Genomic DNA, 57,444 nt, shown 5'->3' with positions numbered 1-57,444 from the left:
TTGTTGGGGGTGGGGCGGGCAAAGTTGCAGGATTCTGGGGCTGGTGAGGAGATTTAGTTTCTAAGGGGTGGAAGTTGCGTGGGTGATTGCCCGGGGAGGGTCCCTACTTTAGCGGTATGTCAAGGGGGCGCCGGGAAAACTTCCCACCGGAAAAACATCCTTTTATCTGGGGATTTATTGTGACACGCGGGAGGGTGGGGTGCTAAAGGTGTTGGTGGTGGGGGAAAGTGGGGTAGAGTGGGGCGCAGCGGAGGAGAGTTGTTCTCTTGTCGCGAGAGGAATCCGGAGTTTTCGAGTGACAGGAAGGTGGACCCGGGGATGTTTCTCGGCACCTACACTCCCAAGCTCGATGACAAAGGGCGGCTTACGCTTCCAGCGAAGTTTCGCGAAGAACTGGCCGGTGGCCTCATGGTCACCAAGGGGCAGGATCACTCGCTTGCGGTGTACCCGCGCGAGGAGTTCGCGGCACGAGCCAGGAAGGCTGCGGCTGTGTCTCGTACCAACCCGGACGCACGTGCGTTCATCCGTAACTTGGCAGCGAGTGCGGACGAGCAGCGTCCCGATGGGCACGGGCGTATCACGCTGTCTGCAGGCCACCGTGAGTACGCAAACCTGACGAAGGAATGCGTGGTTGTGGGCTCGGTCGACTTCCTCGAAATCTGGGACGCAGCCGCATGGGCTGAATACCAGGCGCAAACTGAAGACGCTTACTCGGCGGCAGACGCCGATGACGTACTTGCCGGACTGCTTTAGGGCTAGCCCGGTGCACCGAGAGTGCGTGTACGGACTCTGCCCGAGGAGGATGAGCTGGTGTACTTCCCCGACATCAGAACCCTTCCTCGGACAGGGCCCTATACGCACTCGATTTTTTATCGACCACATCAGACAGCAGCCTCAGGCGCCTGAACGGAAAGGGGGACAGCAGCTGTGGACCGCAATGGCACTATTACCTACGACGTGAATGACAACCATGGCCATGTCCCCGTCATGCGTGCGCGCATGGCTCAGCTGCTCGCCCCAGCGGTTGAAGCGGCAGGGGAGAACGCAGTGATTGTCGACGGCACCCTCGGCGCCGGCGGCCACAGTGAGTACTTCCTCAACTGCTTTCCCGCCGCACGCATCATTGGTGTGGATCGTGACTCCGCTTCCTTGAGCAATGCTTCTCGCCGTCTCAGTCCCTTCGCTGACCGCTTCGTCGCCGTCAACGCGCGCTTCGACGAGGTGGGCAGCGCCATTGCGCAGGGCGAGCACGAAATTTTTTCTATCGCGCGGGAGCACGGCATTGCCGGGGCGCTGTTTGATCTTGGTGTGTCATCCATGCAGCTCGATCAGGTCGACCGCGGATTTGCGTACAAGACCGACGCGCCGCTGGATATGCGCATGGACCCACGCCAGGAAATGACGGCCGCCGACATTCTGAATACGTATAGTCACGGCGAGCTTGCCCGCATCCTCAAAACTTATGGTGATGAGCGCTTCGCCGGCAAGATTGCGTCCGCTGTGCTCAAAGAAAGGGAAAAGGAACCTTTCAGCAATTCCGCGCGATTAGTTGAGCTGTTGTACGCCGCTATCCCGGCGGCAACTCGCCGCACCGGCGGCCACCCTGCGAAGCGAACCTTCCAGGCTTTGCGCGTCGAGGTCAACCGCGAGCTTGAAGCGATTGAGCAGGTTATCCCCGTAATCACGGATGCCCTGTCCGTTGGTGGGCGCGCGGTGTTCATGAGCTACCAGTCGCTCGAAGATCGCATCGTCAAGCATGCCTTCACCAAACTCAGCACCTCGACCACACCGGCGGGCCTGCCCATGGATCTCCCGGGCACCGCGGCGCACTACTCCATTGTGACGCGTGGGGCCGAGAAGGCGAGCAAGGAAGAGATTGCGGAGAACCCGCGGGCGGCATCCGTCCGGGTGCGCGCTCTCGAGCGTCTTGAAGGGACCCCGTCTTTTCATGAACCGGGAGGTAGGCCATGACGTTGAGAGACCGCACTGCACAGGCAACCGACCGCCGCGACCACGAGAGGACCCACACCATGGGCGCTAGCCGCGATTTCACTACTGGAGCCGACGTCTCGGGGCAGGGGACCGCACTGCTTGAGCGGGGTCGCCGTACCACGCCGCTGCCCAGCCGCACTCCGCATCGCGGCACAGTGCCCTCACGACGGGGTGCAACCAGCCTGCGGGGAAACCGCCTTGGGTCGAAGCAGGTAGTGAGTAATCGTGGGCGCCGTGTTGTGCAGCCCACTCGGGTCACTGGTCTTTTCGCCCGCCTGTCCTTCATTGCCATCGGCCTACTTATCGCTGGTGTGGCTGCGGCCATGTGGCTTTCGGGCTTGTCGACGTCCCAGACTTTCAAGATTCAGGAGCTTACCGCCCAGGAATCCACGCTGGATAACCAGCTAGAAACTCTCAACCGAGACTTGGAAAATGTTCGCTCCGCCTCCGATGTTGCCCGCCGTGCCCACGAAGCCAAGATGGGTATCCCGGTCCAGCCGGGCGTTGTGGAAGTCGGTCCGGACGGCAACGTGGAACAAAAGCGTGAGGCAACTCCGGATATGGAATCGGTCATCGATGTCAACGGCGAGCCGGTCCGCCCGGGACAGGCTTCCAGTGACCCGAACGCGACCGCCAACATGTCCGACAACCTGAACGCCCGCCCGAATCTCAACGGAAGGCAGGGCGAGCGTGAGAGCTCTTCCCCGAATGATTCACGTTCGGGAGACAACTCCGAGGGAGGTCAGTCGGGTGAAGGAAACGTAGAGCTGCCGGACATCCCAGCTCAGGCTCCTTACGCCGCTCGGGGGTAGAATCCCTTCCCGCTCCGCGCGTGCCTGCGTGGACGGGCGGCGATCATAGGGCACAATTCGGGATGAGTTCATCTCCACCCCCGCACCAGTGGGGGCACGATGTTTAGCTGTTCAAATACCCATCCTCGCTGCAGATAGAAAGGTGACGTGTGACCCCACCACACTCAGGTGGCCGGCGCCCGAGGCGCGTTTCCGCCGCCCGTGCCGCCCAACCGCGCGGTACCTCTCACCAACCACGGCAGCGTTACGACGCCGACCGCGTCGTTCCCGCGACCCGTTCCCGAAACCCGCGTACCGGCAAGCCGTTTATGAGCCAGCAAAAGACGATGCACCGTCGCGTTCATGTCATTGCGGCGGTACTACTCGTCGTCATGCTGGCGTGGATGGGGCGCCTCGCATGGGTGCAGATCGTGTGGGGCCCAGACTTGGCAGCGAAGGCCGCAGAACAGCGAACTCGTGTTTATGTGGATACCGCTGGGCGTGGCGAGATTCTTGCTCGCGATGGCCAGCGTTTGGCCTACACCATGCGCGCTCGGTCCTTGACTGTGTCACCGACCCGCCTGCGCGATGAGCTTCGTGAACAGGAAGAGCAGAAGGCCTCCGACGAGGCCGAGTTTGCGTCCCTAGCGCCCGACGCAAAGAAGACCTACCTCGACGACAAGGTGACAGAGAGGCTCACCGACATGTCGAAGGGAATCCCGGACAAGCTGAAGGAAGCGGGCATCGACGCTGGCGACGTGGATTCGGAGCAGATCATGGATAAGCTCCGTGCCGATACCCAGTACGAGGTTCTCGTGCGCAACGTCGACCCGGATGTCGCGGTAGCCATCGCTGAGGAATACCACGGCCTGGCTGCCGATGAACAGCAAATCCGCCAGTACCCCAACGGATCGATCGCTGAGAACGTCATTGGCAAGGTATCCATGGATGGCCAGGGACAATTCGGTTTCGAAGCTTCCGGAGACACCACCCTCACGGGAATCGATGGCAGCTCGACGGAAGACGTTTCCGCCAGCGGCCAGGTCATCCCAGGTACTCTCCGCGATCAGGTGCCCACCACCGACGGCAAGAACGTGACGCTGACGCTGGACCTCGACTTGCAGACTTACGTGCAACAAAAGCTGGAGAAGGCGAAGGCCAACTCGAAGGCGAAGAGCGCCGAGGCAGTCGTCTTGGACGCAGCTACCGGCCAGGTTTTGGCGATGGCAAATACTGGAACGGTTGATCCGAACAAGGACATCGAAAAGCAGCTGGACAAGGATAAGACCTTCGATAACCTTGCTGTCTCGCACCCCTTCGAGCCAGGCTCGGTGGCAAAGATCATCACCGCCGCAGCAGCCATTGAAGAGGGGCTTACTGACCCTAATGAGGTTCTGCAGGTGCCCGGTTCCATCGACATGGCCGGCGTGACTGTGAACGATGCCTGGCCGCACGGCGTCGAGCCCTACACCACGACCGGCGTCTTCGGTAAGTCATCGAACGTGGGAACGCTGATGTTGGCAGATCGACTCGGACAAGATAAGTATGCCGACTACCTGAAGAAGTTCGGCCTCGGCCAGACTACCGGCATCGAGCTGCCCAACGAGTCCCCGGGACTTGTTCCCGATCGCTCGCAGTGGTCGGGCGGAACGTTCGCTAACCTGCCCATCGGCCAAGGCCAATCATGGACCGCCTTGCAATTGGCATCTATTTACCAGGCCCTGGCCAATGATGGTGAGCGCATCGAGCCGCGCATCATTGACTCGATTACAGCGCCGGACGGGACGAAGGAAGAACTGGACGAGCCCGAGACCACCCGCGTGGTCAGCACCGAAACCGCGCGCACAGTCGTGGACATGTTCCGCGCCGTTTTCCAGGATGACCCGCAGGGCATCAACAACGGCACCGCCGGAAACGCCAATATCGAGGGCTATCAGCTCTCCGGAAAGACCGGTACCGCGCAGAAAGTCGATGAGGAAACTGGGGCCTATTCCAACTCCAAGTACTGGATCACGTTCGCGGGCATTGCGCCTGCCGACGACCCCCGCTTCGTCGTCGCCGTCATGCTTGATGAACCTGAATCCGGTGTCAACGACGACGGATCCGGCGGTCAATCCGCGGCCCCCGTATTCAGCGATATTGCATCCTGGTTGCTAGACCGCGACAATATCCCGCCCTCCCCGCCAGCACCGAAACTGACCTTGCGTGCCGAGTAAAAGCAACAGCGCCGATAAATACACCTAGAGCACAGAACAACAGAGAAGAGGAAGCATCGTGACAAGCAGCACCAGCCTTGAGCGCCTAGCAGAGATTTCTGGGGGCACGGTGATCGGGGATACCTCGATCACTGTGGGGGCCTGTGGATTGAATTCTGCGACGCTGCCGCCCGGCGGCCTGTTCGCGGCGCTTCCTGGAACACGCGTCCATGGCGCGAAGTTTGCCGCAGATACCGCGGCGGCTGCCATTCTTACGGATGCCGAAGGCCAGCGCATTCTCGTCGAAGCAGGGGAGTCGCGGCCGATTCTCGTGGTGGAGGATATCCGCGCCATCCTCGGTACCGTCTCTGCCGAGATTTATGGCCATCCCACGCAGAAGCTCACCATCCTCGGCGTGACAGGCACCTCCGGTAAAACTACGACGAGTTACCTCCTTGAGGCGGGGCTGTTGCACGCAGGCTATTCGGTCGGTCTCATCGGCACGACGGGCACTCGCATCAACCGCGAGCCGGTCCCGACCTCCCTGACCACTCCGGAGGCGCCGACCTTGCAAGAGCTTTTTGCGCGAATGGTTTCCGAGGGTGTCACGCACGTCGTGATGGAGGTGTCCTCCCACGCGCTTTCCTTGGGGCGAGTTCAAGGCACACACTTCAACGTGGGCGGATTTACCAACCTGAGCCAGGACCACCTGGACTTCCACCCGACAATGGAGGACTATTTCGAGGCCAAGGCCATGCTTTTCGACGGCCCCCAAGCCGCCGACCGTTCAGTGATTTGCATCGATGACGAATGGGGGCGTCGCATGGCGCAGCGGGCAGCTGCACGCCCGGTGATTCAGGTGTCGACGGGTTCGGAGGCTCGCGAGGCTGATATCACTGGCCGCCAGCTCAGCACCGAGGTCACCGGTGCACAGCAGGTGGAACTCAAGGTCGCCTCTGGTGAGCAGGCCGGTACTTATGAATTCCGCCTGCCCATGCCGGGCACCTTCAACATTGCCAATGCGGCACTCGCGACGGGAATGGCCGCCGCTGTGGGAGTCGAGCCACGAGTTTTCCTCGAAGGAGTCGAAAAGGTGGCGGTCCCAGGCCGCATGGAGCGCATCGACCGCGGCCAAGACTTTGTCGCCGTGGTTGACTACGCACACAAGCCGGCTGCAATCGCGGCCGTGCTGGACACCCTGCGTACGCAGTTGGACGGCAGCGCGGGCCGCATCGGCATCGTCGTTGGCGCAGGTGGCGACCGTGACTCTTCCAAGCGCCCGCTTATGGGCGCGGCGGCCGCGAATGGCGCCGACCTTGTTGTCGTCACCGACGACAATCCCCGAACCGAAGCCCCGGCCGCCATCCGCGCTGCCGTGCTGGCGGGAGCCCGCGAGGCGAACCCGTCGGCCGATATTCGAGAAGTTGGCTCCCGCGCCGAGGCCATCGATGAGGTCGTGACGTGGGCGCAGCCGGGTGATGCTGTCATCGTCGTCGGCAAGGGCCATGAGGTAGGACAGTTGATTGGCGATACCGTTCATCACTTCGATGACCGCGAGGAGATGGCTCGCGCCCTTGATGCCATGGCCACTGCGACTACCCTGAGTAACGAAGAATCCAAGGAGCAAGCATGATTGCGTTAAGCCTCGCTGAGATCGCTCAGATCACGGGCGGCCGCCTGGATAATGTCAACGATCCAGATACCCGAGTGACTGGGTTCGTCGAATTCGATTCTCGTAAGGTCACCCCGGGCGGTCTCTTTGTGGCGCTGCCCGGCGCTCGGGTAGATGGGCACGACTTTGCCAACATCGCGATTGACAAAGGGGCCGCGGCTGTTTTGGCGGCGCGGCCGGTGGGCGTTCCGGCGATCGTCGTCGAGCCGCACGGGCGCGTCGAAGGCGACGGTGCCAATGCGGACATTTATGCCAATGATGCCGATGGCTCCGCCGCGGCCGTCGTTGAAGCACTCTCCGCGCTCGCCCGAGCAGTAACCCAGCGGCTTGCAGCCGAACAGGAGCTCACCATTGTGGGCGTTACTGGTTCGGCAGGAAAGACGTCCACCAAAGACCTGATAGCCACTATCTTCCGTGAGGTGGGGGAGACCGTTGCCCCGCCAGGCTCCTTCAACAATGAAATTGGTCTGCCTTATACGGCCCTGCGCTGCGATGAGCACACGCGCTACCTCGTGGCGGAGATGTCGGCCCGCGGCATTGGACACATCCGGCACCTGACCAACATCACCGCGCCGCGCGTCGGCGTTGTTCTCAACGTCGGCACAGCACACCTTGGTGAGTTTGGTTCGCGCGAAAACATCGCGAAGGCCAAAGGAGAACTCGTAGAAGCACTGCCGAAGGCTGTCGACGGCGGCGTGGCCGTCCTCAACGCTGATGATCCTTTCGTCGCCGCGATGGCTCCCCGCACGGCGGCCAAGGTGGTGTACTACTCCACGGAAAACCGCCGCGGAGGCGCACCGGCAGCGCAGTATTACGCCACCGATATTGAACTCGATGACGTCGCCCGCCCCTCCTTTACCTTGCATAGCCCGGATGCCGAGCCCGTTGCCGTGAAGCTGCAGGTTTTTGGCTCCCACCAGGTATCCAACGCGCTCGCTGCCGCGGCCGCAGCGATCGAGCTCGGGGTATCGGCCGCCACCGTGGCTGCTGCCCTGTCTGGGCATCGTCTCGCCTCCGAGCACCGGATGGACGTGCGCACACGCCGCGATGGCGTCACAGTCATCGATGACTCCTATAACGCTAACCCGGATTCGATGCGCGCGGCGATCGCCGCCTTGGCCTATACCGCCGCCGCGCGCCCCGATGCTCGTGCCATCGCAGTATTGGGGGAGATGGGAGAACTGGGCAGCGATGCGGAAAAATCTCACCGCCAGCTCGGTGAGATTTTGGCCAAATACCACGTGGAGCACCTAGTTGCAGTAGGGGAGAATCCCAACTGCCGGGCAATGGCCAAGGCCGCTATGCAGCAGGGTATAAATACAGTGGTGTGCGCCGATGCCGCGGCGGCTGCAAAGGCTGTCGACGGCATTCTGCGCGTGGCCCCGGCAGGGGTCGATGATTGGGCTAGCCGTAGCGTTAAGGACGTGGTCTTGATTAAGGCCTCCAATGCCCAACGCCTCTGGTTGGTCGCGGAACAGCTGAACCACAGCTAGCCGCTAGAAAGGACTTCAAGCTCGTGACTCAGATCATCATCGCTGGTGCGGTTAGCTTCCTCGTGGCGATCTTTACCACCCCGGTTCTTATCCGGTACTTTTCCGACACTGGCCGCGGACAGGAGATCCGTGAAGACGGTCCCAAGTCCCACCTGCGCAAGCGTGGTACGCCGACGATGGGTGGACTAGCCATCCTGGCCGGCATCCTTGTGGCCTATCTCGTTGCCAGCATCTACGGGCTCCTGACGGGGCATGAGGGCTTCACCGCGTCGGGTCTCCTCGTCCTTGGTTTGACGCTGGGACTTGGCGCAGTGGGGTTTGCGGATGACTTCATCAAGCTCTTCCGGCACCGCAATCTCGGCCTCAACAAGACCGCAAAGCTCGTCAGCCAGCTCGTGCTGGCGCTGCTCTTCGGCTTCTTTGTTCTGCGCTTCCCCAATGATGATGGCCTGACCCCCGGTTCCACGAAGCTGTCCTTCATCCGTGACCTGAAGACTTTTGACCTCGCCGTCGGCGGCACCGTGATCGGAACCATCGTGTTCTTGATCTTCATGTACATCCTTATCGCGGCGTGGTCGAATGCCGTCAACCTCACCGATGGGCTCGACGGGCTTGCGGCCGGTGTCACGGCCATCGTCATGGGCTCCTACTCGCTGATGACTTTCTGGCAATTCCGGTACTCCTGCGCCACCAACTTCGCCGCCGGCTGCTACCAAGTGCGCGATCCCCTCGATCTGGCCGTGCTTGCGGCTGCGGGCTTGGGCGGCTGCCTCGGATTCCTGTGGTGGAACGCCGCCCCGGCAAAGATCTTCATGGGGGACACTGGCTCCCTGGCGCTGGGTGGTCTGGTTGCCGGTATCTCCGTCACCAGCCGCACCGAGCTGCTCATGATCATCATCGGCGCGCTCTTCGTCATCGAGACGGTGTCTGTTGTCATCCAAATCGTGGTCTTCCACTCCACGGGCAAGCGCTTCTTCCGTATGGCTCCGATCCACCACCACTTTGAGAATGGTGGCTGGGCAGAAACGGCCGTCGTCGTCCGCTTCTGGCTTTTGGCCGCCATGGCGGCTATGGCCGGCGTCGCCATCTTCTACGGTGATTGGCTGACCGCTGCGGGCATTGGAGTTGGAGCATGACGCGTTCAGAATTTCTTTCCGGCCGCGTCCTTATCGCCGGCGCAGGCGTATCTGGTCGTGGTTGCGCGACGGTCTTGGCCAGCCTGGGCGTGGACCTCACGGTGGCTGACGGCAATACGGAATCCCGCAGCCGCATCGCCTCCGAGCTGGGCGTCGCTGCCGTAGACACGGCCGCGGTCGACCTTTCGGAGTACTCGCTCGTCGTGACCTCACCAGGATGGCGCCCCGACTCGCCGTTGCTCGTCGCGGCCGCTTCCCAAGGACTTGAGGTCATCGGTGATGTTGAGCTGGCTTACCGCCTCGACCGCGCAGAGGTCTTCGGCGCCCCTCGCCGCTGGCTCGCGATAACCGGTACGAACGGCAAGACCACGACGACCGGCATGCTCGCCGCCATCATGGCTGCCGACGAGCAGCGCTCCGGCCAGCGCGCACAAGCGGTAGGCAATATCGGCGTCTCGTCCTTTGATGCCCTGGCCGCTGAGCCCCGCGTGGACATCCTCGTGGCGGAGCTGTCCTCTTTCCAACTGCACTGGTCCTCCCAGCTGCGCCCGGAGGTGGGAGCGCTGCTCAACCTCGCCGATGATCACCTGGATTGGCATGGTTCCTTCGATGCCTACGCCGCCGACAAAGCCAAGATCCTGCGCGGCCAGCATGCCGTTTACGGCAAAGATGACGAGCACGTTATAGCTCTCGCCTCCTCGATTCCGGCAGCGACTGCCTTTAGCCACGCCGAGCCCGCTGCGGGTGAGGTGGGAGTTAGCGCCGGCGGCCTCGTGGTGAATGAGGTCGCTGGGATGAAGGCCGCCGTTGTCGAGGACGTCACCACCATCCAGCCCGCCGGCTTAGCCGGGGTGCTGGACGCTGCCGCTGCGTCTGCAGTTGCCGCTCTCGCCGGCGCACGCCCCGAGGCCATCGCCGAAGGCCTCGCCTCCTATGTGGTGGCGGGGCACCGCGGAGAGGTCGTTCACCGCCACTCTGGCGTGACCTACATCGATAATTCCAAGGCCACGAACCCGCACGCCGCGGAGGTAGCCATGCGTGGTCTCGACTCCGTGGTGTGGGTCGCCGGCGGTCAGCTCAAAGGCGCCGACGTTTCGGACCTACTGCGCACCCACGCGGCGCGGTTGAAGGCGGCGGTTCTGGTGGGCGTCGACAAGCATGTGCTTGCGCAAGCCCTAGCAAAGGAAGCGCCGCACGTCCCCGTCGTGATCGTGGATAGCCACGACCCAGAAGCAGCAATGGAGCAGGCAGTTGCCGCCGCCGTGCAACACGCCGAGGCCGGCGATACCGTACTTTTGGCGCCCGCTGCGGCATCGTTGGACATGTACACCGGAATGAGCCAGCGCGGCGACATCTTTGCCGCCGCTGCCCGCCGTCTCGCCCGCTAGCTAGGAGCACCCAGAAGCCGTGACTGCCACCAGCACCCAGAAGCCACCACGCACGCTGGGACACCACCTGCGTGATCTCCGTGAGCGCCTGCGCGCTTATCCCGGGCTCGATTACTTGGTGCTGCGTATTGCCATCTTTTCACTCATTGGCATTGGCGTGCTCATGGCCTTTTCCTCGTCGATGGCGACGTCCCTTTCAGAAAGCGATAGCCCGTGGTCAGCCGCCCTGCGTCAGTGCGTGCTCGTCGTCGCCGGCCTCATTGTGTTCTGGATTGGCCTGCGCATGTCACCACGCACGCTGCGGGTGCTCGTGCCCTGGTTCTTGGGGCTGTCCATCCTGCTTCTCATCCTCGTCCTCGTTCCCGGGATCGGTACTGGCCGCGCGGAGGTCGGTTCGCAGTCATGGATCATGCTGCCGGGGGGCGTGGCCTTCCAGCCTTCAGAGTTCGCGCGTGTGGCTGTGGGCATGTACGGTGCCTCGGCGCTGGCGGATAAAACACACCGCTCGATGCGCCTGACGGATCCATTCATGATGTACTCCATCATCGCCGGCATCATGTTCGTGCTTATCGTTGCTCAGGGTGACTTGGGCATGGGCGTATCCTTTGCCCTCATCGTTGTCTTTACCCTGGTTTTCGCAGGCGTGGATTGGCGCGTTCCCACCGTCGTCGGCATCTTCGGCGCTATCGGCATGATCACCGTTTTCCTAGCCGGTGGCTTCCGCTCGCACCGCTTCCACACCTACTTCGATGCCTTGCGCGGAAACATTGAGGACACGCAAGGTACAGGTTTCCAGGCTTACCAGGGCTTCCTTTCGCTTGCCGACGGCGGCTTCTGGGGCGTGGGCCTCGGCCAATCGCGCGCTAAGTGGTTCTACCTCCCAGAAGCGAAGAATGACTTCGTCTTCGCCATCATTGGCGAGGAACTGGGTCTATGGGGCGGTGCCATGGTCATCGGGCTTTTTGCCGTGCTGGGCTATTTTGGGTTGCGTACCGCAACCCGCGCGCAGGATCAGTTCCAGTCCCTGCTGGCCGCCACGTTGGCGGTCGGTGTTGTCGTGCAGGCATTCATCAACATTGGCTACGTCATCGGCGTGCTGCCGGTGACGGGTATTCAGCTGCCGATGATTTCCGCGGGCGGTACGGCTGCGGTGATTACGATCGGTTCGATGGGTCTGCTGTGCAACGTGGCGCGCCATGAGCCGCTCCAAGTGTCCGCGATGCAGAACTTTGGCCGCCCGCTCTTCGACCGCATTTTCTTCATCCCCGAGCCGACGCCGCCCAACGAGCGCCGCGGCGGAGCCCACCGAGCCCCGCGCGAACGCGCGCAGGGCAAGCACCCTCAGCGCGTGCGCCGCGAGCACTCCCAACGGCAGGTGGAGCGCAGCCGCGAGGAAAGGTTTGGACGCGCTGTGACGGGGCGCCCGCCGCGTGCGCAGGCACCGCGTGAGGAGCAGCGGCGGGAGTACCGCCGAGAGCGTCGGCGCGGCGAGCGTCGGTAGGGCGGGGCCGCGCTGGTAGCGTGTAGAGCATGAATGACACGCCGATTTCCGTCGTTATCGCAGGTGGCGGCACTGCCGGACACATTGAACCCGCGCTCGCGGTGGGGGAGGAGTTGCGCTTACGCCACGGTGCACGGGTGACCGCCTTGGGAACCCCACGCGGATTGGAGCGCGATATTGTGCCGGCGCGCGGAGTCGATTTGCGCATGATTACCCCCGTCCCGGTCCCGCGCAAGATCAACGCTGACGCTGTGAAGCTGCCTTGGCGCATCCTCACGTCCGTGCGCGAAACCCGCGCGGTACTCAAAGACGTTGGGGCAAATGTGGTTTTTGGAACCGGCGGCTATGTCGCCGCCCCGGCCTATTTGGCGGCCAAGTCCTTAGGCATTCCGTTCTTCGTTCTCGAAACCAATGCCCTGGCCGGCATGGCGAACAAGTTAGGCGTGCGTTTGGGCGGCACGGGCATTAACGCGCAAGAAGGTTCTGGGATGCCCGGGGATGTCTTGGGCATCCCCGTGCGGCCGGGCATGGGGGAGGACCCCGACGGCGCAAAGGCGGCAGCTGCTCGCCAGAACTGGAACCTGGACGCACATCGCCCGACCATCGTGGTGACCGGCGGTTCGCAGGGCGCGGTGAGCATCAACACTGCCGTGGCCGGCGCACTCGAAGACCTGTGCCGGGATTTTCAAGTGCTGCATGCTTATGGCAAGAAGAACGAGGCGCCGGCTGGGCGCGAACACTACACGGCGGTGCCTTATATCGATGACATGGCTGGCGCGCTCGCGGTTGCTGACCTCATGGTGTGCCGCTCCGGTGCAATGACCGTGGCCGAGGTTTCCGCCGCCGGTCTACCCGCGCTCTACGTGCCGCTGCCGCACGGCAATGGCGAGCAAGCGCTGAACTCGCGGGCATTGGTGGAGGCGGGGGCCGCGGTCCAGATTCCGGACGCCGAGTTGACCTCGGAGCGCCTTATCAGAGAAGTTCGCGCTATTCTTGACCACCCCGAGGCCCTGGCAGCCATGCGTGCCGCTGCCGATGCCAGCGAGGCCGGCGACGTTGCGGCTGTCATCGCTGACCGCATCGCGCAACGCGTCGCCGCCGGCGTCCGCGATTAGGCGCACAGTACAGGTTTATTAAAGAAGGATTTTTTCACTATGACTGACACCCCCTCCACCACGGACCTGTCCCGCGTTCACTTTGTCGGTATCGGAGGCTCCGGCATGTCCGGTCTCGCGCGCATCCTGGTCAGCCGGGGTGCGGTCGTCACCGGCTCGGACGTTAAGAAATCGACGGCTGTTGACGTCCTCCGCACAATGGGCGCGCACATTGCCATTGGGCATGCGGCCGAGAACCTTGAAATGGCCGGCGATAAGCCGACGGTTGTCGTGACTTCCTTCGCCGCCATCCCGCAGGATAATCCTGAGCTCGCTGCCGCGCGCGCCGCCGGTATTCCGGTTATTCGCCGTTCCGATCTATTGGCCGAGTTGATGGAAGGCCACCGCCAGGTGCTGCTTGCCGGAACCCATGGAAAGACCTCGACCACGTCCATGGCGGTATCCGCGCTCCAACAGGCGGGGCTGGATCCTTCCTTCGCTATCGGTGGACAGCTGAACCGTGCCGGTACGAACGCACACGGCGGTACGGGCGATGCCTTCGTGGCGGAGGCCGATGAGTCCGATGCTTCGCTCTTGCGCTACAGCCCATCCGTGGCCGTGATTACGAACATCGAGCCCGATCACCTCGATTATTTCGGCACCGCGGAGAGCTACTACCAGGTCTTCGATGACTTCGCCGACCGCATTGTCGACGGCGGCTACCTTGTCGTCTGCCTCGAGGATGCGCAGGCGGCCGCCACCGGTGAGCGTGCCGCTGAGCGCGGTATTCAGGTGCTGGGCTATGGCGCGCGCGGCGAGGCAGACGCTGCTTCTTCGGTGCCCCTCGCGGCTGAGGTTGTGGAGGAGACAGTCTCTGCCGTCGGCGCGCACGTCCGCGTTCGCCTGACCCTGCCGGGCCAGGCTCCGCAGGAGCTAAGCTATGACCTGCACGTTCCCGGCCACCACATGGTGCTCAATTCGGCCGCTGCCCTGTTGGCCGGTGCGCTCGCTGGCGGGGATCCGGCGGAGCTCGCCGCGGGCTTGACCGACTTTACGGGCGTGCGCCGTCGCTTTGAGTACCGCGGAAGCGAGCGCGGCATCCGCGTCTTCGACGATTATGCGCACCACCCCACGGAGGTTTCCGCAGTTCTCGGTGCGGCCCGCGCAAAGGCGGATGCGGAGGGCGAGGGCGCGTGCGTCATCGCCTGCTTCCAGCCGCATCTGTACTCCCGGACGATGAAGTTCGACGCCGAATTTGCTCAGGCGCTGGCGCTTGCCGACGCCGCCGTCGTCCTCGACATCTACGGCGCTCGCGAGCAACCGGTTGAGGGCATTACTTCCCGCATCATCACCGACAAGATGCCGGAAGACATGCCGGTTATCTTCGAGCCCGATTTCTCCGAAGCCGCCAGCGACGTCATCTCCTTGGCGCAGTCCGGCGATATCGTCCTGACCATCGGCGCGGGCACGATTACCTACGTGGCTGGCGAGATTCTGTCCGAGCTGGGGAATAAGGACGAGGCGGAGGAGCCGAAGGAACCGAATGTCTAAAAAGGCTGGGGCGCTCGTGGTGGGCGCGGTCCTTCTCGTAGCGGTGATCGCTGCCGCAGCGGTGTGGCTTTTCCCGATCCTCACGGTGAAGTCCTTCGAGGTAGCGGGAAATGACCATGTCACGGCTGAGGATGTGGAACAGGCCAGTGGCGTGCCTAAGGGCGCGAACCTTGCGCGCCTGGACGCTCGCGAGGCCGCGCAGGGCGTGGCGGAGATCCCCTGGGTGGAAAGCGCAACGGTGTCGCGGGCTTTTCCCTCGACGGTGCACATTGAAATCGTCGAGCATGAGGCAGTGGCTTTCGTGCGCGACGGTGACAGCACCGTTCTAGTGGATAACCACGGCAAGGAATTCGTGGAAGCCGAGGCGCCGCCCGAAGCCGTGGAAGTCACCGGGCACACCGACTCCGGTTCCCCGGAAATGCAAGCGGCCGTCGATGCCGTAGCGGCCCTTCCCGCTCCAATCCGGGAAAAGGTATCGGCCCTCGAGGTCAAGGATAGGTACTCGCTGACGTTCCGAACCAAGGACAACAAGACCATCTTTTGGGGTGCCTCGGAGGACAACAAGAACAAGGCGATCGCTTTCGAGGATGTGCTCAAACTCGAGGGTGATTCCTGGAACATTTCCAACCCGACGCTGGTGACTCGCCGCTAGGTCCGTCGCGAGTGGGACGGGTGTGGCGCTTGTTAAGAAAACCGCATGTCAGCAACCCTAAAGTAGAGGTTGAGGGTACCGACACGCGGCAAAATGTGCGCCGAAATTACCCCGTTGTCGTTAAAGATGGATGTAACCGCCTCTCGCGAAAAGAGGCGCCTCCTCGTTTACATTAAAAGCTTATTCGAAAGGCAAGAGACCCTCGTATGATCTCATCTAGCAACAACCTCGCGGACATCAAGGTCGTCGGCGTCGGCGGCGGCGGTGTCAACGCTGTCAACCGCATGATCGAAGAAGGGCTCAAGGGAGTCCAGTTCGTCGCCATCAACACCGATTCCCAGGCGCTGATTTTCTCCGATGCGGACACCAAGCTCGACATCGGCCGCGAGGCCACCCGCGGCCTCGGCGCCGGCGCCAACCCGGAGGTGGGCAAGACCTCCGCGGAGGATCACAAGACCGAAATCGAAGACGCCCTCCAAGGCTCCGATATGGTCTTCGTGACGGCCGGCGAGGGCGGCGGAACCGGCACCGGCGCGGCCCCCGTCGTGGCGTCCATCGCGAAGAAGATGGGTGCGCTGACCGTTGGCGTCGTTACCCGCCCATTCAAGTTTGAGGGCGCGCGCCGTACCCGTCAGGCCATGGCTGGCATCGAAGAGCTGCGCGAGGTCTGCGATACCCTCATCGTTATTCCGAATGACCGCCTCATGCAGCTGGGCGGCGAGGAGCTGTCCATCGTCGAGGCCTTCCGCGCCGCCGATGAAGTTCTGCACAATGGTGTTCAGGGTATTACCAACCTCATCACCATTCCTGGCATGATCAACGTCGACTTTGCGGACGTTCGCTCCGTTATGTCCGATGCCGGCTCCGCCCTCATGGGTATCGGCTTCGCTCGTGGGGACAACCGCGCGCTCAACGCCGCCGAGCAGGCCATCAACTCTCCGCTGTTGGAGTCGACCATGGAAGGCGCCAAGGGCGTTCTACTGTCCATCGCCGGTGGCTCCGACCTGGGTCTCCACGAGGTCAATGCAGCCGCTTCCATGGTGGAGGAGCGTGCCGACGAAGACGCCAACATCATCTTCGGCACCATCATCGATGACAACCTCGGTGATGAAGTTCGCGTCACCATCATCGCCACCGGCTTCGATGCCCAGGCCAACATGACTACGCAGCCGGCACAGCCCGGTCAGGCTGCACAGCCGGGCCAGCAGGCCACCCCAGCTGCCCGCCCGGGTTCCCTCTTTGAGAACCGCGCCGAGGCACAGGCGGAAAGCCCCGCCGCATCCCGCGCTGAGGCCCCGCGTGGGGACTACACCCGCGCTGAGCCGCAGCGTGTCGACGCCCAGCGTATCGAGCGCGAGGAGTACACCCCACGCCACTCCTACGAGCGCGAGCAGCCGGCCGAGCCGGCCCCGTCCAGCGGGCTGTTTACCACCTCGGACCGCTTCCGCGGTGAGGAGTACCGCCGCGGCGCCGACGACGAGTACCGCCTCTCGCGCCCCGCTGAGCGCCGTGGCCGCGACTTCGATGATGACGGCGACGACGATCTCGACGTGCCGTCCTTCATGCGTTAGTCCCAGCCCGCTACTCTGGAGTGCATGCCAGTAAACGAGGAAGCACACGTAGCACAACGCCCCGTCCGCATGGTTTTCACCAGCCGTGCCGGCGGGGCGTCGTCGTCCCCTTATAACTCTTTCAACTTGGGTGATCACGTTGGTGATGACCCCGAGGCCGTGACCGCCAATCGCCAGCGGCTTCTGCGGGTGACTGGTCTAGAAGACATCGTGTGGATGGAACAGCTCCACACCAACACGGTCACGGTGGTGGGGGCCGAACGCCGCGGTGTCCGCGAACCCGTCCCCGCCACCGATGCCGTAGTAACCACCGAAAAGCGCTTGGGGCTAGGCGTGCTCGTTGCTGATTGCACACCGGTGCTGCTTGTCGACGTCTCCGCGGGCGTCATCGCCGCCGCCCACGCCGGGCGCCTCGGCGCACGTAACGGAATCGTCCGGAACACCGTGAACGCAATGGTTGAGCTGGGGGCGACTCCCGCGTCGATCCAGGTACTTATGGGGCCTGCTGCTTCTGGGCGCAACTATGAGGTGCCGGAGGAGATGGCGGACGACGTCGAGAAGCACCTGCCCGGCTCCAAGACTCGCACCTCGTCTGGTACGTGGGGAGTTGACGTGCGCGCCGGCCTGATTCGCCAGCTGATGGGGATGGGGGTTACGGCCATTGAGTCGGATCCACGCTGCACGATCGAAGACACTGATTTCTTTTCTTATCGCCGCGAGGGCGTCACCGGGCGTCAAGCCGGTGTGATTTGGTTGGAGGATTAAATGACTAGCAAGGACCCCGCTGAGCGTCGCGAAGAACTACGGGCCGGGTTGGAGCGCACCCGCGCTGAGATTCGACGTTTTGCCGCCACGTATGACCGTCCCGTGCCACAGCTGCTGCCGGTGACGAAATTTCACCCGGCAGAGGACATCGCGCTGCTGGGGGAGCTGGGAATTGCGGATGTAGCAGAAAACCGTGAGCAGGAGGCGCGCGCCAAAGCAGAGGCGCTGCTCGAGATTCGCTTCCACATGATCGGCCAGATTCAAACCAAAAAGGCGAACCACGTCGCCCGCTGGGCGCACAGCGTGCACTCCCTTGACTCAGAAAAGCTTGCCCGGGCGCTGGACCGAGGAGTGGCGCTTGCCCAAGAACGCGGGCAACGCGAGGACGCCCTTCCGGCATTCATTCAGGTTTCCGCCGATGGCGACACCGCACGCGGCGGATGCCCGCTGGAGGACGTCCCCGCTCTGGTGGATGTCGTTGAAGAGCTGGAGAATGTGCAGCTGCAGGGATTCATGGTGGTTCCTCCACTGGAGAGCGAGCCTGCGGAGGTATTCGCTCGGGTAAGGGCGCTGACCGACGAGGTCGCGGCGAAGCTCGGACGGGCTTTAAAAATGTCAGCCGGAATGAGCGTAGATTTGGAGGCGGCGATTGCATCTGGAACGGATATCGTGCGTGTCGGAACCGGAATCATGGGAGCTCGCCCGCTAGGTTAATTGACATTGCAAAAGTGCATTACAAGACAGCAAATGAACAGCACACACTAGGTCAGAGGGAGACCCAGAATGTCACTGATTGATAGGACTAAAGAGTTCTTCGGGCTGGGCCCGATGGACATGGACACCGACGATGCTTACTACGCTGACGAGCGCAGCTACAGCGCACCGGCGTATGCACCTTCCTACGAGAAGCCGGAAGAGGAATTTGTCCCGACCATCGTGGCGCTGTCGCTCGTCTCTTTCGACGATGCAGCGAAGGTTGGTGGCCCTTTCCGCGACGGTGACGCAGTGGTCTTCGAGCTCACTGACGCTGACCGTGGCTCCGCAAAGCGCTTCGTCGACTTTGCCGCTGGCCTCTGCTTTGCACTGGAGGGCCGCATGAAGAACCTGACCAAGGGCGTGGACACCAGCCGTAAGGTGTTTGCCATCGTGCCGAAGGGCGCCGATATCTCCACTGTTGAGCTGGAGCGCGCAGCGCATCTGCGCTAAGTACGTCGCGTTCTACCGCCTCATCGATTTCTTTTCTCCCGTGTTGGCTTAGGGGAGGGGAAGCGATGGGGCGGTTTCGTATTTATGAGGCCGGCGGCGAACTGAGTTCGGGGATAGTTCAGCCGACGATTAGCCGTTCATGTTCGCCGAGCGCGAACCGGAGGGCAGGGGAATACCGTTAGCGGGGGTGGTTCGGATAGGCTCGGGCACTGTGAATGCTTTAGGTTCAATTCTCCTCGTTGCCGTGAGTCTTTACTCGTGGATTTTGTTAGCGCGAATCGTCATCGAAATGATTCAATCTTTTTCGCGCCAATTCAATCCACCCCGCTGGTTCATGATGGTTGCAGAGGTGCTTTTCGTAGTCACTGACCCGCCGGTTAAGGCGCTGCGAAAGGTGATTCCTCCGCTGCAGTTGGGAGGCGTTGCGCTCGACGTTTCCATCATTGTTTTGTTCCTGCTTTTGTCCATTCTTTCGCAACTAATTTCGTGGCTATTTTTCGGCCCCAGCGGACTTGCTGTGTAACTAACGGGTGTATTAAACCCTCCTGTTAACGTTGAGACTCGTGCCAGCGTTAGATAATGTGTTGATTCGGATACAATGAGTTAGCAAAATCCGTATTATTAACCGCATATGTACCCGGCCTCTGGAACCTCTAGAGGTTTGACCGATTCGTAAGGGGAAGAGAAGTCAATGCCACTGTCACCCGCTGATGTACACAACGTCGCTTTCAGCAAGCCGCCAATTGGCAAGCGTGGCTACAACGAGGATGAGGTAGATCAGTTCCTCGACCTCGTTGAGGATGCTCTTGCTCAGCTGCAGGACGAGAACGATGATCTCCACGCCCAGGTTGAGGAACTGAAGTCTCAGACTTCGGCCGGCGCCGCTGGCGGCGCTACTGCCGCTAAGGTCGACGAGGCCGCTGTGCGCAAGGAAGTTGAATCCAAGCTTCGCGCCGAGTACGAGGCAAAGCTGGCTGACTCCAAGAATGAGATTGCCAAGGCCAAGGAAGAGACGAAGCGTGCGCAGGAGCAGGCAAAGGCTGCTCAGGCACAGTCTTCCCAGGCGCCGGCTGCTCAGGCAAAGGACAACTCCGCCGAGCTCAAGGCAGCTCGCGAGGAAGCTGCCGCCGCCAAGCGCGAGCTCGAGGCTTCCAAGAAGGAACTGGCGAACACGAAGAAGGAGCTGGAGTCCGCAAAGAAGAACTCCGCAGCCTCCACCACGGCCTCTTCCGCCGCTGCCGTGGCTGGTGCGGGCTCTGCCCAGTCCAACGCAGAGGGCCTGGCTACCCCGGATACTCACATGCAGGCAGCCCGCGTGCTGGGCTTGGCTCAGGAGATGGCGGACCGCCTCACCAGCGAGGCCAAGGCTGATTCCGAGTCCATGCTGGCTGAGGCCCGCACGGCGGCAGAGAAGCAGCTTGCCGACGCTGACTCCCATTCCAAGGCCCAGCTCGCGGACGCCCAGAAGCGCTACGAAGCTCAGCTGCAGGAGGCCGATACCCGCTCCAAGAAGCTGGTGGCGGACGCTGAGAACAAGGCAAAGCAGACTGAGTCCGACGCTACGTCCCGCGCCGAGGCGCAGATTCGCCAGGCAGAGGAGAAGGCAGCTGCGCTGCAGGCCGATGCCGAGAAGAAGCACACCGAGGTCATGAACACGGTCAAGCAGCAGCAGACCGCTCTGGAGGCTCGCATCTCCGAGCTGCGCACCTTCGAGCGCGAGTACCGTACTCGCCTCAAGACGCTGCTGCAGTCTCAGCTTGAGGAGCTGGAGTCCCGCGGCACCGCTGCTCCCAACGGTGAAGCCGGCAAGTCCAACAATTAATCACTGAATCAGCGGCGTCCCTGCGGGGGCGCCGTTATTCTTTTCTGTGGGTATGTATTCTCAGTAGGTATTGATTTTTCAGGCAGTGACGGGGAAGGAGAGCGCGCATGCTTATCGGTGCATTGCTTTTGGCCTTTGTGGCTTTCTTGGCGTTCGTGAATTACATCCTCTCCGCCGCTGAGTGGTCTCTGTATCTGCTCTTTGCTTCTGCTGGGGTAGGCATTGTCCTGTTCATCGCAGATACCGTGATTAAACTGCGCCGCAAGCACGACGAGTAGCCCTCGCCCCAGCAGTAATTCTGGGTGGAGGGCTTTTTCTGCGAAGACACCTAGTTGTGTCGCTCCTAGTCGTCTCTCTCCAGGGCGTCGAATAGCCCGGGAGGCGCTTGCAGAGGCGTGGGCGGCGGGAGGGGACCGTACGTCCTCATGGCCGTTCCGTTGACCCGGGCCATGCGGCCGCGTCCCGGTGGCGCGTTCGGATCGTCCTGGTTCACGCCATTGTGATACGGGCACAGCATCACCAGGTTTTCCTGGTTGGTATACCCGCCGTTCTTCCACGCGATGAGATGGTGAACTTGGCATTCATCGGCGGGCTTCATGCAGGAGCCCCAAGCACAGACCGGGAACTCAGCCATGGCCATGATGCGCTGCTTGATGCTGGCGGAGCGCTCCTCATAGTAGAGGTTGACTGGCCCGTGATAGGGGTGGAAGAGAGTCGCGAGCGCGCCATCGAGGTCGATCTCTTCGGCTAGGACCTTGTTGAGGTATTCCGCGCCGGTCATCGTTGCGCCGTTGGTCATCTGCAGCGTGATTTCCTCGCCGTCGCCGTTGAGAATCTTCGTCATTGCATCCAGCGGGACCAAGATATTGGTTTGCAACCCGCGGCGCGGGGCGGCGCCTTTGAAGAAAGCTTTGCGGATGGATTCGAGGGGGCGCTCGCGGTCGACGGCGTCGCTAAGCTCTGCAATCATTTGCGCGGGGCCTGTGATTGCCATTGTCCACGGTGCATTGCGGCGGCGGTAAACAGTCACGCCCTCTTTCGGCACGGGTGGTGCCGAGTGCTCCTTGAGCTTCTTTTTCGCCAGCGTTTCCATCGCGAGGGTATCGGCGCTGGTCCGGCACAACTCTAGGCGCAGCTTCCAGCCCAATGCCTGCGTCTTGGCTTTGCGGGCATAGCGGTCAATGACTTCCAGAGTGGGCAAAGAATGCTTGCGTTGGCGCGCTGCCTTCACCGCGTCGCGTTGCATCCGCGTCATGGCGGTTTTGCCAAAGAAGCTCGTATGCAGCCGTACCAACTCCGCGGCGGTTTTGTCTGGGGAACCGGCGGCGATGAGGTCTGCTTCAGACATGCCTTCGCACTCGGCGATGACATTGATGCCGGCCCCGAGTGCGTTGAGGAAAGTCTGTAGCGCGTTCATATCTGTGGAGCATAAAACACCTTCTGAGCTGCGCGCATTAGAAAAAATGTTCCTGTGGAAAACCGTTTCTCAGACACCTCTTTTGTGCACTGTCGTTTCTATTTTGGGGTTCACGGGAACCTGCGCCTGTGAAAACTTGACCCCTCGGTTATACTTTGGAGCTATATGCAGTGAGCCGGCTATCACCGGGGAGCATTCCGGAAGAACGTGAGGCGCGTGAGCGTCGCATTATTAGAACCGGGCGGGTAGGGACCGTCATCTCCTTCACATCAACGAAGCGGGGCGCCTCGGCGCCCAAGCGGGGTGGTACCGCGAGCCGTACGGCGCGTCCCCGTCACAGCGAACGAGTGAAGGAATTTTTAGATGAGTAATAACCCCGCGAACGTCGGCAGTGTTTATCCCAAAGTCGATATGACTGCTGGGTCTTCCCGTTTCCCCGATATGGAGCAGGAAGTCCAGAAGTACTGGAAGGCCGACGACACCTTTAAAGCCAGCCTCAAGCAGACGGAGGGCTGCCCCGAGTATGTCTTTTATGATGGCCCTCCCTTTGCCAACGGTCTGCCGCACTACGGCCACCTGCTGACCGGTTACGTCAAGGACATCGTCCCGCGCTACCGCACCATGGCCGGCAACCACGTCCCGCGCGTCTTTGGCTGGGATACCCACGGACTGCCGGCGGAGCTGGAGGCAGAAAAGCAGCTCGGCATCACCGACAAGGGCCAGATCGAGGAGATGGGCCTGGAGAAGTTCAACGAGTACTGCGCCAAGTCCGTCCTCGAGTACACCGATGAGTGGGAAGAGTATGTCAACCGCCAGGCTCGCTGGGTGGATTTCGAGAACGGCTACAAGACCATGGACTTGGAGTACATGGAGTCCGTGATGTGGGCGTTCAAGGAGCTCTATGACAAAGGCCTGATCTACCAGGGCTTTAGGGTTTTACCGTATTCCTGGGCGGAGCACACCTCCCTGTCGAACCAGGAGACCCGCCTGGATGACTCCTACAAGATGCGTCAGGACCCGACCCTGACGGTGACGTTCCCGGTGGCTGGTGCCGTGGAGGGAAGTGCGGCGGAGAAGACGTTGGCGGAGAACGCCGAGCTTGCCGATGCCTCCTTCCTCGCCTGGACCACCACCCCGTGGACCCTGCCGTCCAACCTGGCTTTGGCGGTCCACCCGGAGGTTGATTACGTCCTGTTCAAGGCCACCGAGGGCGACTTTGCTGGCCGCACCTTCATCATGGCCGAGGCGCTCACCGGCACCCTGGCGAAGGAGCTGGGTGAGGTGGAAGTCCTCAAGACGTTCAAGGGCGCGGAGCTGGAGGGCTTCAAGTACGAGCCCATCTTCGGCTTCTTCCCGGATGTCGAGAATGCGTACCAGGTCTTGCTTGCTGACTACGTCACCACCGAGGACGGTACCGGTGTGGTCCACCAGGCCCCGGCCTTCGGTGAGGACGATATGCTCACCTGCCAGAAGTACGGCGTGGGCCTGGTCATCCCGGTGGATGAGGACGGTAAGTTCACCTCCCAGGTACCGCCGTATGAGGGCCAGCTCGTCTTCGACGCCAACAAGGCCATCATCAAGGATCTCAAGGCCGCTGGCCGCGTGGTACGCCACGTGACCATCGAGCACTCCTACCCACACTCCTGGCGCTCCGGCGAGCCGCTCATCTACATGGCGCTGCCTGCATGGTTCGTCAAGGTGACGGAGTTCCGTGACCGCATGGTCGAGCTCAACCACAATGAGATCGAGTGGTTGCCGGAGCACATCCGCGACGGTCAGTTCGGCAAGTGGCTGGAGGGCGCTCGCGACTGGAACATCTCCCGCACCCGCTACTGGGGCGCTCCGATCCCGGCGTGGATCTCCGATAACCCGGAGTACCCGCGAGTCGATGTCTATGGCTCGCTGGATGAGCTGGAGCGTGACTTTGGCGTGCGTCCGACGAGCCTGCACCGCCCGTACATTGATGAGCTGACTCGTCCGAACCCGGATGATCCGACGGGTAAGTCCACGATGCGCCGCGTGCCGGATGTGTTGGATTGCTGGTTTGAGTCCGGCTCGATGCCGTTCGCTCAGAAGCACTACCCGTTTGAGAACAAGGAATGGTTCGAGACGCATTCCCCGGCGGACTTCATCGTGGAGTATTCCGGCCAAACGCGCGGCTGGTTCTACCTCCTGCACGTGTTGTCCACCGCCCTGTTCGACCGCCCGGCGTTCAAGAAGGTTGTCGCCCACGGCATCGTGTTGGGCAATGATGGCCTGAAGATGTCGAAGTCCAAGGGCAACTATCCGAATGTGAATGAGGTCTTCGACCGCGATGGCTCGGATGCGATGCGCTGGTTCCTCATGTCTTCGCCGATCTTGCGCGGCGGCAACCTCATCGTTACGGAGCAGGGCATCCGTGAGGGCGTGCGCCAGGCCATCCTGCCGATCTGGAATTCGTACACCTTCCTGCAGCTCTACGCCTCCCAGGACGCAAAGTTCGACGTGAGCTCCACCAACGTGCTGGACCGCTACATCTTGGCCAAGACCCATGACTTGGTGAAGAACACCAACGACGCGCTGGCGAATACCGATATTGCTTCGGCAACGGAGGAGGTCCGCCTCTTCGCGGACGCGCTGACCAACTGGTACGTGCGCCGCTCCCGTGACCGTTTCTGGGAGGGCGAGGAAGCCCATCCGGAGGCTTTCAACACGCTCTACACGGTCCTGGAGACGGTCTCCCGCGTGGTCGCGCCGCTGCTGCCGCACGTGGCTGAGGTCATCTACCGTGGCCTGACCGGTGAGCGCTCCGTGCATTTGGCTTCCTACCCGAAGGCCGAGGATTACCCGGCTGACGATGCCCTCGTGGCCGCCATGGATGCCACCCGCGCGGTGGCCTCCGCGGCGTCCTCGGTGCGTAAGTCCAACAAGCTGCGCAACCGCCTGCCGCTGCCGAAGCTGACGGTGGCGATGAAGGATTCGGCGCGCCTGGCGGATTTCAAGGACATCATCCGGGATGAGGTCAACGTTAAGGACGTTGAGCTTACCGACGATGTCGACGCGGTGGGCACCTTCGAGGTCGTGTGCAACGCCAAGGTAGCCGGTCCGCGCTTGGGCAAGGATGTTCAGCGAGCTATCAAGAACCTCAAGGCGGGCAACTACGTGCGCGAGGGCGAGGACGTTGTGGTCGACGGCGATATCCGCCTATCCCCGGACGAGTACACCGAGCGCCTCAAGGCGGCGAATGCGAAGTCGACGGCTCGCGTGGAAGGGCTCGATGGCCTTGTCGCCGTGGATACCGAGGTGACGGAGGAGCTCGAGGCAGAGGGCTGGGCTGCGGACGTCATCCGCGGTTTGCAGGATGCGCGTAAGGCCGAGGATTTCGTGGTGACTGACCGCATCACCGTGGTTCTCTCCGTTCCCGCGGAGAAGGAAGAGTGGGCTCATCACCACCGCGAACACATCGCGGCGGAGGTGCTTGCTGTCGACTTCACTGTGACGACCCAGGCTCTCGAGCCAAGCGATGGACAGAACATCCATGATGTCCTCAAGGGCGTGACGGCTACCGTGGCCAAGGCCTAAATCCGCAGCGAAAAGCTCCGCTTCCCTCGAGTGGGGAGGCGGAGCTTTGAGCATCTGCGCACTGGTGGCGCAGGGGCGGCCCGGAGGGGGCCGCGATGACGGGGTGTGTGCGCTAGCGGCGGGTTCCGGGCAGGTGTGCGCGCCACGCAAGGATGACGTTGATGAGGCACACCAGCGCCAAGAAGCTGCCGATGCTGAACAACGCCGTGAAGCCGATATAGGGCGCAAGCGCGCTAAAGGCCATCGGGATGAAGAAGCCAGTGTAAGAAATGGAGTAGTACACGGCGGTCAAGCCGGCGAGCTCTCGCTCGCCCGCGATGCGCTGGACCTCGGACAATCCAGCGACCAGCGCCAAACCGTATCCCGCGCCCATTGTGGCGGCGGCTGCGATGCCGAGCGGCAGGGACAGCGAGTGAGCAGCAAACGCCCCGAGGATTGCGCCGACGGTGATGACGAACATCGACAGGGCCGAGGCTCGCGCGGACTTGTGGGTATCAACCAGGCGGCCCAGCATCTGGACGGCCACGCCGCAGCCCAGGGTGATGACGGTCATCAGGCCGGAGAAAGCGATGGGGGCGTTTCCAGCGGATTCGGATAGCAGCTGTGGAAGGAGCGCATAGGCCGCTCCCGCGCAGCCAAAGACCCAGGGGGCCACGGGCACGACGACACGCAGGAAACGCTTGTGCGCAGCGGCGGGGATGTGGAGCATCTCCAGCATGTCACGCACCCTGAGCTCCAGGATGGTGGTCTTGACATCGCCTCGGCTGGGCTGGCGGGTCTCAGGCGTATGCAGGATCCACGCGGCAGTCAACAGCGTGAGCAGCATGTGGAGGATATAGGCCGTGTGAGTCGGCCATGGCCCCCACTGGGCCAGCACCGAAGCGATACCCGCGCCGACGAGGAAGCCGGCGGTCAAACACAACGAAGCCTTACGAGCGCCGGACGCTGGGTCGCCGCCGGCGCTCGTGATGAGCTCCGTAATCCACGTTGAACCCACCGCCATGACTAGGCCTAATGCCATACCGCACAAGACGCGTCCCAACGCGATGATGAGTGGTTCGTTGGGGGCGATGGACAGCAAGAAAGAGCCTGCCAAGGACAGTGGTGCTGCGGGGAGCAACAGTGGGCGGCGGCCAAGCAGATCGGACAGCGGGCCGCCGATGAGCAGTGCGGGGATGATGCCAACCACGTAGGCGGCTAAGAGCCCGTTGACCGTCACCTGGGAAAAATTCGAGGTCTCGCGGTACATCACCAGCAGCGGGGTGAATTCATTTCCGCCCCAAGCAACCGCGATCATGGCACCGGCGACGGGGAACCACGCGCGCTTAGGCAGCGGCGCTTCGGCGGAGCGGCTGGGCGAGCCTGGGGAGGCAGCGCTTTCAGTGCTTTCGGTGGTGTCGGCGTCTGTGGGGGCGTCGGGTTGGGGAGTAGGCGCCTCGACAAGCGGGTTCGAATGCGCAGAGACAGTCACAGTTGCTTCCTTGAGGAGTTGAGGTGGGAATGGAGTTCGGTCAGGTAGGTGTCGATGTCGCCGGTGCGGAGGGCGTCGGCGAGCAAGGCGTGCTGGGCCACGAAGCCGCGTGCCTTCTCGACGCTGCGGCCGATGGCAGTTGCGGTAAAGCGGTGTTGGCGCTCGCGCAAGGTGTGGCCGAGGTGGGCGAGGAGGCGGTTGCCGCCGTTGTCCATGATGGTTTGGTGGAACTTCGCATCCAGTTGGGTATAGGTGCCCAGATCGCCAGCGTCTAGGGCGGCCTTTTGCTCATCGATGGTGGCGACGAGGACATCGGCGATGAGACTGCGCTCCTCTGCGGACAGTCCGCAAATATGGCGGGCAGAGTTCTCATCCACGAGGAGGCGCGCCTCGTAGACCTCACGGATTTCGCGGGGGCTAATCGGTACGACCAGCGCACCGCGCTTGGGGTAGAGCTTCAAGAAGCCCTCCACCTCCAAACGGAGGAAAGCCTCGCGCACCGGGGTTCTACTCATTCCCAGCTCGGCGGCAAGGGCGGCTTCGGAGAGCATCTCCGAGTCATCGATGTCGTCATCGATGATGCGGCGCTTGAGGTGATCGTAGGCCCGTTCCGCGGCGGGTACCTTGTCTTTTTGCATGTATACATGATGCATGCATGCGGTGCTCTCGGTCTAGCGCAAACGCCAATTCGTGAGACATTGATCACGCGGTGGGCAAGTGAGAGCTAGTTCTCTCACGGCACGGTTGGGGTGCCTTGCTGATGCGAATGTGTGTTTTAGACTTGAAGGCATGCAACGCTGGGTTCTTCACATCGACATGGACGCGTTCTTTGCGTCGGTGGAGCAGCTCACCCGCCCTACCTTGCGCGGCCGGCCTGTGTTGGTGGGTGGAACGAGCGGACGCGGCGTCGTCGCCGGTGCCTCTTATGAAGCCCGCGCATATGGAGCTCATTCCGCAATGCCCATGTTCCGCGCGCAGCAGCTCGTGGGCTATAAAGCCGTGGTGGTGCAGCCGCGCCGGGCGGTGTATGTGGCGGCCTCGCGCCGGGTATTTGGAATTATTGCGCAGCATGCGGGGGTCATCGAACAGCTCTCCATCGACGAGGCCTTCATGGAACCGGCCGCACTCGCCGGAGCCACGCCCGCCGAAGTCCGTGAGTGGTCGGAGAATCTGCGCCGAGTGATTCGAGCTGAGACGGGCCTTCCCAGCTCCATCGGCGCCGGTGCAGGCAAGCAAAGCGCGAAGATTGCGTCAGGGGAGGCCAAACCGGACGGGACTTTCATCGTGCCCCAGGAGCGCTTCGATGAGCTCATCCACCCGCTGCCGGTGGGCAAACTCTGGGGAGCGGGCCCAGTCACCCAGCAGAAGCTCGCAGCTATCGGCGTGGAGACTATCGGACAGCTGGCGGCGATGAGCCGCAAGGAAGTCGAGATCTCACTGGGCAACGTGGTGGGCGTGCAGCTGTGGAAGCTCGCCCAAGGGATTGATGAGCGTCCGGTTGCCCCGCGCGCGATTGCCAAACAAATCTCCACCGAGTTCACCTACCCCACGGACCTTCGCACGGCGGCGGAGGTGGATGCGGCACTAATCCGCGCGGCGCAGGGCGCGCATTCCCGCCTGCTCAAGGACGGCCGCGGCGCGCGCACGGTGACGGTGAAGCTGCGGATGGCGGATTTCCACATCGAATCCCGCTCGGCCACGTTGCCCTATGCCACGGATGACCTGAAGGTCCTCGAGGCTAAGGCCTTGAGTTTGGCGCGCTACCCGGAGGAGCTCGGGCCCATCAGGCTGGTCGGGGTGAGCTACTCGGGGTTGGAGGAGGCCCGCCAAGACGTGCTGTTTCCGGAGCTAGACCGCGAGGTCGTGCGTCCAGCTCCGGATACGGATTACGAGACTGGCGTCAGCGATCACCTGCCCGGCGCGCCGGAACCCGAGGCAGAGCCCGGAGCAGAGTCGGAATCGCTGGGAGAAGCGGGATCGGATTCGATGCGCCGCTGGCATGCTACCCAGGACGTCTACCACTCCGAGTTTGGCCACGGCTGGATTCAAGGCGCCGGTCACGGGGTGGTCAGCGTGCGCTTTGAAACTCGCGCTACGGGCCCGGGGTTCGTGCGCTCTTTCGCGGCTGAGGATGAAGACCTCCACCCGGCCGATCCATTGGACTCACTGGCCTGGGAGGGGGCGCTGCCAGGCGACGCCACCGAGGCCGATGGGCCCGAGATTGACACCGCTGGGGCGGAACCGTCACGCGAGGATAGCTAGCCCGCGGTATAAGCCGCGGTGGGCGGTGCTGGGTTAAACATCTCTGCCACCGGTGTGCCGGTGGCAAGTGCCGCGGCGAGCATAATGCGGGCTTGGCCGGCTCGGAATCCACCGGAGGCCACCGCACCCATCTCGCCCAAGGTGGCACCGCCACCTGCGCCGCCATAGGCCAGCTTGGTGGCTCCGTAGGGCGTGCGGGTGCTAATCACCACGGGCACACCCGCTTGCAGCGCGCGGGCAACCCCGGCTCCCATCTCTTCACCCATGTTCCCCGAGCCCATGGCTTCGATGACGAGGCCTTGGGTGTGGTTGAGGGAGGCGTCGACAAGCGCGGCACCGGCACCCGGGTAGGCGGCGATGATCTCAACGGGGTGTTGCGCCATGGGGGAGAGCGGCAACGGCGGCAGAGCGGAGTCACCCACCGGTAGCTCCTCAAAGCCGTTGAGCTGCGAAGTATGCCATTTGCGCGCGCCGCGTCCGGGAATGGTCTTGCCGCCGAATTGCACCCACACGCCGGGCTTTCCGGAACGCAGGAGCTCATAGGAATCGCGCAGATTGCGCGGGCCATCACCAGCCGGGTGGTCGAAGGCGCGCTGCGCGCCAGTGAGCACGATGGGCCCCTCGCCGAGGTCGAAGAGGGATAACGCCAGCGCAGTTTCCTCCATGGAATCGGTGCCGTGCGTGATGAGGACACCATCAATCTCTGGGCGCGCAAGGTGCTGGCGCACACACAGCAGTAGCTCATCGAGGTCTGCCAAAGTAATCGAGCTGGAATCCAGCGCGCGGAATTCCACCACCTCAATGTCGTGTGTTCCGACTTCAGCGTCGAGGAATTGGGCTAGCTGTTGCCCACTGACGGTGGGGACCAGGGATCCGTCACGGACCGTCGTGCAGGCGATGGTGCCACCGGTGGCGATGAGGGCGAAAGTCATGACAGCAGGCTACTACAGGCACGCACCTGCGCGGGAACCCCAGGGCGGCGGTCGTGGACGCTAAAGTAAAAGGGATAAACCACGATCCCCTACGTGAGGAGTATTTGTGAAATCCTTCAAGCTGAGCGCCGCCGTTGTGGCCCTGGGCGCCGCGACTGCCCTGGCTGCCTGCTCGTCTTCCGAGGATGCAGACACCGAGAACAGCACCGCCGCTAAGCCTTCGGGCGAAACCTCCGCATCGCAGGTGGCCTCCACCGAGATGCCTACCGTGGAGCAGCTCAATGAGATCCTGACCAAGGCCGCCGACCCGAACCTTCCGCAGGAAGAGAAGGTCCAGCTGGTCCAGGGCAGTGAGACGGCGCCGGAGCTTTTCGACGTCATGTCGCAGTCTCAGGCCGAGTCCGGTGCCACCTTCGAGGTCGTTGCCCCGGTCATCCCGGGCCTCGTGCCGGATTCCGCGCTCGCGACCGTCCACATCAATACCCCGGACGGCCAGCAGCAGACCGCCGACCAGGTGGAGTTCATCAACGAGGGCGGCACGTGGAAGCTGTCCAAGACGTGGGCCTGTGTCCTGGTCACCAACATCGTCCCGCCGGAAGAGGTGCCGGAGATGTGTGCTGATTCCGTACCGGAAGGCGCAGAGGCGCCTGCCGACGCCCCCGCTGAAGGTGCCGAAGCTCCTGCCGACGCCCCGGCAGAAGGCGCTGAGGCCCCAGCCGACGCCCCGGCTCAGTAAGACTGGGATTCAAGCTTCAGCGCCCGCCACCACACTGGATTGAGAGCCAGTGGGTGGCGGGCGCTGTGCTGTCCGAAGGTCGGCGCGCGGTTGCCTGATGCGGGGCAGGCGCGGCGCGCAGCGGACTAGTCGGTGGTGAACGTCATATCGGTGGCGCTGGTTTGCACCACGCGAAGATCGGAGCTGTCCGCACCATAAGAAATGGCAGTAGTCACGGAGACATCGCCGGCTGTGGGAAGTGGTTTGGTCAGATCAACGGTGACCGTGCCCTTCGACGTCGACGTGGTGTCCATGACCTTGAGCTCTTTGCCCCGCAGCTCCTCGGGGGCGTCAGCGCCGTCGAAGGAGAGCGCGCCCAGGGACGGCCGCTGCTCAACCTCGACGTTGAGCGTGGCGATATCCCCGTCGAGCTTGTCCAAGGTATAGGTCGTGGTTTGCAGCAGCGTGGACTCGCCGGTAACGCGCGATTCCACGACCCACTGAGCACCGGAGCCAATTTCCTCATCCGGGAAGACGATGGGCAGCGAGGTCAGGCTGGTGATGGCGCGCTCCACAGTGCTGCGGGCCTCGTCGGTTGCGGCCTGCGGGGCGGCAAGGCGCAGCGAGTTCATTTGCCCGCTATCCGTGCCGCGCCACCCAAATTGGAAGCCCTCGGCGGAGGAGACGTCCGCGCCTTCGGCCGCAGGCTTGCCCACGGTAACGAAGGCGTTGCGGCTGGCCGGCAACTGGCCCTCAACATTCTCGGTGGCAGCCTCCACCGAGGCCTGTAGCGGAAGGGCGACCTTGTCCTTGGACGCTGGTGCAGGAGCCGAGCTGCCGTCCTTGCGCAATTGCTGGTCAAAACCCGTGGCGACCTCATATGTCAGCTCCTGAGTGGCATCGAGATCCTTATAAGCCACAACGCGGCTTGCGTCGTCACCGGGTTCTAGGAGGGTGACGCGCGGGGCATCGAGGGCTAAGCCCACTGGCTCCTCTACTGGCTTGGCCGGCTGGGAATAGGAACAGCCGGCGAGCGCGCCGCTGACTCCCAAGACGGTGGCGGACAGGACTGCTAGAGCTCTCACACGAAACACGCATTCCAAATTACCGGATGAGCCTGTTTAGAATGGAACGAGTGAAAGCAAGGAGTTATATCGGAGTGATGGTTGCGGTGGTGCTCGGTGTGGCCGCCGTCGACCAAGCCGTGAAGGCACTGATGCTGTCCATCCTCACGGAAGGCGAAGCCCTACCCGTAATCGGTGACTGGTTCCGCTTCTACCTTCTCTTTAACCCCGGCGCCGCCTTCTCTATGGGAGGGGAAGGCTCGACGTGGCTGTTTACCACTATCCAACTCGCCTTCGTTGTTGGTGTAGCAATCGCCGCCCCGCGCATTCATGACAAGTGGCAGGCCATCGGGCTGGCGATGATCGCCGGCGGCGCTCTGGGCAACCTCATCGACCGCCTCGTGCGCGAGCCAGGGTTCTGGTTCGGCCACGTGGTGGATTACATCTCCGTGGGCAGCTTCGCTGTTTTCAATATCGCGGACGCGGCCATTACCTGTGGAGTCGTGGTCTTCATCATTGCGATGTTTTGGGCGGAGATGCACGAGAAAGCTGAAGAAAAGGAAACGGGGGGAGAGTAATGCGCGAAAGCCGTAGGTTGCCGGTGCCCGAAGGGCTCGATGGCATGCGCGTGGATGCCGCCTTGGCCAAGCTCCTGGGCATTTCCCGCGCCCGCGTGGCCCAGCTGTGCACGGCGGGTGACGTGGAAATCGACGGTGCGGCCGTGGGCAAGTCCGAGCGCTTAAACGCCGGTGGCTGGATCGACGTCATGATGCCAGCGCCCGAGGAGCCGCTCATCCCTAAGGAAGAGCTGGTGGAGGGCATGGATGTCCTCTACGCGGACGAGGATGTCATCTGCGTGTTCAAGCCCGTGGGCGTGGCCGCCCACCCGACTCTGGGCTGGGATGGGCCCACCGTCATCGGCGGGCTGCGGGCGGCGGGCTATGCGCTTGCCGACGCCGGCCCTACCGAACGCAAGGGCATCGTCCACCGTCTCGACGTGGGTACCTCAGGCGTCATGGTGGTCGCCGCTAGTGAGCGGGCCTACTCGCAGCTTAAGAACGCCTTCCGCGAGCGCACCGTGAAAAAGACCTATCACGCCGTGGTCCAAGGCCTGCCCGATCCCATCGTCGGCACCATTGATGCGCCTATCGGGCGTCATCCTTCCGCGGGCTGGAAGTTTGGGGTCATTGATGACGGCAAGCCGGCGGTGACGCACTACACGCTGCTCGAGGCCTTCCGCGAGGCCAGCCTCCTCGAAGTCCACCTGGAGACCGGCCGCACCCACCAGATCCGCGTGCACATGTCTGCTACTGGGCATCCCTGCGTGGGCGACCCGATGTATGGCTGTGATCCGAACCTGGCCAAGCGCGTGGGGCTTAACCGCCAGTGGTTGCACGCGGTCGAGCTCGGTTTTACCCACCCCGGAACTGGCAAGTGGTTTGAATGCACCGCACCCTACCCGGACGATCTGAAGCACGCCGTGGAGGTATTGCGCGGATGAGCCCGCAGCGGAGCACGCGCCAGCGCATCTACCGGCGCCGCCGTGCCGCGGCGTTGGTGCTGCTGGCCGTGCTGGCGCTGGTGGTGATTGTCCTTTTCGGTCTGCTTGGCACGCAGCCTCGCTCGGCGTTGCAGGGAGACCAGCTGGGCCCGGATGGAACCGAGACTGCCGCCGAATACCGCGAGCGCGCGGAGGCCTCGCTAGCGCAGGCGGATAAGCCAGCCTATGCGCTGGTGGGTTTTAATAAGCCGCTGAGTCCGCACGACGTCTCTGAGGCTCTGCAACCAATCCAGCGGATGGATGCCATCGTGATTGGGCTGGCCGCTCCTATCGCTGTTCCCGAACCCGTCGCAGGAGCCGAGCGCGCCGACGTCATCGAGGCGGTGTTCGCCCGCGTGGATGAGCAAGCCGGTGGCATGGGCGAGGAAGTCCCCACGCACGTTGATGCGGTGGTGGTCTATTCTGCGGGCACCCAACTGCGCGCCCTCGCCGCCGACCCGCGGGTCGAGACGGTCGAGGTTGCCCCCGACGATGCCGCCTGGGGATCCTTCGGCGTGCGCCCGCCCGCTAACGTCGGACAGAACGAGAACCGCTAAAACAGTCAAGGAGAAGACATGCGTTTGTTTCCGAACACCTCTACGTGGCCGCCGAACTACCGCTTTGCTTACCTCTTGATGTGGGCGGGCGCATTCATCGCCTCCGGAGCTGCCATCGCGCAAGGGATCTGGGGTGCCGACAAGCTCACCTTCGGCATTCTCGTCGTGGTGGCCATCTACTGCATCGCCATGGCCATTCTCATGCCGCGGTGGGCGCTGAACGCGCGCGAGGAATCCGCCCGGCGCGCCCAGGCTAAGCAAGCGCGCGAGGAGCTGAAGCGCCGCTAGTCCTCTGCGGTGGCGCGTGACTCGCCAGCGGGGTGGAGGCGGGCGCGGCGTCGAGAAGCGCGGCCCATGCGTACCAAGTCTGCAAGGTAGATGATCACCGCAACCCAGATGATGGCGAAGCCGATCCAGCGTTCGGTGGACATGTGCTCCTGGGTCACGAACAGCGCCCACAGCATCTGCATGATGGGGGTCATGTACTGCAACATGCCGAGGGTAGACAGGCGCAGGTGCTTAGCACCCTGCGCGAAACACAGCAGCGGTAGGGCAGTGACGAGGCCGGAGGTAATCAGCAGTGCGACGTGCCCGGGGCCTTCGGTAGTGAAGGTGGATTCGCCCTGTGCTTGGAGGTAGCCCAGGTAGATGAGTGCGAAGGGGAGCATGACAATTGTTTCCGCGGCCACCGACCCCATGGAGGAGACCGTGATGCGCTTTTTAAGCAGGCCGTAGATACCGAAGCTGAAGGCTAGGGCCAGTGAGTAGTAGGGGGCCTGACCGGTCATGAAGGTTAGCCACAACACGGCGATGAAGGCGATGCTGACCGACGCCACCTGCGCCTTCGTCAGCTTTTCCTTGAGGAAGATGATTCCTAGGGCCACGGAGACGAGCGGGTTGATGAAGTAGCCAAGTGCGGCATCGGCCACGTGGTCGCTGTTGATGGCGATGACGTAGGTTCCCCAGTTGATGGTGATGGCCACGCCGCAGGCGAGCATCCACCCCCAGGTGCGCAAGCTGAACGCGCGTAACTCGCGCCAGCCGCCGGTTACCAAGAGCATTGCGGTGACAAGAACCGCGGTCCACACGATGCGGTGGGCCAAGATCTCGAAAGGGCTGGCGGGGCGCAGCAGCGGGAAAAACGCCGGGAAGAAACCCCACATGAGATAGGCAGCAATGGTGTAGAACATTTAAGAAAATGTACCTTAACGAGGACGTACGAGCGAAGTTTGACGTCCCCGCTAAGATGAGCCGCATGGCCAAAAACTCCTCCTTCGTCCACCTGCACAACCACACCGAGTTCTCCATGCTGGATGGCATGGCCAAGGTGGATATGTTGGCGGATGAGGTGGTTCGCCAAGGAATGCCTGCCGTCGGCATGACAGACCACGGCAACATGTATGGCTCCAACGCCTTCTACCAAAGGATGACGAGCGCCGGGGTGAAGCCCATCATCGGCATCGAGGCCTATCTCGCGCCCGAGTCACGCTTCAACAAGAAGCGCGTGCTGTGGGGAACCCCGGACCAAAAGCGCGATGACGTCTCCGCTTCCGGTGCCTACCTGCACCAGACCATGCTGGCGGAAAATGAGACCGGCCTGCGCAACCTGTTCACGCTGTCCTCCCTGGCCTCCTATGAAGGCCAATTGGGCAAGTGGCCGCGCATGGACGCGGAGCTGATTGCCGAGCACGCCGAGGGCATCATCGCCACCACCGGCTGCCCGTCGGGTGACGTGCAGACCCGCCTGCGCCTGGGCCAGTTCAATGAGGCGCTAGAGGCCGCCGCTATGTGGCAAGACATCTACGGCAAGGACAACTTCTTCTTGGAGCTCATGGACCATGGGCTGGACATCGAGAAGCGCACGCGCGATGGCCTGTTGGAGATCGGCCGAAAGCTGGACCTGCCGCCGCTGGTGACCAATGACTGCCACTACGTGCTGGAAACCCAAGCCCCCGCGCACGAGGCCATGCTCTGCGTGCAGACGGGTAAGACGTTTATGGACCCGGACCGTTTCAAGTTCGACGGCACCGGCTACTACATCAAGTCCGCCGCGCAGATGCGTGAGCTGTGGGATCATATGGTGCCGGAGGCTTGCGATAATACTCTGTGGATTGCCGAGCGCGTGCAGGACTATGGCGCGATTTGGGAGGAGCACACCCACGACCGCATGCCGATTGCCGACGTCCCCGAAGGCCACACCCCAACCTCCTGGCTGACCCACGAGGTAATGGAGGGACTGAAGGATCGCTTCAACGGTGGGGATGTGCCGCAGGAGTACATCGACCGTGCTGAATACGAGATCAGCGTCATCGATATGAAGGGCTACCCTTCCTACTTCCTCATCGTGGCCGAGCTCATCAAGCACGCGCGGTCCATCGGCATTCGCGTTGGTCCGGGACGTGGTTCGGCGGCCGGTGCACTCGTGGCCTACGCGCTGACGATTACCAACATTGACCCCATCGAGCACGGCCTGCTCTTCGAGCGATTCCTGAACCCGGAGCGCCCCTCCGCGCCGGATATCGATATCGACTTCGATGATCGCCGCCGCGGCGAGATGATTACCTACGCCGCCGAGAGGTGGGGCGAGGACAAGGTAGCGCAGGTGATCACCTTCGGCACCGTGAAGACGAAGCAGGCTATTAAGGACTCCGCGAAGGTGCACTTTGGCCAGCCCGGCTTCCAGATGGCCGACCGCATTAACGGCGCTCTGCCACCGGCCATCATGGCCAAGGACATCCCGCTCGCCGGCATCATGGACCCAGAGCACGAGCGCTATTCGGAGGCAGCCGAGGTCCGGCAGATGATTGAGACCGACCCGGACGTCAAGAAGATCTACGAGACCGCCCGTGGCCTTGAGGGCGTGGTTCGCCAAGCCGGCGTGCACGCATGTGCCGTGATTATGGCCTCGGTGCGCCTCATGGACCACATTCCGATGTGGAAGCGCCCAGCCGACGGCGCCTACATCACCGGCTGGGACTACCCGGCCTGCGAGGCCATCGGCCTGCTGAAGATGGACTTCCTGGGCCTGCGCAACCTCACCGTGATCGGTGACTGCCTGGAGAACATCAAGAAGAACCGCGGTGAGGAAGTCCACCTCGAAGACCTCCACGCCGACGACCCGAAAGCCTCGAAAGTCTATGACCTGCTCTCGCGCGGCGATACCCTGGGCGTGTTCCAGCTGGACTCCGGCGGCATGCAGGAGCTGCTCAAACGCATGAAACCGACGGGCTTTAAGGACATCGTGGCCTCGCTGGCGCTCTACCGCCCGGGCCCGATGGGCGTGAACGCGCACTGGGATTATGCGGACCGCAAGAATGGGCGCAAGGAAATCACTCCGATCCACCCCGAACTGGAGGAGCCGCTCAAGGAAATCCTCGATGAGACCTACGGTCTCATCGTGTACCAGGAGCAGATCATGCGTATCTCGCAGAAGGTGGCAAACTACACCGCCGGCGAGGCAGACGGCTTCCGTAAAGCCATGGGTAAGAAGAAGCCCGAAGTCTTGGCGCAACAGTACGACAAGTTCTGGGGCGGCATGAAGGACAACGGCTACTCCAAGGAAGCGATGGACGCTCTGTGGGGCACCATCGAGCCCTTCGCCTCCTATGCGTTTAACAAGTCCCACGCCGCAGGCTACGGTCTGGTGTCCTTCTGGACGGCCTACCTCAAGGCCTACTATGCGCCGGAATACATGGCTGCGCTGTTGACCTCGGTGGGTGACAAAAAGGATAAGTCCGCCATCTACCTTGCCGACTGCCGCCACCTGGGCATCCGTGTGCTTTCCCCGGATGTCAACGAATCGGTGGAGACCTTTCAGGCCGTGGGCGATGATATCCGCTTCGGCATGGGCGCTATCCGCAACGTTGGTGGGGACGTGGTGGATTCCATCGTGAAGACTAGGCGGGAGAAAGGCGCCTATGCGTCCTTCTCCGACTACCTGGACAAGATTGAGCTGGCGGCCTGCTCGAAGCGCGTCACAGAATCCCTGATCAAGGCCGGTGCCTTCGATTCTTTGGGTCATCCGCGTAAGGGACTCATGCTCATCCACGAAGATGCCGTGGATTCGGTGCAGACGACGAAGAAGGCAGCCGACAAGGGTCAATTCGATCTCTTCGCCGGCTTTGGCGGGGAGGAAGGGCAAGGCGAGTCCGCTTCCGCCTTCGCCATCGATATTCCGGACGAGAACTGGGACCGCAAGCACGAGCTGGCCCTGGAGAGGGAAATGCTGGGCCTGTATGTCTCCGGCCACCCGCTCGACGGATTCGAGGAAGCCCTCAACGCGCAGACCGATACCCCGATTACGAAGATTCTCAACGGTGAGGTGGGCAATGGCCAAGAGCTGGTGATTGGCGGCATCATCTCGGGTGTTGACAGGCGCTTTTCCAAGCGTGATGGCTCGCCCTGGGCCATCGTCAGCATGGAGGACCACAACGGTGCACAGGTGGACATCCTCGTGTTTAACCAGGTGTATTCGTTGGTGGCCGCGCAAATCGCGGAAGATAACATCATCCTGGCCAAGGTGCAGGTGAAGATCCGCGATGAGCGCATGTCCCTGTTCTGCTCCGATATCCGCATCCCCGATCTTGGCCCCGGCAACGGTGCCGGCCTGCCGCTGCGCCTGACCATGCGCACGGATCAGTGCACGATGGACAACATTGCGCGCCTCAAGCAGGTCCTAGTCAACAACAAGGGCGAGTCGGATGTGTACCTCACGCTTGTCGACGGCGAAGAGTCCACCATGATGGTCCTTGGTGACCACTTGCGCGTGGAGCGCTCCAGCAATCTCATGGGTGATCTCAAAGCGACAATGGGTGCCGGCATCCTCGGGTGAATTTATCTTCGCTTTCGCTATGGGTAGACGGGCCTTGACAGCTAGGCTAGACAGCACAGTCTAGAAGAAAGGAACCCCGTTTCCCATGGTCAATAAGATTCGCACCACCCACGTTGGCTCGCTGCCACGCACGAAGGAGCTGCTGGAGGCAAACCTCGAGCGCTCTGCAGGCACCATCTCCGATGAGAAGTTCCACGAGATTCTTCAGCGATCCGTCGCGGACGTCGTCAAGCGGCAGGTCGACCTTGGCGTCGACATCATCAACGAGGGCGAGTACGGCCACATCACCTCCGGCGCCGTCGACTATGGCGCGTGGTGGAACTATTCCTTTACCCGCCTGGGCGGCCTGACCATGACGGATAAGGACCGTTGGGAAATCGGTGACAAGATCCGTTCCGAGCCGGGCAAGATTCGACTCTCTTCGATGAAGGATCGCCGTGACCGCGCTCTGTTCGCCGAGGCCTACAATGACCCGGATTCGGGTATCTTTACCGGCCGCAAGAAGGTTGCCAACCCGGAGTTCACCGGCCCGGTTACCTACATCGGCCAAGATCAGGTGGAAGCGGACGTCAAGCTGCTTGCCGACGCCCTGCCTGATGGCACCGAAGGCTTCGTCGCCGCCCTATCCCCAGGCGCAGCGGCACGCCTTCCTAACAAGTTTTACGAGGACGAGTCTGACCTCCTGCGTGCCTGCGGTGAGGCGCTCAAGGTGGAGTACAAGGCGATTACGGATGCCGGCTTGACCGTGCAGTTCGACGCCCCGGACCTGGCTGAAGCCTGGGACTCGGTGGTTCCGGAGCCGACGGTTGAGGACTTCCAGGCCTTCCTACGTGAGCGAATCGATGTGCTCAACGAGTCCATCAAGGACATCCCGCGTGAGCAGACTCGTCTGCACATCTGCTGGGGTTCCTGGCATGGCCCACACGTGACGGATATTCCGTTCGAGGACATCATTGAGGAGATCCTGCAGGCCAAGGTCGGCGGATTCTCCTTCGAGGGTGCCTCGCCGCGTCACGCCCACGAGTGGCGCGTGTGGAAGGACCACAAGCTGCCGGAGGGCACCGTCATCTACCCGGGCGTGGTCTCGCACTCCACCAATGCTGTGGAGCACCCGCGTTTGGTGGCGGACCGCATCATTCAGTTCGCTGAGCTGGTGGGCCCTGAAAACGTGATTGCGTCGACTGACTGTGGCCTCGGTGGCCGCCTGCACCACCAGATTGCGTGGGCCAAGCTGGAATCCCTCGTAGAAGGCGCGCAGATCGCCTCCGAGGAGCTTTTCTAGTCAGCGAGCGGCCTTGACCCAGCGAGCACACTAAGTAAAACGCGCGAACCTCCTTGGTTCGCGCGTTTAATTTTTGGTGGGGAGGCGGTTACTTCGCAGCCGCTTTCTCGCCTTCCTTCTTCTGGGAGTTATCCCAGTGGAAGCCCTGGCTCTTCAGGAAGGCGCGCAGACCATCGAGAACGGATGGGTCGAATTGTGCGACCACGGTCAGCGCATTAATAGCGACGGCGACCAGAGCGATAATGCCGCCGACCCACGCAAAGACCTCTTCGGCTGTGTCATTGGGGCGGGCGGACTGTACCCATTCGGGCATCTCGTCCCATTCCTTCTCCAACTCGGCGTCCTTTTCCGCTTGGACGCAGTCTGGCTCTGCTGGCATGCCAGAGGAACCATAACCGTTAAGGATGCCGAGCCCCAGCTCCTGCGGCCCCATGAAGGAAGAACCCGCGGTGCCATCGGCAACCGCCTTTTCGTGCTCCTCACGCGCCTTGTGCACAGCGTCCGCACATTCCTTGGAGAGATCGGAGGTGTCGATGTGACCGACGTTCATCGAGCTTCCACCGTTGGGGCCCTGAGAGCTTCCGCCACTAGAGCTTTGGCTCTGGGAGGAAGCGGGGGACTGGCTGCTCTCAGCGGAGTCAGCGGCTGTGGCCAACGGGGTGACCAGGGCCATCGTCGTCGCGCACACTGCGATAAGGGAGGTGGAAAGGCGCATAATCAGGAGTTCTCCTTGAAAGAAGGTGCGAAGGGGGTGCGAGAAAAAGGGGTGGGCTAGCTTGTCCTAAGCCCACTTCAATGTAGCAGCCCGCCCCGAGGGAAGGTAGGGATTACAGGAACTTCTCCAGCTGCTCGCGCAGCGGTGCTGGGGCAAGGCTGAGGACTGTTTCGCGGACACCCGGAGCGTTCAGCAGGCCGACTGCGGCAGCCACCGCAGCGATGACACCGATGACAGAACCGGCGATGATGCTCGCAGTGGATGAGTGGGAGCTGTGGGTATTCTTGTCCTCGTCGTCCTTGTCACCGGTAGAGTCTTCGTCGTCAAGCAAATCTTCAACAGAGTAGACAGTGGTGGTTCCGGAGACTTCGTTGCCCACGATGAGCAGGTGCTCGCCGTTGGGGGAGTCGGCTTTATCGACGAAGGCGAAGCCCTCCGGGCCCAGGTCACCGGCAGCGGCGAACTCATCGGTGGAGAAGTCGCGGTTGTTGACGTAGGTGACGAAGGAGGCATTGGCCGGGTCGGTGACGTCATAGACGAAAACGCCGCCGACGCGCTCGGCGCCAACGAAAGCATAGGTGCGATCCCCAACCTTGCCGATTGTCAGGGCCTCCGGTTCAGGGCCCTTGTTGTCAGAGCGGTCATCAAACTCGGCCGCTTCGTTGTCGGCGTTGTGGTGGAACACTCCCGGTTCATTCAGCTCAGCGGTGATCTTTTCAAAATCGCTACCGGAGTCGAAGACGACCGTGCCGTTGGCGTCGTAGATGCTGAAGGAGCGAGAGCCGAAGGAATAGAGCTCGTCGAAGCAGCCCTTCTCTTCATTCCACCCGGAGGCGTTGCTGAGCTTCAGGTTGCCGGCCTGCTTCTTGTCGGCGAGCTCGTCCGGATTGACGTCGCCCAGCGCGCCCTCGCACACCTTGCCGTCCTCGATGAGGTCCTTGAGCTCGACTTCATCGGTGTAGACGCCGGAACCACCGTCCTTTTCCTTGACACCCCACTCGCGGGCGTCGCCCTCATTCGCGGTGGCGAAGTAGGTCTGGCCGCCGGCGGTGAAAGCACCGATGGAGTCCGGCATGGACAGACCCTTGACCGGGATGGTGCGCAGCTCGGCGGCGTCATCCTTGTTGGAGGAGTCGAGTGCTACCTGCGAGTGATCCGCAATGTGAGCCGGCAGGATCTTCTCCACTGTGGCGGATTCAATATCGATGACCCCAATGGCATTGGCCTCCTGCAGCGTCACGTATGCCTTGCCCGCCTGGGAGGAGATGTACTCCGGTTCGAAGTCAATGGAGGGCTTCGCCTCGTGCCCGGAGGGACCAAAGACGCGCACGCCCTCAGGCAGTGGCTTGCCGTCGAAAGCCGTGAAATCAGCGATGCGGGCATCCGCCTGAGTCGGCGCCGCAACTCCCGCCGGCAGCTTGATAACGGAGACGGAACCTTCTGGGTCGGCGACGTAATCGGTGCCCTCGGCGTTGAGCTCGTTCGACGGCTCGCCCTCGTTGGCCACGAGAGCGTAGCTTCCGTCCGCGGTGAGGTGGACGTTATCCGGCAAAGCACCCACCGCCACGCGCCCCAGCTCGGCGGTGGCTAAGTCCTCGGCCGCAGCGTTGAAGAAGAGCGCCTCGCCGTTCTCGGTCTTGTCCGCCTGCTGGACGGCGGCCACAGCCAGGCCATCAGGGCGTACGGCTACGGAGTTGATCTCTTTGCCTTCACCGGCAGAAATGGAGCCGATCAAGGTGGGCTTGGCTGGGTCAGCGGCGTCGAGGACGTCGATCTGGCCCGCGTGCGCGTTAACCGTAAGGATGCGCTTGGAGGCTGGGTGGAAGGCCACGATTTCCGCGGCTGATTCTGCGTACACGCCGGACTCATAGGTGCCGATCGGGGTCACCTTGAGGCTGGCGTCAGCGGCGGAATGCTCGATGACGTTGTCCACAATCGCGGCCGAGGATGCCGGCACGGTCAGGCTAAGGCTAGTCGCGGTCGCAGCACACAGCGCGAGAGCGCGGCGGGAGAAAGAGCGAGACATTGAGAAAGACTCCTTGAAGCGGAACGAAAAAGTTTCCGAACCACCGTACGTACCGCCCATGGTGCTTTTGGGGAACGCAGCGTTGCAAACAAACGATATCTAGGTAAACGTTGGGTGAATCGGTCGAATGCTAGGTAATGTGCGACGCGAGAGAGCTGGGGCGCTAAAATGAGCCACCATGACAAGCACCCCGCAAGACTTCGAGCCAATCCACGCCTCTGATATCCAACTGGCACAATCGCGAATTAGCTCGGAGATTGCCCCGACTCCGCTGCAGTATTGCCCGCGCCTGTCCCAAGAAACCGGCTATGAGGTGTACTTAAAACGCGAAGATCTGCAGGACGTGCGCTCCTACAAGATTCGCGGCGCTCTGTACGGCATGTCGAATTTAAGCGAAGAGCAGCGGAAGCAGGGGATTGTTACAGCCTCTGCCGGCAATCACGCCCAAGGCGTGGCTTATGCCTGCCGCACCATGGGGATCCACGGCAAGATCTTCGTGCCGGAGCCGACCCCGAAGCAAAAGCGCGACCGCATCCTGGTCCATGGCGGTGACGTCGTGGAACTCGTTGTCACCGGCGCCAACTTCGATGAAGCAGCTGCCGCCGCGCACGCGGATGCTGCGGAGCGCGGTGCCTTCTTTATTGAGCCTTTCGACGCACGCGATACCGTTACCGGCCAGGGAACCGTCGCCGCGGAAATCGTGTCCCAACTGTCGTCCATCGGTAAATCCCTCGACACCGTGGTGGTCCCCGTGGGCGGCGGTGGCCTGATCTCCGGCATCACCTCCTACCTCGCTGACATGGCCCCGCGCACCGCGGTGGTGGGCATTGAGCCGGCTGGGGCGGCGTCGCTCAGCGCTGCATTCGCTGCCGGCGAGCCGGTAACGCTCGACACCGTGGATCCTTTCGTCGATGGGGCTGCGGTCAAGCGCATCGGTGAGCTGCCCTTCAAGATTTTGGAGGCCAATCAAGGACGCTTGCACTGGGATGTCGTCTCCGAAGGTGCTGTGTGCACTGAGCAGTTGGCGCTGTACCAGAACGAAGGCATCATCGCCGAGCCCGCCGGCGCGCTGAGCGTGACCGGCCTGCGCACGCTGAACCTGCAGCCGGGCTCGACAGTCGTCTGCGTTATTTCCGGCGGCAACAATGACGTGCTGCGCTACGCCGAAATCATGGAGCGCTCCCTAGTGCACCGCGGCCTCAAGCACTACTTCCTGGTGAACTTCCCACAGGAGCCAGGCCAGCTGCGCCACTTCCTGCAGGATGTTCTCGGCCCTGAAGATGACATCACGTTGTTCGAGTACCTCAAACGCAATAACCGCGAGACCGGCGCGGCGCTGGTAGGCATCGAACTGGGCAGCGCAGCGGGCATCGATGGCCTGCTGGAGCGCATGGAGAAGTCGAAGGTGAATTGCCAGCAGCTTAAGCCGGGCACCCCTGAGTACGACTTCCTCGTCGCATAATGCTGGAGAGTTATCAGCGCCCGGTCGGAGGTGACGTCGTCGAGCACGAGATTGAGATCAAACGCTCGCGGTTTATCACCCTCATCGGCCGCGCCACGAACGAGGCGGAAGCACGCGCGCTTATCGACGCCGCCCGCGACCGTTACCCCGACGCCCGCCACCACTGCTCGGCGTATATCTATCACGTCGATGGCTCGAATCCGGTGGAGCGCTCCTCCGATGATGGCGAGCCTTCCGGCACCGCCGGTAAACCGATGCTTGATGTTTTGAAAGGCTCGGGGCTGCTTGATATCTGTGCAGTGGTCGTGCGCTACTTCGGCGGTATCAAGTTGGGCGCGGGCGGGCTCGTTCACGCTTATGGCGGCGCTGTGAGCGAGACGATGGAGCAGGTTGAGCATGTCACGCGCGCCTTGCGCGAGCTCTATACCGTCGAGGTTTCCCACGCGGAGGCCGGCCGGCTGGAGGCGGAGTTGCGCAACCGCGGCGTCGACATGGTGGATACCGCTTATGGCCAGGCGGTGACTTTCACCGTGTCCGTTGAGCCCGGCGGTGAGGAGAAACTCGCTGCAACGCTCGCGGCACTGACTCAGGGTGGGGTAGAGCCGAAGGAAGCCGGAACAGCCTGGGTGGAGCTTTAATGTTGCGGGCTTCTGGCTATGTAAAATAAGCCCCATGACTATGCAGCGACGCCCCAACAATCCCATTGAGCAACGCAAACAAGCCGTACGCACCCACGCACGCAACGGCGCAGTGTGTGTCGTGGGAGGCGTCGCCGGCGGCATCCTCCTGGGTTGGGCATTGACTGGTTTCTGGACCTGTATGGCCATTGGTCTCATCGTCGCCGTGGTCGGCGGCGCTTACAACTGGGTAAAGATCCAGAAGATCGTCAACGAAAACCACAACCTTTAAGCGCCTATGGTGAATCAGCCCGACGGGCGGCCCGTCCGCATTGACGTCTGGGTCTGGTCCGTGCGCATGTTCAAGACCCGGTCAGAAGCTGCCACGGCGGTGCGCGCCGGGCACGTCAAGCTCAACGGCAACGCCACCAAGCCCGCGCAGCAGGTTGTCCCCGGCGACCGCGTGCGCGTGTGGCGCAACCACCACGAACATGATCTCGAGGTGCTCGCCACCGTGTCCAAGCGCGTGGGCGCTCCCATCGCGCGGACCTGCTACATCGACCACGCACCGCCGCCACCGCCGAAGGAGTTTTTACCCTCGGTTCCGGTTCGCCCGCGCGGTGCCGGCCGCCCCACGAAGAAGGAGCGTCGGCAGATGGACAAGTTCCGCGGCGGATTCCGCTAATTATTCCGGAAGTTTTTTAAGGCCTTCAGGCGCGCGTTCAGACGACGCTTGCGATCCTTGCGGTCGCCGGCTTGGGCGGTGGCCTCGATGTGCTGGGCGCCGAACTTGTTGAGCAGCAAATCGTCGATAAGCCTGACCTGGCCCGGGCGGAAGCGGTAGCGCATGGCGTCATGCACGTGGGCGATAGCGTCTTCATCGAGGAGCTGCTTGAGCTGGCTTAGACGATTGATGCCGTTGTTTTCTAAAAGCTCCGCTAGGAAGCGATAGTGCTCCGAGCGTGAACGCGGAAAGCGGTTACCCAGAATGATGGCGAGGACGCCGGGGAGGGTCTCTGCCGTGATTTCCACGTCATCGTCCGCCTCGGAGCTGGGGGCCTTAAGCGCCGCAATCTCATCGAACTGCTGGTCCGCCAACTCAATGAGGCCCGCAGCGAGCGTGAAGAGGCGATCCACCTGTGGGGATGGCGGGTTTGGTCCCTGCTTGTACCGGATATCGTGCTCAAATTCCGCCCAGGCGTGCTGCAGCACAGTGCGGATTTGAATCTCAAAGGTCCAGCCAACATAGGCTTCAAGTTCCTCAAGGGCAGCGGCACTATCTTCAGAAACCTTGAGCACTAGGTGGTGTGAACCATAGCCAAAGCCGCCGGAAATCCGCGTTTCTGCTGCCTTGTCCACCGAGCGAAGCACGGTGAAGGTTTCTCCCAGAACTTCGAGGGCCTCCGGAATAACCGTGGAGTGGAAGACGGTAATCCGCACGCCCAAGACATCGTGGATATCCTCCCACGGAGTGGGGTACATGAGCTCGCCGTTGCCGCGACGCTTCTTTGCCTTGGCCTTCAGGGACGGCCATTGCTTCACACGGGTAGCTACGCGGTCGAAGATAATTCCGGCGTCGTTAAGCAAGTCCTCGATGGCATCGCGGAAGTCCTGCGCCGCAGTGGGATGCGCGTGCACCCAGGAATGATACTGGTTGCTCAAGCGGGACATGGATGATTCAGCCATCGTGAAACGTGACTCCTTTCGGCCACGGCGGAAAAGTGCGGGGGTGTGTCTACACCTCCAACGGGAAGCCGTTAGCTAATACTAGCGGTTGCATGCTGAGCGGGGCTCGATGGCGCGGACGCAATTCAGCAGCGCGCCACGCTAACTCCGTGGCGCGATGCGGGCATACGTTGAACAACGCATAAAGAGTGTGCGCATCAGGCACGAGGTACGTGATGCTTCGAGCCTGGCTGAGCCTCTGAAGATGATTGTCTAGGATAACGAAAGCCTGCGGATGGGCCAACCAGGACGATATCGTGCAGCGATGAGCACGCACCTCGAGGCCTGCCTCGGCCCCCATGAAGCCCAGCTCGGCAGGGCGGGTGAAGAACCGCAGTCCCTGCTCCGTCAACGCTCGCCGCTGCAGATTCAGCGCTGCGGAATCCCATGCCTGGCGTACGGTCAAGCCCATATCATCCAGAGCGCGCTGGCTCACACGCTTGGCCTCCGTACCCGTGCCGCGCACTATGGACATCGATAGCGTGCGCGATAACTGGAGGCTAGCAGGTGAGTCCCCAAAACCATCATCACACAGCTTATTTCCGGTCAGCTCTTCGCTCGGGCAGAGCGAGGGGAGAAGGCGATCGACGTGGAGGGAAGTGGATAGCGCGATGGTCATAAGGATTTATCTCCGTAACGGTTGGGCAGGTGCAGATTCCTTATGCTTATTGGACTGCGCTCCACGCCCACCGGTTCCCAGCGAAGAGGAGAATTCCTTTGGATTGGGCTTATCGCGGGTGCCTTGAGACCAATCGCGGGTTAAAACGGAGGTGCTTCATCGAGTTGAAGCTCCTCGAGGAGCTTGTCTGTCTGCCAGATCTCAATATTCTGGCCCTTGCCTTGTAGCTCTTCGGCGCGCTTTTCCTTCGATGTCTTGGTGGCCCACTGGCCTACGACGAGGATGGTGGTCTTCTTCGTGACGTTCTTGCCCACCTTTCCACCGCGCTCAGCAATCTTGGACCACAACAGACCTTTATCAAAAGGTTCGAAGTCACCAGTGAGGGTGACATTCTGGCCAAACAATGCGCCTTCTGGATCGGCGTCGGGGTTCGGATCCGGGATGGTGTCTGGCGTGGATACGGACTGCCATGGGGCCGGCCCGCGGCGCTGTGCGGTCCCGGAGCTCTTCTTTTTCGCACCCGAGGTCGTCCCCGCCATGCGCGTCTTGTCGCGGAAATCCGTGCCGGCGCCTAAGTCCGCTGCAGACAACGGAGCAGTGTTGGCGCGCAGAACTGGGATGACGGACTCCTCGCTCAAGGTGCCCAGGGCAAAGTCCCGGGTGGTGAACAAGTCCTCGATGGAACCAGAGTGACCAAAGCGCTGGGCCAGGGCACTAATAATTTCGCCGGCTGCCCGGGCATCCGCTGTGGCTTCGTGGTGGTGGAAGTCCTCGGCCCCGATGTAAGAGGTGACGGTCGGAAGCTTATGATTGGCCACGTCGATGACGCCGGCGCGGGAGGCATCGCGAGCCAGGGCCAGCGAGCACGCCAAGCGAATCTCCGGAACCGGCGCCGCAGATTTCATAAGGCCGCTGCGCAAGGCCGTGGAATCGAACTGTGCGTTGTGGGCCACCATCGTGTCAGAGCCGAGGAAGTCGAAGAGCTCGGCAGCAGCATCCGCAAAGGGCGAAGCATCAGCGACGTCATCTGGCGTGATGCCGTGGATACTGATGTTGACGTCGTCGAAGTGCTCTAGGCCCGGCGGGGGAGTGCACAACCACGTACGGGACTCGGTCTCTTCGCCATCGCGGAAGCGGACCGCGCCGATCTGGCACACCGAACCCCAGTTGTCATTGGCCGTTTCCACATCGACGGCGGTGAAGTTCAATCCCTGAACACGAGTGCTGGCGGCCGGTGCTTCGCCGCGCAAGGCAGCCTCCACCGCCTGCGCGAAAGCCGTGGCATCCTGGCCGGGTGCAAAACGGATGACCGTGTCACCAGCACCACCTTCGGCACCGCTAGTGCCGTGAACGATGACCTGCCCAAAACCCGTTGCCGTCGGCTCCGTGCATTCCACGCCCGTGGCTCCAGCGAGGGAGAGACTCTCGTGGGCTGGTGCGCCGAGGGAAGAAGCAAGCAAAGAGCGGCGGAAAACAAGGGCTTCGGCGGTGACATCAATGACGGCACCGTGGGCAGTGTAGGACACGGATTCCTTTCAAAGCATGGTGTTGGTGGTGGAGAGCAAGCGGTGAAGAAGCAGCCAAAGCTTCAGCTGCTTCTTGCCGAAGCAACCGATTATGCAGATTCGTCGTTGTCGTCGAAGACCGGGGGCTCGGTCTGGCGCAAGATCAGCGTGGAGCGCGGCTGCACCATGATGGTTCCTGCGGCAGCGATCAGCTTTTCCTCGTCCGGGTATCCGCCGGAATCAGAAGTATCGACGATGAGCCGCCAGCTAGCACCCAAGTCCTTCTTCGGCAGGGTGAACTCAATGTCCTCGTGGTGAGCGTTGAAAATCATGATGAAGGAATCATCCGTGATGCGCTCACCGCGGGCGGTGGTCTCCGTAATGGCGTTGCCGTTGAGGTAGACCATGAGGGCCTTGCCGAACTCAAAATCCCAGTCCTCCGGAGTCATCAGCTTGCCGGAAGGCACGAGCCATGCAATATCGCGGTCTTTCACCTCAGAACCAAAGGGTCCACCGGCCAAGAAACGCTGGCGACGGAACACCGGGTGGTTCTTGCGGATGTTAATCAGGCGCTTAGTAAAACCGTGCATGGCGATGTTCTTTTCCTGCTCCAACATCGACCAATCGATCCAGGAAATCTCGTTGTCCTGGCAGTACACGTTGTTGTTGCCGCCCTGGGTGCGGCCTAGTTCATCGCCGTGGCACAGCATCGGGGTGCCTTGGGAGAGCAGAAGGGTAGTGAGGAAGTTGCGGACCTGGCGGCGGCGGAGCTTCTTAATTTCTTCGTCGTCAGTCGGGCCCTCCACGCCGTGGTTCCACGAGCGGTTGTGGGATTCACCGTCGCGGTTGTCCTCCCCGTTGTCCGCGTTGTGCTTTTCGTTGTAGGACACCAAATCACGCAGCGTGAAGCCGTCGTGAGCGGTGATGAAGTTAATGGATGCGGTGGGGCGGCGGCCGTTGTTGGCATACAAGTCGGAGGAGCCGGTCAAGCGTGAGGCAAACTCACCCATCTTCGACGGTTCCCCGCGCCAGAAATCACGGACGGTATCGCGGTACTTACCGTTCCATTCGCTCCAAATGGGCGGGAAGTTACCAACCTGGTAGCCGTTATGGCCCACGTCCCAGGGCTCGGCGATGAGCTTGACCTTGGAGACCACCGGGTCCTGCTGCACCAGATCGAAGAAGGTGGCGAGCTTGTCGACGTCATCCAGCTCGCGTGCCAGAGTAGACGCGAGATCGAAGCGGAAGCCATCCACGCGCATTTCCGTCACCCAATAACGCAGCGAATCCATAATCAGTTGGAGGGAGTGCGGGTGGCGGACATTGAGGGAGTTACCGGTGCCGGTGTAGTCCATGTAGTGCTCGGGATTGTCATCGACCAAGCGGTAGTAGGCATGGTTATCAATACCGCGGAAGGCAATGGTTGGCCCCATGTGGTTGCCTTCGGCGGTGTGGTTGTAGACGACATCGAGGATGATCTCGATTCCAGCCTCGTGGTAAGCGCGAACCATAGCCTTGAACTCAGCCACTGCCTCACCTGGCTTCTTGGCGTAGGCGTAGTCCGCATGCGGAGCGAAGAAGCCGAAGGTGTTGTAGCCCCAGTAGTTACGCAGGTCCAGCTGGCGCAGACGGTCATCCTGGAGGAACTGGTGGACCGGCAGCAGCTCGACGGCCGTCACACCCAAGTCCTTGAAGTAGTTGATGATCGCCGGGTGCGCCATGCCGGCGTAGGTGCCGCGCAGCTCCTCTGGCACATCCGGGTGCGTCATCGTCATGCCCTTGACGTGGGCTTCGTAGATGATGGTCTCGTTATCCGGGGTATGCGGCCGGTTGTCGCCGTGCCACTCGAAGAAGGGGTTGATGACCACCGACAGCATCGTGTGGCCCAAGGAATCATCCTCGTTGCGCCCGGTGCCAGGCTCTTCAGCGAAGATATCGTAGGAGTACAGCGAGGCATCGCCGTCAAAATCACCGTCGAAGGCGCGGGCATAAGGATCGACAAGCAGCTTCGAGGGATCGCAGCGCAAGCCGTGCTCTGGTTCATAAGGGCCGTGGATGCGGTAACCGTAGCGCTGTCCGGGGCTGACGTTGGGGAGGTAGGCGTGCCAGACATGGGCGGTGACTTCGGTCAACTCAATGCGCTCTTCGCTGCCATCGTGGTCGATGAGGCAGAGCTCAACCTTTTCCGCGATTTCGGAAAAGATAGCAAAATTAGTTCCGGCTCCATCGAAGGTGGAGCCGAGCGGGGAGGGGGAACCAGGCCACACCTGGCGAGATGGCGTTAGATCAGCACGGGTCTCAGTCATGAGGCTCAGCTTAGTCAATTCTATTCGCAGCGATCGGTTCGCAGTGACTTTAGACCGGCAACCATGAGTTCCGCGGCGCGCACAGAGGTGGCGTCCACGGGCGCGGTGCCCGGAGAAGGAGAGGCCGTGCTGGGCGACGCCCCACTGAGCTGCTCGCGGGATTGCTCCATGAACGTAGCCCCGAGTGTGTAGTGGATCAGCGTACGAGCGGCGACGGCGATATCCTCCGGTGACGCATCGGGGGCTTCTTTCTGCAGCGTGGTTGTGAATAACTCTTCTAAGTCGGTGCTGGCTGAAGACTCTGGGAAAGCGGCGCCAGCGATGGCTACCTCGGCTCCATCGCGCCAGCGGCGCAGCTCCCGGTGCAGCGAGCTGACCAACTCCGCCGTGGTTTCACCCGCGACGGGGGAGAGGATCTCAGCGGTCATGGCGGCGATGAGCGATTGCTTGTTAGCTACATGCCAGTACAAGGCGCCGGGAGCCACGTCGAGGTTGGTGGCGACGCGGCGCATGGTGACGTCGGCAAGCCCGTAGCGGGTCAAGAGTTCGAGGGCGGTGGAAACGATAGCGTCGCGAGATAGATGCACACGACCAACTCTACGCGGCGCAAGAAACCCCTAGTGGGGCTCACAGGAAGCTTCAAGGTGTAAAATATGATTTCTTCAAACAGCCCTTGTTAGGGTTGTCGGAGATGCCCAAGAGCAACCACCACGCCTAGCGTGGATTTACCTATCGCTCTCTATTTAATTTGAGGAGTTATCCCTTGTCCTTTTTGACACCTGCCAAGAAGTCCCTCATCGCTGTTGCACTCGTTGCACCGCTTTCCTTGGCTGCTTGTGGTTCCGATGACGAGAACGCAGGCGACACCGCTTCCTCTGCGGCAAAGACCACCACGACGACGAAGTCCAAGGAAAAGACGTCTGAGAAGAAGACGGAAGAGAAGACTTCTGAGGAAAAGAAGGAGGGGGAAGAGAATAAGGACGGCGAGAGCGCTGCTCCGAAGCCGGAGGGAGAGAATCCTGAGGGCGGCAACCAAGCCGTGGCCAACCCCTTCGAAGAGGGCGCTGACCCGTTCCAGAACATGCCAAAGGTTGAACCGGTTCAGGGCGAGGCCGCAAGCCAGGAGGATATCGACGGTATCAACACCCTGGTACGTGGCATGTATGAGCAGCAGACCATGCGCTCCTTTGTGAAGTACCTTCCGGAGCACACCTGCGCGGCCGTGCGTAATGATCCGAACTCCGGCCTCGACCAGGTGGACTACAACCAGGTCCCGGATGTGCCGATGAACCAGCTCAAGGACATGATGGCCGCAGCTGGCCAGGACACCTCCCAGATGGAGGGCTTCGACTGGTCCAAGACCGGCGTTGAGTCCATCAACGATGTCGTGGTTAACGGCGATGACGCCTCCGCGACCGTGAACGTCAACACCAGCCAGGGCATGGATAGCTCCACCATGCGCTTCAAGCGCGAGAACGGTAACTGGACCTTCTGCGGCTAGAGATTATCGTGCCTGCACTGCGTGCACCTAGCTTTCATATACCCCGCGCCATTGGATTCGGCGCGGGGTTGCTCGCGTTAGCGCTCCTTGGTTTCTCCGCTGTTGGCGCTGTCTGGGGGCTGTGGCGGCCTACTCTGGAGGGCCATCGCATGGAGGATGGCGGCTATGTCCTGCGCAACGTTGCCGACGTGCAATTCGATTCTTATATCACCTTCGTGCTGATCACCGGAGTCCTCGGTATGGCCTTGGGAGCAATCGCCCACCGCTGGGGAGAGCGCTACCGTGGCGTCGGTGTGCTGCTGTGGGTGGCGCTGGCGGCTTTGGCCGGTGCGGCGTCCTTCTATGTCTTCGGTGGGGCGACGGCCACTGATGTTCCGGAGAACCCCGGGGAATTCGTGGAGTTCGTGCCGAAGTTTTCGCCCGGCATCGCGTGGCTTGTGGGACCATTTATGGCCATGTTTGTCTACTGGTCCGCGCTGTTCTTTGAGCCGCCCAGCGTGGCGCTCGAAAGTGAAACGGAAGAAAATGAGGCAGCGGTCGACGTGCGCTAGGGCCACGCGACGGGGGAGGAGCCCACGGCATCGCGTGAAATGTCATCGATGCCGTGGAGGACGTGCTTGATGCCGCGGCCGAGGGCGGTTATCAGTTGGGCGTCGGAAAGCCCGGCGCCCGTCATGACCGCGTAATCAATGCGCACCTGCAGCCCGTCAACGTTGGAGTGGCAGAAGGCCGAGGCCGAGTGATTGTTCCGGTTCCAATCATTGCAAATAAGGAAAATCCTGGAGAACTCGCTGCCCTGTAGGTTCGGGTCCCAATGGCCTTTGATGATGAGGCTTGGGCCGGAGTCAATGGCGAAGGCAAAGAGGACGTCATTGATCCAGGCATAAACTGCTTCATCGCCATCTGATTGGAAGCGCGAAATTCCCAGAGCGGGTAAGAGGGCTTCGAGGCGGTCCGTATCGACGCTGGCGACGGGGCCGTCGAGTTCTGTCTGTTCTTCCGGGACTGCCGGGCGGGGAAGCGTGAGAACGGGGAAAAGTTTAGCCAGTTCTTCGAGGCAGGCCGCGGCGTTGTGGAGCGCTGGCACTACCGAAGCGGAGAGTTGGGCGCTTGTGGGTTTCTGGTGCACCACGAGGAAGGAGTGACCCCACACTTCGACTTCGGTAGGGGAGGAATAGTTGAGCACGAGGTGCGGCGAGAGGCAGTCGTGGTTCCAGTCGTTGACGAACTCGCTGAGACTGGGGATATCGCCGAAACCAAGAATGCCATGGTGGGTGGTGTAGAAACGCAGGATCGGCTCGCCCTCAGTGTCCATGAAAGCGCGGGTTTCCCCGAGTGGCGAGTGCGGGAAGAGGAGCTCGTGTGCGGTTACCCGTATGCAGTCAAGGTTTTCCCGGCGCGTGAGGCGTTCGACGCGGGCAAGCAGGTCTGACGGGGACTGGCGGTCCAGGCCGTCGGCGCCGTTGCTCATTTCGCCACCTCCCTCTACCGATTCGGGATGCCGGAATGTGTTACTAGTGGCACATTCTATAACCCGCACCTGCCGGTTCGCTGGCTTTTCGGTCCGGGTATAGTAATGGGAAGGTATAGAAACCACTGCATATTATAAAAAGAGGTCCCAGCATGCTACGAACCATCGACCTGCGTGGAGAGGAACTTACTACCTCCCGTTTGCGCCGAGTATTGCCGCGAGGGGGCACGGACGTGTCCTCGGTGATGGGCACTGTTATCCCCATGGTGGAGAAGGTCCGTGACGGCGGAGCGGAGGCCGCCCTCGACTTCGGCGAAAAATTTGACGGCATTCGCCCGGCCGCGGTGCGAGTTCCTCAGGAGGAGCTAAAGAAAGCAGTCGATGAGCTGGACCCGAAAGTGCGGGCAGCCATCGAGGAATCCATCGCGCGCGTGCGTGCTGTCCATGCTGACCAGAGGCCGGATTCGCACACGACCACCCTGGCACCGGGGGCAACGGTCACAGAGGTCTTTCACCCCATCGAGCGGGTGGGGCTGTACGTCCCGGGCGGCAAGGCGGTGTATCCATCTTCCGTCATTATGAACGCCGTCCCCGCCCAGGAAGCGGGCGCTGAGGCGATGGTCGTGGCCTCCCCGCCACAAAAGGAGTTCGGTGGTCTGCCGCACCCGACTGTCTTGGCAACGTGCCACATGCTCGGCGTGGACGAGGTGTGGGCAGTAGGCGGCGGGCAAGCCATTGCGCTGTTGGCCTATGGCGATGATGAACCGGTTACCGGTGAGGAAGCACTGGAGCCTGTCGATATCATTACCGGCCCAGGCAACGTGTTTGTTGCCGCCGCTAAACGGGTAGTGCAGGGCGTGGTGGGCATTGATGCGGAGGCCGGGCCCACGGAGATCGCCATTTTGGCAGACGATAGCGCCAACCCCGTCTACGTGGCCTATGACCTCATCTCCCAGGCAGAGCATGATCCCATGGCTGCTTCCGTGCTCATTACTGATTCAGAGGAGTTTGCCGCCGCCGTGAACGCGGAGGTAGCGCAGCGTTATACCGCCACCGCCAATGCCGAACGCGCCGCCGAGGCGCTGCGCGGTGAGCAGTCGGGCATTGTCGTGGTTGAGGACCTTGAGGCGGGAATCGCCGTCGCGGATGCCTATGCCGCCGAGCACTTGGAGGTGCACACGATAAACGCCCGGGCAGTTGCGGAGCGCATTCGCCACGCCGGTGCCATCTTCGTTGGCGACTATTCTCCCGTACCTCTTGGTGATTACACCGCGGGTTCCAACCACGTTTTGCCAACCTCTGGAACCGCGCGGTTTAGCGCCGGCTTGTCGACGCACACCTTCCTTCGCCCAGTAAACCTCATTGAATACGACCGCGCGGCACTCGGCGAGGTAGCGGAGAACGTTATCGCCTTCGCCACAGCGGAGGCGCTGCCCGCCCACGGTGAAGCAATCGCCGCACGATTCGCCGAAGACACAGATGCCCAGAAAGGAGAGGCTTAAACCATGGCTGAGCTGAAGGATCTTCCCCTTCGTGAAGAATTGCGTGGCTCCAGCGCCTATGGCGCCCCGCAGCTGACGGTAACCAACCAACTCAATACCAACGAGAATCCTTATCCGCCGTCGGAGGCGCTGGTGAAGGACATGGTGGAGGCCGTCGAGAAGCACGCACGCCAACTCAACCGCTACCCGGAGCGCGATGCCGTCGAGCTGCGCACGGCGCTGGCGGAATACATCAGCGAGCAGACCGGTGTCACCGTGGGCGTGGAGAACGTGTGGGCAGCCAACGGTTCCAACGAGGTGCTCCAGCAGCTGCTGCAGGCCTTCGGTGGGCCGGGCCGCAGCGCGCTGGGATTTACGCCGAGCTACTCCATGCATCCGATCCTGTGCGCAGGTACACAGACCGAATTCATTTCCTGCCCGCGCGATGAGGACTTCCGCATCGATGAGGAGGCGGCTCTGGGGGCCGTCGCCAAGCACAGCCCCGACGTCGTCTTCATCACCACCCCGAACAACCCCACCGGTGACGTCACCCCGATCGAACTAGTGGAGAAGATCGTGCAGGCCGCGCCGGGCATCGTCATCGTGGACGAGGCCTACATGGAATTCTCGCCCTCGCCGTCAGCTACAACACTGCTGGCGAAGTACCCGACCAAGCTCGTGGTCTCGCGCACGATGTCCAAGGCCTTCGATTTCGCCGGCGGGCGCTTGGGTTACTTTGTGGCGGATCCCGCCTTCGTGGAAGCCGTGATGCTCGTCCGCTTGCCCTATCACCTCTCCGTTTTATCCCAGATCGCGGCCACCGTGGCTCTTGCTCACAAGGAGGAGACCTTGGGTACCGTGGCGAAGCTTTCGGCGGAGCGGGATCGGGTTGTCGCACGGCTCCAGGAACTTGGCTATTACGTTGTGCCGAGCGAATCCAACTTCGTCTCCTTTGGGCGCTTTGCCGACCAACACGCGGTGTGGCAGGGATTCCTCGACCGCGATGTGCTGATCCGAGACAACGGCGTGCCGGGTCTCCTGCGCGCCACGATTGGGCTGCCCGAAGAGAATGACGCCTTCCTTTCGGCCGCGGCGGACTTGGCAGATACAGTAGAGATGACTAACTGAGAACTGAAACTTGAGCCCAGGCAAAGGCTCATGATGAAAAGAAGGAGCGTGGGACAATGAGCGCTGGTGAAGCTACACGCCACGACTTAGGCGACCGCATTGGCCGCGCAGAGCGCGTCACCGGGGAGACAAAGATCTCCGTCGAAATCAACCTCGATGGCACCGGCCAGGCGGATATTTCGACGGGGCTGCCGTTCTTTGACCACATGCTCAACGCTGTGTGTACCCACGGCTCCTTTGACCTTCAGGTGCACGCCGAAGGTGATATCCACATCGATGCCCACCACACGGTGGAAGACACCGCGATTGTGCTAGGCCGCGCTTTCCTCGAAGCGCTGGGGGATAAGTCCGGCATCCGCCGTTTCGGCTCCCAGCTTCTGCCCATGGATGAAACGCTGGTGGAGGCCGTCGTTGACATTTCTGGGCG

The 57,444-nt window shown here is 62.0% G+C and carries 51 protein-coding genes (1 of these 51 cut by a window edge); 37 read left to right on the top strand and 14 right to left on the bottom strand.

The window, feature by feature from the left end:
* Positions 1-318 precede the first annotated feature (318 nt).
* The 19 genes from mraZ to HMPREF2792_RS13190 all read left to right on the top strand — a co-directional run bounded on the left by mraZ (position 319) and on the right by HMPREF2792_RS13190 (position 21,107).
* Positions 319-753 (top strand): division/cell wall cluster transcriptional repressor MraZ, encoded by a 435-nt coding sequence (gene mraZ / locus HMPREF2792_RS10080; protein ID WP_010190539.1) that lies wholly within the window; start codon positions 319-321, stop codon positions 751-753.
* A gap of 174 nt (positions 754-927) precedes the next feature.
* Positions 928-1,971 (top strand): 16S rRNA (cytosine(1402)-N(4))-methyltransferase RsmH, encoded by a 1,044-nt coding sequence (gene rsmH, locus HMPREF2792_RS10075; protein WP_070533327.1) that lies wholly within the window; start codon positions 928-930, stop codon positions 1,969-1,971.
* Positions 1,968-2,804 (top strand): cell division protein FtsL, encoded by an 837-nt coding sequence (locus tag HMPREF2792_RS10070; protein WP_070519849.1) that lies wholly within the window; start codon positions 1,968-1,970, stop codon positions 2,802-2,804. The genes rsmH and HMPREF2792_RS10070 overlap by 4 nt, the downstream gene beginning before the upstream one ends.
* Positions 2,805-3,130: 326 nt before the next feature.
* Complete coding sequence (locus tag HMPREF2792_RS10065) at positions 3,131-4,999, top strand: peptidoglycan D,D-transpeptidase FtsI family protein (protein ID WP_070533325.1); 1,869 nt, start codon at positions 3,131-3,133, stop codon at positions 4,997-4,999.
* A gap of 58 nt (positions 5,000-5,057) precedes the next feature.
* The gene (locus tag HMPREF2792_RS10060; RefSeq protein WP_070533323.1) at positions 5,058-6,611 is read left to right on the top strand and encodes a UDP-N-acetylmuramoyl-L-alanyl-D-glutamate--2,6-diaminopimelate ligase; all 1,554 of its coding nucleotides are present in this window, start codon (positions 5,058-5,060) and stop codon (positions 6,609-6,611) included.
* Positions 6,608-8,143 carry a UDP-N-acetylmuramoyl-tripeptide--D-alanyl-D-alanine ligase gene (gene murF, locus HMPREF2792_RS10055; protein WP_070533321.1) on the top strand — a complete coding sequence of 512 codons (1,536 nt, stop codon included), beginning with the start codon at positions 6,608-6,610 and terminating at the stop codon, positions 8,141-8,143. Before HMPREF2792_RS10060 ends, murF begins: the two co-directional genes overlap by 4 nt.
* Positions 8,144-8,166: 23 nt before the next feature.
* Positions 8,167-9,279, top strand: a complete 1,113-nt coding sequence (gene mraY, locus HMPREF2792_RS10050) for a phospho-N-acetylmuramoyl-pentapeptide-transferase (protein WP_070519857.1) — start codon at positions 8,167-8,169, stop codon at positions 9,277-9,279.
* On the top strand, positions 9,276-10,667 hold the full coding sequence (gene murD / locus HMPREF2792_RS10045; protein WP_070533319.1) for a UDP-N-acetylmuramoyl-L-alanine--D-glutamate ligase: 1,392 nt from the start codon (positions 9,276-9,278) through the stop codon (positions 10,665-10,667). The genes mraY and murD overlap by 4 nt, the downstream gene beginning before the upstream one ends.
* A gap of 19 nt (positions 10,668-10,686) precedes the next feature.
* Complete coding sequence (locus HMPREF2792_RS10040) at positions 10,687-12,168, top strand: FtsW/RodA/SpoVE family cell cycle protein (RefSeq protein ID WP_070533317.1); 1,482 nt, start codon at positions 10,687-10,689, stop codon at positions 12,166-12,168.
* 29 nt (positions 12,169-12,197) lie between these two features.
* Positions 12,198-13,283, top strand: coding sequence for an undecaprenyldiphospho-muramoylpentapeptide beta-N-acetylglucosaminyltransferase (gene murG, locus HMPREF2792_RS10035; RefSeq protein WP_070533315.1), 1,086 nt, complete (start codon positions 12,198-12,200; stop codon positions 13,281-13,283).
* A gap of 39 nt (positions 13,284-13,322) precedes the next feature.
* Positions 13,323-14,813 (top strand): UDP-N-acetylmuramate--L-alanine ligase, encoded by a 1,491-nt coding sequence (murC, locus tag HMPREF2792_RS10030; RefSeq protein WP_070533313.1) that lies wholly within the window; start codon positions 13,323-13,325, stop codon positions 14,811-14,813.
* Entirely contained in the window at positions 14,806-15,465 is a 660-nt protein-coding gene (locus tag HMPREF2792_RS10025) for a cell division protein FtsQ/DivIB (RefSeq protein ID WP_070533311.1), read from the top strand. Before murC ends, HMPREF2792_RS10025 begins: the two co-directional genes overlap by 8 nt.
* A 206-nt stretch (positions 15,466-15,671) precedes the next feature.
* A complete protein-coding gene (ftsZ, locus tag HMPREF2792_RS10020) occupies positions 15,672-17,036 on the top strand; it encodes a cell division protein FtsZ (protein ID WP_070533309.1) in 1,365 nt (454 codons plus the stop codon).
* 24 nt (positions 17,037-17,060) lie between these two features.
* Positions 17,061-17,801, top strand: coding sequence for a peptidoglycan editing factor PgeF (gene pgeF / locus HMPREF2792_RS10015; protein ID WP_070533307.1), 741 nt, complete (start codon positions 17,061-17,063; stop codon positions 17,799-17,801).
* Positions 17,802-18,515: a YggS family pyridoxal phosphate-dependent enzyme gene (locus tag HMPREF2792_RS10010; protein WP_070533306.1), complete on the top strand. Its 714-nt coding sequence runs from the start codon at positions 17,802-17,804 to the stop codon at positions 18,513-18,515.
* Between the two features lie 69 nt (positions 18,516-18,584).
* The gene (locus HMPREF2792_RS10005) at positions 18,585-19,007 is read left to right on the top strand and encodes a cell division protein SepF (protein ID WP_070519876.1); all 423 of its coding nucleotides are present in this window, start codon (positions 18,585-18,587) and stop codon (positions 19,005-19,007) included.
* A 211-nt stretch (positions 19,008-19,218) separates the two neighbouring features.
* Complete coding sequence (locus tag HMPREF2792_RS10000; protein ID WP_070520150.1) at positions 19,219-19,530, top strand: YggT family protein; 312 nt, start codon at positions 19,219-19,221, stop codon at positions 19,528-19,530.
* 168 nt (positions 19,531-19,698) lie between these two features.
* Positions 19,699-20,829 (top strand): DivIVA domain-containing protein, encoded by a 1,131-nt coding sequence (locus tag HMPREF2792_RS09995; RefSeq protein ID WP_070533304.1) that lies wholly within the window; start codon positions 19,699-19,701, stop codon positions 20,827-20,829.
* Between the two features lie 107 nt (positions 20,830-20,936).
* Complete coding sequence (locus HMPREF2792_RS13190) at positions 20,937-21,107, top strand: hypothetical protein (RefSeq protein ID WP_168162406.1); 171 nt, start codon at positions 20,937-20,939, stop codon at positions 21,105-21,107.
* Between the two features lie 65 nt (positions 21,108-21,172).
* On the opposite strand, the gene HMPREF2792_RS09990 is transcribed toward HMPREF2792_RS13190, so the two are convergent.
* Entirely contained in the window at positions 21,173-22,246 is a 1,074-nt protein-coding gene (locus tag HMPREF2792_RS09990; RefSeq protein ID WP_070533302.1) for an HNH endonuclease signature motif containing protein, read from the bottom strand.
* 363 nt (positions 22,247-22,609) lie between these two features.
* Between HMPREF2792_RS09990 and ileS the strand changes: the two genes are divergently transcribed.
* Positions 22,610-25,807: an isoleucine--tRNA ligase gene (gene ileS / locus HMPREF2792_RS09985; RefSeq protein WP_070533301.1), complete on the top strand. Its 3,198-nt coding sequence runs from the start codon at positions 22,610-22,612 to the stop codon at positions 25,805-25,807.
* Positions 25,808-25,919: 112 nt separating this feature from the next.
* Here the strand turns inward: ileS and HMPREF2792_RS09980 are convergent, their stop codons facing one another.
* On the bottom strand, positions 25,920-27,104 hold the full coding sequence (locus tag HMPREF2792_RS09980) for an MFS transporter (RefSeq protein ID WP_232745221.1): 1,185 nt from the start codon (positions 27,102-27,104) through the stop codon (positions 25,920-25,922).
* 170 nt (positions 27,105-27,274) lie between these two features.
* Positions 27,275-27,916 carry a GntR family transcriptional regulator gene (locus tag HMPREF2792_RS09975; RefSeq protein WP_070533299.1) on the bottom strand — a complete coding sequence of 214 codons (642 nt, stop codon included), beginning with the start codon at positions 27,914-27,916 and terminating at the stop codon, positions 27,275-27,277.
* Positions 27,917-28,067: 151 nt separating this feature from the next.
* On the opposite strand from HMPREF2792_RS09975, the gene HMPREF2792_RS09970 reads away from it, so the two are divergent.
* A complete protein-coding gene (locus HMPREF2792_RS09970; protein ID WP_070533297.1) occupies positions 28,068-29,540 on the top strand; it encodes a DNA polymerase IV in 1,473 nt (490 codons plus the stop codon).
* On the opposite strand, the gene HMPREF2792_RS09965 is transcribed toward HMPREF2792_RS09970, so the two are convergent.
* Positions 29,537-30,472, bottom strand: coding sequence for an asparaginase (locus tag HMPREF2792_RS09965; protein ID WP_070533294.1), 936 nt, complete (start codon positions 30,470-30,472; stop codon positions 29,537-29,539). The two genes, HMPREF2792_RS09970 and HMPREF2792_RS09965, sit on opposite strands and share 4 nt — an antisense overlap.
* A 106-nt stretch (positions 30,473-30,578) precedes the next feature.
* Between HMPREF2792_RS09965 and HMPREF2792_RS09960 the strand changes: the two genes are divergently transcribed.
* Positions 30,579-31,208, top strand: coding sequence for a WKL family lipoprotein (locus HMPREF2792_RS09960; protein WP_070519893.1), 630 nt, complete (start codon positions 30,579-30,581; stop codon positions 31,206-31,208).
* Between the two features lie 125 nt (positions 31,209-31,333).
* On the opposite strand, the gene HMPREF2792_RS09955 is transcribed toward HMPREF2792_RS09960, so the two are convergent.
* On the bottom strand, positions 31,334-32,281 hold the full coding sequence (locus HMPREF2792_RS09955; RefSeq protein ID WP_070533292.1) for a DUF6263 family protein: 948 nt from the start codon (positions 32,279-32,281) through the stop codon (positions 31,334-31,336).
* 32 nt (positions 32,282-32,313) lie between these two features.
* Here HMPREF2792_RS09955 and lspA point away from each other — a divergent pair, with 32 nt between their 5' ends.
* Genes lspA through HMPREF2792_RS09935 form a run of 4 tightly spaced genes read left to right on the top strand, consistent with a single transcriptional unit; the run spans position 32,314 to position 34,636 of the window.
* The gene (lspA, locus tag HMPREF2792_RS09950; RefSeq protein WP_070533290.1) at positions 32,314-32,829 is read left to right on the top strand and encodes a signal peptidase II; all 516 of its coding nucleotides are present in this window, start codon (positions 32,314-32,316) and stop codon (positions 32,827-32,829) included.
* Positions 32,829-33,752, top strand: a complete 924-nt coding sequence (locus HMPREF2792_RS09945) for an RluA family pseudouridine synthase (protein ID WP_070533289.1) — start codon at positions 32,829-32,831, stop codon at positions 33,750-33,752. The genes lspA and HMPREF2792_RS09945 overlap by 1 nt, the downstream gene beginning before the upstream one ends.
* On the top strand, positions 33,749-34,348 hold the full coding sequence (locus HMPREF2792_RS09940) for a hypothetical protein (RefSeq protein WP_070533286.1): 600 nt from the start codon (positions 33,749-33,751) through the stop codon (positions 34,346-34,348). The genes HMPREF2792_RS09945 and HMPREF2792_RS09940 overlap by 4 nt, the downstream gene beginning before the upstream one ends.
* Positions 34,349-34,366: 18 nt before the next feature.
* Positions 34,367-34,636, top strand: a complete 270-nt coding sequence (locus HMPREF2792_RS09935) for a type II secretion system protein (RefSeq protein WP_046647988.1) — start codon at positions 34,367-34,369, stop codon at positions 34,634-34,636.
* Here the strand turns inward: HMPREF2792_RS09935 and rarD are convergent.
* Positions 34,633-35,538 carry an EamA family transporter RarD gene (gene rarD, locus HMPREF2792_RS09930; RefSeq protein WP_046647989.1) on the bottom strand — a complete coding sequence of 302 codons (906 nt, stop codon included), beginning with the start codon at positions 35,536-35,538 and terminating at the stop codon, positions 34,633-34,635. The genes HMPREF2792_RS09935 and rarD overlap by 4 nt on opposite strands.
* Positions 35,539-35,603: 65 nt before the next feature.
* On the opposite strand from rarD, the gene dnaE reads away from it, so the two are divergent.
* Positions 35,604-39,179 (top strand): DNA polymerase III subunit alpha, encoded by a 3,576-nt coding sequence (gene dnaE, locus HMPREF2792_RS09925; RefSeq protein WP_070533386.1) that lies wholly within the window; start codon positions 35,604-35,606, stop codon positions 39,177-39,179.
* An 85-nt stretch (positions 39,180-39,264) separates the two neighbouring features.
* Positions 39,265-40,461 carry a cobalamin-independent methionine synthase II family protein gene (locus tag HMPREF2792_RS09920; protein WP_070533284.1) on the top strand — a complete coding sequence of 399 codons (1,197 nt, stop codon included), beginning with the start codon at positions 39,265-39,267 and terminating at the stop codon, positions 40,459-40,461.
* An 88-nt stretch (positions 40,462-40,549) separates the two neighbouring features.
* Here HMPREF2792_RS09920 and HMPREF2792_RS09915 read toward each other — a convergent pair whose 3' ends face one another.
* Positions 40,550-41,176: a hypothetical protein gene (locus tag HMPREF2792_RS09915; protein WP_070533282.1), complete on the bottom strand. Its 627-nt coding sequence runs from the start codon at positions 41,174-41,176 to the stop codon at positions 40,550-40,552.
* Between the two features lie 112 nt (positions 41,177-41,288).
* The gene (locus tag HMPREF2792_RS09910; RefSeq protein WP_070533384.1) at positions 41,289-43,202 is read right to left on the bottom strand and encodes a choice-of-anchor I family protein; all 1,914 of its coding nucleotides are present in this window, start codon (positions 43,200-43,202) and stop codon (positions 41,289-41,291) included.
* Positions 43,203-43,380: 178 nt separating this feature from the next.
* Here HMPREF2792_RS09910 and ilvA point away from each other — a divergent pair, with 178 nt between their 5' ends.
* From ilvA to HMPREF2792_RS09890, 4 genes are read left to right on the top strand one after another with little or no spacing between them, the layout of a single operon-like run.
* A complete protein-coding gene (gene ilvA / locus HMPREF2792_RS09905) occupies positions 43,381-44,664 on the top strand; it encodes a threonine ammonia-lyase IlvA (RefSeq protein ID WP_070533280.1) in 1,284 nt (427 codons plus the stop codon).
* On the top strand, positions 44,664-45,302 hold the full coding sequence (locus tag HMPREF2792_RS09900; protein ID WP_070533278.1) for a YigZ family protein: 639 nt from the start codon (positions 44,664-44,666) through the stop codon (positions 45,300-45,302). The genes ilvA and HMPREF2792_RS09900 overlap by 1 nt, the downstream gene beginning before the upstream one ends.
* 34 nt (positions 45,303-45,336) lie before the next feature.
* A complete protein-coding gene (locus HMPREF2792_RS09895) occupies positions 45,337-45,573 on the top strand; it encodes a hypothetical protein (RefSeq protein WP_070533276.1) in 237 nt (78 codons plus the stop codon).
* A gap of 6 nt (positions 45,574-45,579) precedes the next feature.
* Complete coding sequence (locus tag HMPREF2792_RS09890) at positions 45,580-45,966, top strand: RNA-binding S4 domain-containing protein (RefSeq protein ID WP_070533274.1); 387 nt, start codon at positions 45,580-45,582, stop codon at positions 45,964-45,966.
* Here the strand turns inward: HMPREF2792_RS09890 and HMPREF2792_RS09885 are convergent.
* The 5 genes from HMPREF2792_RS09885 to HMPREF2792_RS09865 all read right to left on the bottom strand — a co-directional run bounded on the left by HMPREF2792_RS09885 (position 45,963) and on the right by HMPREF2792_RS09865 (position 52,023).
* Entirely contained in the window at positions 45,963-46,967 is a 1,005-nt protein-coding gene (locus HMPREF2792_RS09885) for a GTP pyrophosphokinase (RefSeq protein WP_070533272.1), read from the bottom strand. The two genes, HMPREF2792_RS09890 and HMPREF2792_RS09885, sit on opposite strands and share 4 nt — an antisense overlap.
* A 49-nt stretch (positions 46,968-47,016) precedes the next feature.
* On the bottom strand, positions 47,017-47,625 hold the full coding sequence (locus HMPREF2792_RS09880; RefSeq protein WP_070533270.1) for a hypothetical protein: 609 nt from the start codon (positions 47,623-47,625) through the stop codon (positions 47,017-47,019).
* 140 nt (positions 47,626-47,765) lie between these two features.
* Positions 47,766-49,151, bottom strand: coding sequence for a 3'-5' exonuclease (locus HMPREF2792_RS09875; protein WP_070533269.1), 1,386 nt, complete (start codon positions 49,149-49,151; stop codon positions 47,766-47,768).
* Positions 49,152-49,240: 89 nt separating this feature from the next.
* Positions 49,241-51,436 (bottom strand): glycogen debranching protein GlgX, encoded by a 2,196-nt coding sequence (glgX, locus tag HMPREF2792_RS09870; protein ID WP_070533268.1) that lies wholly within the window; start codon positions 51,434-51,436, stop codon positions 49,241-49,243.
* Between the two features lie 20 nt (positions 51,437-51,456).
* A complete protein-coding gene (locus HMPREF2792_RS09865; protein ID WP_070533266.1) occupies positions 51,457-52,023 on the bottom strand; it encodes a TetR family transcriptional regulator in 567 nt (188 codons plus the stop codon).
* 176 nt (positions 52,024-52,199) lie between these two features.
* Between HMPREF2792_RS09865 and HMPREF2792_RS09860 the strand changes: the two genes are divergently transcribed.
* Together HMPREF2792_RS09860 and HMPREF2792_RS09855 are read left to right on the top strand one after the other, a co-directional pair.
* On the top strand, positions 52,200-52,937 hold the full coding sequence (locus HMPREF2792_RS09860) for a hypothetical protein (RefSeq protein ID WP_070533264.1): 738 nt from the start codon (positions 52,200-52,202) through the stop codon (positions 52,935-52,937).
* A gap of 149 nt (positions 52,938-53,086) precedes the next feature.
* Entirely contained in the window at positions 53,087-53,488 is a 402-nt protein-coding gene (locus HMPREF2792_RS09855; RefSeq protein ID WP_227485693.1) for a hypothetical protein, read from the top strand.
* Here the strand turns inward: HMPREF2792_RS09855 and HMPREF2792_RS09850 are convergent.
* Positions 53,485-54,408, bottom strand: coding sequence for a YbjN domain-containing protein (locus tag HMPREF2792_RS09850; RefSeq protein WP_070533262.1), 924 nt, complete (start codon positions 54,406-54,408; stop codon positions 53,485-53,487). The genes HMPREF2792_RS09855 and HMPREF2792_RS09850 overlap by 4 nt on opposite strands.
* A gap of 152 nt (positions 54,409-54,560) precedes the next feature.
* Between HMPREF2792_RS09850 and hisD the strand changes: the two genes are divergently transcribed.
* The 3 genes in view from hisD to hisB are tightly spaced (at most 56 nt apart) and all read left to right on the top strand, a layout consistent with a single transcriptional unit that may run on beyond the window.
* Positions 54,561-55,910, top strand: a complete 1,350-nt coding sequence (gene hisD, locus HMPREF2792_RS09845) for a histidinol dehydrogenase (RefSeq protein WP_070533260.1) — start codon at positions 54,561-54,563, stop codon at positions 55,908-55,910.
* 3 nt (positions 55,911-55,913) lie between these two features.
* The gene (locus tag HMPREF2792_RS09840; protein WP_070533258.1) at positions 55,914-57,017 is read left to right on the top strand and encodes a histidinol-phosphate transaminase; all 1,104 of its coding nucleotides are present in this window, start codon (positions 55,914-55,916) and stop codon (positions 57,015-57,017) included.
* 56 nt (positions 57,018-57,073) lie between these two features.
* Positions 57,074-57,444, top strand: the 5' portion of a protein-coding gene (hisB, locus tag HMPREF2792_RS09835) for an imidazoleglycerol-phosphate dehydratase HisB (protein ID WP_070533257.1). 262 nt of this gene lie beyond the right edge of the window; 371 of the gene's 633 nt are visible here — the first part of the coding sequence; it begins with the start codon at positions 57,074-57,076; its stop codon lies beyond the right edge, outside the window.

Source organism: Corynebacterium sp. HMSC068H04, from assembly GCF_001811255.1.
In the GTDB taxonomy this organism is placed as follows: domain Bacteria; phylum Actinomycetota; class Actinomycetes; order Mycobacteriales; family Mycobacteriaceae; genus Corynebacterium; species Corynebacterium hesseae.
Note: the sequence above shows the minus strand (reverse complement) of the source record. Positions and strands in the feature narration are given on the sequence as shown.

Bases quoted from the DNA above. Each gene is read 5' to 3' on its own strand.
- mraZ (WP_010190539.1), top strand. From the start codon at position 319: ATGTTTCTCGGCACCTACACTCCCAAGCTCGATGACAAAGGGCGGCTT.
- HMPREF2792_RS10070 (WP_070519849.1), top strand. From the start codon at position 1,968: ATGACGTTGAGAGACCGCACTGCACAGGCAACCGACCGCCGCGACCAC.
- HMPREF2792_RS10065 (WP_070533325.1), top strand. From the start codon at position 3,131: ATGCACCGTCGCGTTCATGTCATTGCGGCGGTACTACTCGTCGTCATG.
- murF (WP_070533321.1), top strand. From the start codon at position 6,608: ATGATTGCGTTAAGCCTCGCTGAGATCGCTCAGATCACGGGCGGCCGC.
- murD (WP_070533319.1), top strand. From the start codon at position 9,276: ATGACGCGTTCAGAATTTCTTTCCGGCCGCGTCCTTATCGCCGGCGCA.
- murG (WP_070533315.1), top strand. From the start codon at position 12,198: ATGAATGACACGCCGATTTCCGTCGTTATCGCAGGTGGCGGCACTGCC.
- murC (WP_070533313.1), top strand. From the start codon at position 13,323: ATGACTGACACCCCCTCCACCACGGACCTGTCCCGCGTTCACTTTGTC.
- HMPREF2792_RS10025 (WP_070533311.1), top strand. From the start codon at position 14,806: ATGTCTAAAAAGGCTGGGGCGCTCGTGGTGGGCGCGGTCCTTCTCGTA.
- ftsZ (WP_070533309.1), top strand. From the start codon at position 15,672: ATGATCTCATCTAGCAACAACCTCGCGGACATCAAGGTCGTCGGCGTC.
- pgeF (WP_070533307.1), top strand. From the start codon at position 17,061: ATGCCAGTAAACGAGGAAGCACACGTAGCACAACGCCCCGTCCGCATG.
- HMPREF2792_RS10010 (WP_070533306.1), top strand. From the start codon at position 17,802: ATGACTAGCAAGGACCCCGCTGAGCGTCGCGAAGAACTACGGGCCGGG.
- HMPREF2792_RS10005 (WP_070519876.1), top strand. From the start codon at position 18,585: ATGTCACTGATTGATAGGACTAAAGAGTTCTTCGGGCTGGGCCCGATG.
- HMPREF2792_RS09995 (WP_070533304.1), top strand. From the start codon at position 19,699: ATGCCACTGTCACCCGCTGATGTACACAACGTCGCTTTCAGCAAGCCG.
- HMPREF2792_RS13190 (WP_168162406.1), top strand. From the start codon at position 20,937: ATGCTTATCGGTGCATTGCTTTTGGCCTTTGTGGCTTTCTTGGCGTTC.
- HMPREF2792_RS09990 (WP_070533302.1), bottom strand. From the start codon at position 22,246: ATGAACGCGCTACAGACTTTCCTCAACGCACTCGGGGCCGGCATCAAT.
- ileS (WP_070533301.1), top strand. From the start codon at position 22,610: ATGAGTAATAACCCCGCGAACGTCGGCAGTGTTTATCCCAAAGTCGAT.
- HMPREF2792_RS09980 (WP_232745221.1), bottom strand. From the start codon at position 27,104: ATGATCGCGGTTGCTTGGGGCGGAAATGAATTCACCCCGCTGCTGGTG.
- HMPREF2792_RS09975 (WP_070533299.1), bottom strand. From the start codon at position 27,916: ATGCAAAAAGACAAGGTACCCGCCGCGGAACGGGCCTACGATCACCTC.
- HMPREF2792_RS09970 (WP_070533297.1), top strand. From the start codon at position 28,068: ATGCAACGCTGGGTTCTTCACATCGACATGGACGCGTTCTTTGCGTCG.
- HMPREF2792_RS09965 (WP_070533294.1), bottom strand. From the start codon at position 30,472: ATGACTTTCGCCCTCATCGCCACCGGTGGCACCATCGCCTGCACGACG.
- lspA (WP_070533290.1), top strand. From the start codon at position 32,314: ATGGAACGAGTGAAAGCAAGGAGTTATATCGGAGTGATGGTTGCGGTG.
- HMPREF2792_RS09945 (WP_070533289.1), top strand. From the start codon at position 32,829: ATGCGCGAAAGCCGTAGGTTGCCGGTGCCCGAAGGGCTCGATGGCATG.
- HMPREF2792_RS09940 (WP_070533286.1), top strand. From the start codon at position 33,749: ATGAGCCCGCAGCGGAGCACGCGCCAGCGCATCTACCGGCGCCGCCGT.
- HMPREF2792_RS09935 (WP_046647988.1), top strand. From the start codon at position 34,367: ATGCGTTTGTTTCCGAACACCTCTACGTGGCCGCCGAACTACCGCTTT.
- rarD (WP_046647989.1), bottom strand. From the start codon at position 35,538: ATGTTCTACACCATTGCTGCCTATCTCATGTGGGGTTTCTTCCCGGCG.
- dnaE (WP_070533386.1), top strand. From the start codon at position 35,604: ATGGCCAAAAACTCCTCCTTCGTCCACCTGCACAACCACACCGAGTTC.
- HMPREF2792_RS09920 (WP_070533284.1), top strand. From the start codon at position 39,265: ATGGTCAATAAGATTCGCACCACCCACGTTGGCTCGCTGCCACGCACG.
- HMPREF2792_RS09915 (WP_070533282.1), bottom strand. From the start codon at position 41,176: ATGCGCCTTTCCACCTCCCTTATCGCAGTGTGCGCGACGACGATGGCC.
- HMPREF2792_RS09910 (WP_070533384.1), bottom strand. From the start codon at position 43,202: ATGTCTCGCTCTTTCTCCCGCCGCGCTCTCGCGCTGTGTGCTGCGACC.
- ilvA (WP_070533280.1), top strand. From the start codon at position 43,381: ATGACAAGCACCCCGCAAGACTTCGAGCCAATCCACGCCTCTGATATC.
- HMPREF2792_RS09900 (WP_070533278.1), top strand. From the start codon at position 44,664: ATGCTGGAGAGTTATCAGCGCCCGGTCGGAGGTGACGTCGTCGAGCAC.
- HMPREF2792_RS09895 (WP_070533276.1), top strand. From the start codon at position 45,337: ATGACTATGCAGCGACGCCCCAACAATCCCATTGAGCAACGCAAACAA.
- HMPREF2792_RS09890 (WP_070533274.1), top strand. From the start codon at position 45,580: ATGGTGAATCAGCCCGACGGGCGGCCCGTCCGCATTGACGTCTGGGTC.
- HMPREF2792_RS09885 (WP_070533272.1), bottom strand. From the start codon at position 46,967: ATGGCTGAATCATCCATGTCCCGCTTGAGCAACCAGTATCATTCCTGG.
- HMPREF2792_RS09880 (WP_070533270.1), bottom strand. From the start codon at position 47,625: ATGACCATCGCGCTATCCACTTCCCTCCACGTCGATCGCCTTCTCCCC.
- glgX (WP_070533268.1), bottom strand. From the start codon at position 51,436: ATGACTGAGACCCGTGCTGATCTAACGCCATCTCGCCAGGTGTGGCCT.
- HMPREF2792_RS09855 (WP_227485693.1), top strand. From the start codon at position 53,087: ATGGAGGATGGCGGCTATGTCCTGCGCAACGTTGCCGACGTGCAATTC.
- HMPREF2792_RS09850 (WP_070533262.1), bottom strand. From the start codon at position 54,408: ATGAGCAACGGCGCCGACGGCCTGGACCGCCAGTCCCCGTCAGACCTG.
- hisD (WP_070533260.1), top strand. From the start codon at position 54,561: ATGCTACGAACCATCGACCTGCGTGGAGAGGAACTTACTACCTCCCGT.
- HMPREF2792_RS09840 (WP_070533258.1), top strand. From the start codon at position 55,914: ATGGCTGAGCTGAAGGATCTTCCCCTTCGTGAAGAATTGCGTGGCTCC.